This is a genomic window from Nostoc sp. FACHB-152 (assembly GCF_014697475.1).
Classification (GTDB): domain Bacteria; phylum Cyanobacteriota; class Cyanobacteriia; order Cyanobacteriales; family Nostocaceae; genus Nostoc_B.
In genome coordinates, this window is record NZ_JACJRV010000011.1 from 115344 (window position 1) to 156754 (window position 41411).

Below are 41411 nucleotides of genomic sequence, written 5' to 3' on the forward strand. Positions count from 1 at the left end.
GGCTGGGCAATAGAATGCCTTGGCAAGGTATGTCACTCACCATGCCTTTGCTGTTGTGTGCGGTGATTTCGGCGGCTGTGGGCTATGTAGTAGTACCTCTATTACAAGCACTCAAAACTGGACAAATTATCCGCGAAGATGGCCCCCAAGCTCATTTGAAAAAAGCAGGCACACCAACAATGGGTGGGATATTCTTCATCCCTGTTGCTGCGATCGTTGCCTGTATAATGTCTAATTTCGCCACAGAGGTTGTTGCAGTCTCCGCATTAACCCTCAGCTATGGCTTTATCGGTTGGATTGATGACTGGCAAATTCTGCGCCGGAAATCAAATAAAGGTATTTCTCCCAAGATGAAACTAGCTTTGCAAATCGGTTTTGCAGCCCTGTTTTGTCTATGGTTAATGTTTAATCAACCTTCTAATATTACTAGTATAGCTTTGCCTTGGGTGAGCTTTGCACTGCCTTTAGGTTTCCTATTCTGGCCTCTGGCAGGGTTTGTTCTGGTGGCAGAGAGTAATGCAACTAATTTAACTGACGGTATTGATGGACTAGCTGGCGGAACTGTAGCGATCGCACTTTTAGCGTTAGGTGCTGTAGTTGCCCCAACTTCCCTACCATTGATGGTATTCTGTGCAGCGTTAAGCGGCAGTTGCTTAGGTTTCTTGGCACACAACCGCAACCCAGCCCGTGTATTCATGGGTGACACTGGTTCCTTGGCGTTGGGTGGTGCTTTAGCTGCTGTGGCACTATTAACTAACAGTTTGGTAGCATTATTTATTCTCAGTGGTATCTTCTTTGTCGAAACACTGTCTGTAATGGCGCAAGTTGCTTATTATAAAGCTACTAAAGGCCCAGATGGTAAAGGCAAACGTTTATTTAGAATGGCACCTTTACATCATCATTTAGAGTTGGGTGGCTGGTCAGAATTACAAGTTGTGGCTGTATTTTATATCATCGCTGCGATTTTAGCTGTACTTTGTTTAGCGATCGCACCTTTCTAAAAATCTTTAAAAACCTGATTTAACAAAAAGAACCCTGAAGATTTCAGGGTTCTTTTTTATTTGAATGAAGTGAATAATTTCAATTGAATTTGAATAGAATTCACACAAAGCAATTCTAAACTTTTTCTTTTTCTTCGATGTTCTAAAATAGCTGAATTTCAGAGGCTATATTTTGAGTTAGTTCTTTATTCATCGGTAAGTTTTTATTGGTATTTTGCCTAAGCTATCAACACAATCTACAACCATTTTTCAGTCAAATCTGCTATCAGTTCCTATTTTTGCATCTGACTTACTAAATGAGTCAGTTCAGGTAAAATTAGCTTTTCCATACCTAACCGCACAGCATTACTAGAACCAGGAAGAGAGAAGATTAATTTATTTTGATAAATACCTGCGACAGCACGTGAAGCGATCGCACGGGAACCAATTTCTTGATAACTTAAAAATCTAAATAACTCTCCAAATCCTGGTAGAGTTTTTTCTAATAATTTTTCAATAGCATCGTAAGTGGTATCTCTGGGTGCAATACCTGTGCCACCATTAAAAATTACTGCATCCACATTGCCACTTTTACCCAGCAATTGGATTTGTTCTTGTATCTGCGCTGGTTCATCTTTGATAATTGCGTAGGCTGCGATCGCATGGTTAGCATCTAACAATAATTGTTTGATCAGCTGACCACTTTTGTCTGTTTCTTGGTTGCGTGTATCGCTAACGGTAACAACAGCACAATTCACTGTCATTTCTACCGCATCTGGATGGGGTTTTTGCGTCATCTGAGGGAAGGATGAAGTATGAAGGCTCAAGGATGAATAAATATATCTTTTATTGTTCACCCTAAAATTAATCCGAGCAAGCAGATTTATCTTTGACAGAAAATCAACGTGGAGTCTCCTTGTTGCAATCCGCATAATAAGTATGGAGTTGATTTCATACTTCACACTTCACACTTCATACTTCATACTTCATTTGATTGCTTAAGATTTACTGAAACCTAAATCGTTTTGTTCAGCATATCTTTCCATGAAGCGCATAAAGCGATCCCACTCGTCAGGAGATTTCATAATATGAACAGCTTCTAAGGCTTCTGGTCTACCGTTGATAAATCTAGCCTTGACTTCGCGGGTAATTATTTCGCCTTCCTCGTCAATCATATACATCCCAGTGACATCTTCGGTGCTACCTTGATCTAAGGCTTTAGGATTTGTAAAAATAAAGGTTGCTGTACCAGTATCACCACTGCGCGATCGCGTTAAACGTACATCTGGTACTACATCTTCGTCAATACCTCTAGAAAACTGGATTTTTGCCATGATGAAAGAATTTAAAGTTTTGTGATCGTTGATTTAATATTCTCTCATCATTTAGAACTCAGTAGTCTATGAAGTCTGAAGTCTGAAATTTTGTTCTTCTGGCTTCTGCCTTTTGACCATTGACCAAGTTACCTTTCCAAAAATAAAGTTACAGGGCCGTCATTTTCAATAGAGACTTGCATCATTGCACCGAATTTACCTGTTTCTACACGCAAACCACTGGCGCGTAAATTGGTCACAAAGCTGTTATACAAATCTTCTGCGGTTTGAGGCGGTGCAGAACGGTCAAAAGAAGGACGGCGACCTTTGCGACAGTCACCGTAAAGAGTGAATTGACTCACTACTAACAACTCACCGTTAATTTCTTGTACAGATTTTTGCCATCTGTCTCCACCTTCCTCATCAGGAAACAGTCGCAATTCTAAGCATTTACGCGCCATCCAGTCGAGTTCTGCATCTGTGTCAGTATCGGCAATACCTACGAGTAAATTTAATCCTCGTCCAATTTTGCCAATGATTTCACCATTAACAGTAACTTGAGATGATTTTACTCGCTGGATGAGAACGCGCATAATGGTCATCAGCCCTTTGTCATTAGTCATTTGTCCTTTGTTATTTTAATAACTAATGACCAATAACTAATGACTAATGACTATTTGCCGAAGCCTTTACCACGACTGACGGAAGGTAAACAAACACAGTTTTCTAATTGTGTCATTAATGTTTCACGGTCTAAATTTTGACCAATTAGCACAAGTTGGTTTTTGGGTTCACCTTTCCATTCGTCATCATCTAAGGTGAAGCGTTTCCCACATAGGTGAAAAATGTGTCGTTTGGGACTTTCATCAAACCACATTACACCTTTGGCGCGGAAAATGTTTGTGGGTAGCTGGTTATCAAGGAAATATTGAAACTTCCTGATAGAAAATGGCTTGTCGCTTTGGAAAGATATGGAAGTGAAACCATCATTTTCTAAATGGTCTGAATGATGGTGGTGATGGTCGTGGTCGTGATGGTCATGACCGCAGGCTGAATGGTCATGGTCGTGGTGGTCGTGACCGCAGGCTGAATGGTCATGGTCATGGTCGTGATGGTCATGATCATGATGTTCATGGTCATGCTCATCAACGGTGTCAAAATATTTATCAGACTCAAATAATCCTACACTGAGAATTAAAGCGAGTGGTATTTGCGATCGCTGGGTACGCAAAATTCTCGCGCCTTCTTTAACTTCGTTGATTTTTTTCTCTAACTGAGTCAACGTGGCTTCATCAACCAAATCTGTTTTATTCAACAGAATGATATCACCGTAAGCAATCTGACTATAAGCTGCTTGCGAGTTGAATAAATCTAAGCTGTAGTTAGCTGCATCTACGACAGTGATAATCGAATCTAAACGGGTCAAATCCCGCAATTCTGTACCTAAAAATGTTAAGGCTACTGGTAGCGGATCTGCTAATCCAGTAGTTTCTACTACTAAGTAATCTAGCTTCTCTTCGCGTTCTAATACTTTGTAAACGGCATCAACTAAATCATTATTGATTGTGCAGCAGATACAACCGTTACTTAGCTCCACCATATTATTATTATTTTCATCGGTGGAGATAATTAACTCGTTGTCAATGCCAATTTCACCAAACTCATTTACCAAAACTGCGGTTTTTAAACCCTGTTGGTTCGTGAGAATATGATTTAGTAGAGTCGTTTTGCCGCTACCAAGAAATCCAGTAATAATTGTTACTGGTAATCCTTGTTTCGGCGCATTCATGGGTTGAGATTCAGAATTCACTGCTGTTTGCATAGCGCGGTTATCAAACAAATCAAAAAATAAAAAACTTCTCTAAGTTGCGGCTGCCACCACTGCTAAATTCAGATTTACAAAAGGTAGCGCAGATAGTCCAGAAAACACTAGCATAGGGATGCTGGATAAACTTCCCAGCTGTTTAACCCTATTATTGCGTATCCTTCTATTGCCGCATTACTCTGTTATGACCCTAACTGTTTACAATACCCTCACCCGTCGTCAAGAACCGTTTGAAACAGTCGAACCAGGCAAGGTTAAGATGTATTATTGCGGCGTGACGGTCTATGACTACTGCCATTTGGGTCATGCTAGAGCTTGCATCGTTTGGGATGTTGTGCGCCGCTATCTCCAGTTTATCGGTTATGAAGTGCGCTATGTGCAGAATTTTACTGATGTTGATGACAAAATTCTCAACCGCGCACGAGAAGAACACTCATCAATGGAGGCTGTAGCTGAACGCTTCATCAAGGCCTATTTTGATGATATGGCACGGTTAGGAATTAAAGAAGCTGATGAATATCCCCGCGCGACACATACGATGAATGGGATTCAGCGATTAATTCATGAATTAGAAAATAAAGGCTTTGCCTATCCTTCCGATGGTGATGTTTACTATGCAGTGCGGCAGTTTGCTGAGTATGGCAAGCTTTCTGGTCGCAAGTTAGAAGATATGCAAGCTGGTGCGAGTGATCGCGTTAATGTAGAAGACCCAGAATATCAAAAGAAAAAAGACCCCTTTGACTTTGCTTTGTGGAAAGCCGCTAAACCCGGTGAACCTGCTTGGGAATCACCTTGGGGTGCTGGTCGTCCGGGTTGGCATATTGAATGCTCGGCGATGGTGCGCGATCGCTTGGGTGAAACAATAGATATTCATGCTGGTGGTGCTGACTTAATTTTCCCCCACCACGAAAACGAAATTGCTCAATCAGAAGCTGTCACAGGTAAACCTTTAGCTAATTACTGGATGCACAACGGGATGGTAAAAGTGGACGGTGAGAAAATGTCCAAGTCTTTGGGCAACTTTACCACCATCCGCGACTTACTTGATCGTGATGTTGATCCAATGGCAGTAAGATTATTTGTGTTGATGGCGCAATATCGTAAGCCTATTGATTTTACCGACGAAGCAATTACCGCAGCCACTAACGGCTGGCACACCCTTAAAGAAGGTTTGCTGTTTGGTTATCAATACGGTAAGCAACTCGGTTGGGGAGTGGATGATATCTCACTACTACCTGAAACTGTTGAACGCTTTAAAGAAACTGTCAACGATGACTTTAATTTCCCTGGTGGGTTAGCTGTGATATTTGAATTAGCCAAAGAATTACGGCGAGAGGGAAACATCATCGTTCATGAAGGTAAAACTGCAACCCCAGCCGATGAACTCCAAAAACAATGGCAAACTCTTGTTACTTTGGCAGAGGTTTTAGGTTTAACAGCCGAAATTGAAAATGCCAGTCCGGCAAATGATGGTCTTAGCGATGCTGAAATTGAAGATTTGATTCAACAACGGCAAGCGGCTAGAAAATCCAGGAATTTTGCAGAAGCAGACCGTATTCGGAATGAACTACAAGCCAAAAACATTACTTTAATTGATAGCTCTGAAGGTACGCGCTGGCACAGAAATTAATTTCACACATAGGCTTTTGTAAATCTCAGATAGGAGTTTTTATTGAAAAACCTCTATTACAAAAGCCTTTTTTTCACTAAATTTTCGTTAAAAAAACTCTTTGTTAGCAGTAATGTCATGAAAATATTACATTACAGTTTAGACAAGGATTCCTTAAACTTCTAAATTGCTTTATTAATTCATGGTTTCTGCATTAATACATTAAATGCAACTTTTAGGCTGGGTGGTGAGAACAGTCTTGAAAAAGCATCTCAGGTTTGATAATTTACATCGATTAGGGTAAAAGTGCAAAAATAGCAATTAGTATCAAATACAACAAATTTTACTAGAAAAAATAAAATTTTATAGGTCTTACAGCAAAGCACCAGACATTAAATAAAGCCTCTAATAGCTGTTTATTTGATAGCTAATATAGAGATAGATGAACAAATCAATAAACCTAGTTGCCAATAATAAACTTACTAAATTTGAATCTAAATTATTATGTGGTCTGAACTAACAAAAGCGATCGCTAACTTTAACATACCTGCTGATTGGATTGGTATCAGAGCCGTCAAAGAAACAGCATCGAACCGTTATGTCCGCGATGGCATACCTCAAGCTAACGGTAAATCTATCACCGAGGGAGCCATGATCGAAGTTTTAGTTAATGGCTGTTTAGGTTATGCCGCTACCAATTCTTTAGAAATAGCTTCCCTAGAATCTGCTGCCCAAATAGCTTATAAACAAGCACTCTTCTCTAGTCAATGGTGGATATATCCGTTTAAAGAAACTGAACGTCCCAAAGTAGTAGGTGAATACAACTCGCCATTTTTGGAACCCTTAGACGCGCTGAGTCCAGGAGAAATTAATGATTTGTTGGTGCGGATGTGCCACACGCTAAAAGTTAGTGACAAAATCGTGCAAACCACAGCCAGCATCAGCACTAGTGAACGAGAAAGTTGGTTTGTCAGCAGCAACGGTTCAGAAGTCTATCAAAAGTTTATCTCTTTAGGGACTAGTTATGGAGCGATCGCTCAAGACGGCGCAATTGTTCAGCAACGCACTAACAACGGTTGGAAAGCGCATTGTTATCAAGGTGGATGGGAACTTTTAAGACAAGAAAATTTATGGCAACGAGTGCGACAAGTAGGAGAACAAGCTGTAGAACTGTTGACAGCAGATGAATGTCCAAACATCCGCACTAATTTAGTCTTAGCCCCAGACCAAATGATGCTGCAAATTCATGAAAGCGTCGGGCATCCATTAGAAATTGACCGGATTTTAGGTGATGAGCGCAACTATGCTGGCGGTAGCTTTATCACAACCGAAGATTTTGGTCAGCGAGTTTACGGTTCACCATTAATGAACATTACTTTTGACCCCACAGTACCGGGTGAGTATGCCAGCTATGCTTTTGATGATACTGGTGCAGTAGCCACAAGGGAATATGTGATTCAAGAAGGCGTACTACAACGAGGTTTAGGCAGTTTAGAAAGTCAAGCTAGAGCCGGAGTACCTGGAGTCGCTTGCGCCCGTGCTTGTTCGTGGAATCGCCCAGCAATTGATCGCATGGCTAACTTAAACTTAGAACCAGGAAACGCCACCTTTGACGAAATCATCAGCAGTATAGAACATGGCGTTTACATGGAATCAAATCGGTCTTGGTCAATTGATGACCGCCGTTATAAATTCCAGTTTGGTTGCGAATATGCCAAATTAATTGAAAATGGAAAACTCACCAAAACCCTCCGCAACCCCAACTATCGCGCCACAACCCCAGAATTTTGGCACAGCCTCATCAAAGTTGGAAATGCTGACAGCTGGCAAATGTACGGTACTCCCTACTGCGGTAAAGGAGAACCCAATCAAGCTATTTGGGTAGGACACGGTTCACCTGTTTGTGTATTTGCTAACGTTGAAGTCTTCGGCGGAGGTAGTTGAAGAAGCTAAAAATCAAAAGTCAAAAACATGACTTTTTTATATCTAATTTAATTACTAATTACGAATTAATAATTTACCAATGAAAGAAGAATTAACATCGTTAGAATATAGCTTTAATCATCTCTTAGAAACTCTGCTAATTAAAAAATTTGAAGATGAAGAATTTACCCTCAAACTGAGCAGTGAGCGTAGTCAATTTACACGATTTAATCATGCGAAAGTTAGGCAAACTGGCTGTGTAGCAGATGGTTGGATTGAACTAACTTTAATGGCAGATCAACGCAGTAGTGCTAGACAATTTCCTTTTACGGGAAACTGGGAAAAAGATTGGTACAGGGTATATCAAGCATTACAAGAATTACGAGATGAACTACCTATATTACCCATTGATACTTATTTAGTTTTGCCTTCAGGTAACAATAATAGTCGAGAAGTTCATCATAGTAATTTATTAGCACCAGAAGCAGTAGTTTCTAGTATCTTAGCAGAAGTAGCAGAGTTAGATTTTACTGGGATTTATGCTGGGGGCGTGGTAATTAAAGCCTATGGTGATTCTAGTGGTCAAAAACATTGGTTTGCCACCGACACTTTTACATTAGATTATTCTTTGTTTATTAATTCTGGACAAGCTGTTAAAGGTATATTTGCCGGAAGCAGTTGGGATGTTGCAAGTTACGCTGCAAAAATTAGCGAAGCAAAAAAGCAACTCAAATTGCTTTCACTTCCAGCAAAACAATTGCCTAGAGGACAGTATAAAACTTATTTTGCACCTGCGGCTGTTGCTGATTTATTAAATATGCTTTCTTGGAGTGCTGTAAGTGAAGCAGATATTCAACAAGGAAATAGTGCTTTAGCCGCCTTATCAAGAAAAGAAAAACAGTTATCTTCTAAATTTAGTTTGAAAGAAAACTTTCAATTAGGTTTAGTGCCGCGCTTTAATGAATTAGGCGAAATGGCAGCACCAGAATTACCAATTATAGAACAAGGAATTTTAGTAAATAGCTTAGTTAATTCTCGTACTGCTAAAGAATATCAAAAAATTGCTAACGGTGCTAATAGTTCAGAAAGTTTACGCACGCCAGAAATAAGTCCGGGAAATTTAAAATTTGAGCAGATTTTATCTAGTTTAGATACAGGGTTATATGTCTCAAATTTACATTATCTAAATTGGAGCGATCGCCCCACAGGTAGAATTACAGGTATGACTCGTTATGCCTGTTTTTGGGTAGAAAACGGCGAAATTATTGCACCTATCGAAAACTTGCGCTTTGATGAAAGCCTCTATCGGTTTTGGGGAGAAAATTTAGTTGATTTCACTAATTTTCAAGAATTTATCCCCGAAGTAGGCACATATGAAAGTCGCCAATTAGGTGGAAATTTAGTTCCTGGTATGTTAGTGAATGATTTTACTTACACCTTGTAGGTATAGCGAGTGACAGGTGACAGGTAATAGATGACAGAATAACAGCTTATTTAATGGCTAAAATTTTATAGCAGTTAAAGCATAGATTATGACATATAGCAACCGAATCGAAACATAGTTTAAAACTTCAACAGATGAGATAAATTAGAAACTGCAAGGCTTTTATATCTGTCACCTATAACCTGTTCCCTATTCCCTGCTATAACGGAGTTAAAAATTTTTTACTTGCAAATTTGTTTATGTATAGAAATATTGAGAATACTTTCTCAAAGTATATGAACAATTATTAAGTAGCTGCTCTATCTGGATAACAAGATTTGCATAAGACTAAGAATTATTTCGTTTAACAATATATATTGTTGTTGTTTTAAAACGCTGAATTACAACAATAGGAAAGGTTTCAGCGATCGCAACACTAACTAACTAGTAAATAGTCCTATTTATTCAACGCTACAAGTTTTGGGACAATCAAAGACTAATAATTTCGCAATCATAGTCCACCTCTGATTCACCTCATAAGGGAGAACGCCTGATGAAATTGGCTTACTGGATGTATGCAGGCCCAGCCCATATTGGCACTTTGCGAATCGCTAGTTCGTTTAAAAACGTTCATGCGATTATGCACGCCCCACTCGGAGATGATTATTTTAACGTCATGCGTTCCATGCTCTCACGAGAGCGAGATTTTACACCAGTGACAACCAGTGTTGTAGATCGCAACGTCTTGGCGCGTGGTTCTCAAGAAAAGGTGGTCGATAATATTACCCGCAAAGATGCTGAAGAACACCCGGATTTGATTGTGTTAACTCCCACCTGTACCTCTAGCATTCTGCAAGAAGATTTACACAACTTTGTAGAACGCGCCCGGATTGAGGCTAAAGGCGATGTCCTTCTAGCAGATGTTAATCACTATCGCGCTAACGAACTGCAAGCAGCCGATCGTACTCTACATCAAATCGTCCAATACTATATCGAGAAAGCCCGGAAAAAAGGCGAACTACCTACAACCAAAACCGAAAAGCCATCAGTTAACATCATCGGTATTTCTACCCTTGGTTTTCACAACAACCACGACTGCACCGAACTGAAAAGACTCATGGGTGATTTGGGAATTGAGGTGAACGCAGTCATTCCCGAAGGTGCTTCAGTTCATGAGTTGAAGAATCTACCCAAAGCTTGGTTTAACTTGGTTCCTTACCGGGAACTCGGTTTGATGACAGCTAATTACCTGCAAGCAGAATTCGGCACACCTTGTATAGACATTACACCAATGGGTGTGGTAGAAACTGCGCGTTGCATCCGTAAGATTCAACAGATAATTAACGAACAAGGCGCAAATGTTGACTATGAAGAATATATCAACGAGCAAACCTTGTATGTCTCCCAAGCAGCTTGGTTCTCCCGTTCAATTGACTGTCAGAATTTGACTGGTAAAAAAGCTGTGGTATTTGGCGACAACACCCACGCCGCCGCTCTCACCAAAATTCTCTCGCGGGAAATGGGGATTCATGTAGTTTGGGCTGGAACTTATTGTAAATATGATGCAGACTGGTTCCGCGAACAAGTAAGCGAATATTGCGATGAAGTACTGATTACTGACGATCATGGCGCAATTGGGGACGCGATCGCTCGTGTTGAACCCTCAGCCATTTTCGGTACACAAATGGAACGCCACGTTGGGAAACGCTTAGATATTCCTTGCGGTGTTATTGCTGCACCTATTCACGTGCAGAACTTCCCCATTGGTTACAAACCATTCTTAGGTTACGAAGGTACAAATCAAATCACAGATTTAATCTACAATTCCTTTACTTTAGGAATGGAAGACCATTTATTAGAAATATTTGGTGGACACGATACTAAGGAAGTAATTACTAAAGGTATTTCTGCCGAATCTGATTTGAATTGGACAAAAGATGGTCTAGCAGAATTGAATAAAATACCTGGATTTGTACGCGGTAAAGTGAAGCGAAATACGGAAAAATTCGCGCGCGATCGCGGCTTCAAAGATATCAATGCTGAGGTGCTATACGCTGCCAAAGAAGCTGTAGGAGCATAATTATAAATAAAAAAGGGGATGTTTTTATTGTCCCCTTTTCATTCATTAGTAATTAGCTATTGAGCATTGATGTTAGCAAGAATACTTCTCAGATATCCTCTTAGAATAGAAATAGAATTATCGCTAATTGAATGAAGGTAATAAGGTACTATGCCAGAAGTTGCAAACTATCATCAAAAATTGACTAGCCGAATTATACCTATTGTACAAAAGTTATTTAAAAGGAATAGTTTATATCTAGTCAAGTTGAACCAACAAGAGATGATAGAAATGTTGGTAGACCTTTTTGGAAAATTCACTCCTGAAGAAATGCAGGAAATTCAAGATGATGATTTAACAGACAGAATTAATAGTATTCTAGTCTTAGAAGCTGTTTCAGGAACATTAAATGACTTAACTCCTGAGCAAATAGCAATTTTTGATGCATCTGTAGAAGGTAAATAGAAAGTTGGCTTATTTACTAGATACAAACATAGTTACTTATATTCTCAAGAGAAATCCTATTATAGATACTAAAATTCGGGAAGTACGCCGTCTTAAACAAGATATTTTCATTAGTTGTATAACTTACTATGAGATAAAAAGAGGTCTTTTAGCTATCAATGCCACAAGACAGTTAGTAGATTTCAATCAGTTTTGTGAGATTTATCAAGTTTTATTAATCGATGATTTAGAAATTATAGAAACTGCCTGCAAGATTCAAGTTGATTTAAAAAGTAGAGGACATCGTTTAGAAGATGCAGATATCTTAATTGCGTCTACTGCGATCGCACGTGGTTTAACTCTAGTCTCTAACGATTCTGATTTGCAGCGAGTGCAAGGGTTAAGTTTAGAAAATTGGCTGTTAGCTGAACCCTAAATTATTTACGAAACCAACCATATAGACGCGCTTTACTGGGGTTCCCGCAGGGTAGGACGCAAAGAACATAACTCAGGGAATGAGCCGTCTTCATCTAAGAATTATGCTAATCCACCAGTCATCCCCGCAGCTACGTTACGCCCTACGTTGCCAAGGACAACTATTACACCACTAGTCATGTATTCACAACAGTGATCACCTGCGCCTTCTACTATTGTTAAAAATTTAATTAAGTATCTAAAACAGCTTTAATTTCTGTCAGAATTAAATTAACCTTTAAAGATTTGCATAAAATTTAATAACTATGAAAAAAGGGGACGACACTAATGTCCCCTTTTTATTCATAAGTAATCAGCTATTGACTACACAGAACTCAGATGTTTTTCCACCACTGCTTGAGGATTAGCCTCTGGACTATCCGCCTCAGAAGGTGGTACTAATTGCCAGAACTTAGACACAAATTCTAGCCAATTTTGCAGAATTGCTTTTGCTTTTGGTGAACCAGTAAGTTCTGCATGAGTTCTAATTAAATCTTGGAGTTGCTTCTGTCCCGCTTCCGTTAGGACTCGCTGAATTTTGACGTTTTCCCGATTGACTAACTCAGGGAATGAGTCATCTTCATCTAGGAAGTATGCTAATCCACCAGTCATCCCCGCAGCTACGTTACGCCCCACGTTGCCCAGGATAACTATGACACCACCAGTCATGTATTCGCAACAGTGATCACCTGCACCTTCGACTACGGCTGTGGCTTTGGAGTTACGGACTGCAAAGCGTTCACCTGCTAGACCGTTGGCAAATAAGTATCCACCAGTAGCACCGTAGAGGCACGTATTGCCAACTATCACGTTCTTAGATGGGTCATAGGTAGCCTCTGCTGGAGGTTTGATGATGATTTCACCACCGTGCATTCCTTTGCCTACGTAGTCGTTGGCTTCACCTTCTAGATTTAAGGTGATACCAGGGAGGTTAAACGCACCAAAGCTTTGACCTACACTACCTTGGAAGTTGAGATTAATTTGTCCTTCAAAGCCACCATCGCCGTATTGAGATGCGATCGCACCTGCTAATCTTGCACCTACTGTTCTATCTGTGTTGACTATTTTTAAGGTCTTAGTCACAGTAGATTGGTTGCGAATGGCTAATTGAATATCCCCATCAGCCAGCAATTGATCATCTATTACCGGGCCGTTGCTGTGAACTTCTTCATGTACTAACCAGCTACGGTTTTCTTTAGTATCTGGTAGTTGCAATAAGCAGTTGAGATTCAATGCTTGGGTTTTGGCCAGTTTCGCTTCGGGACGGACGGTTAACAAGTCTGCACGACCGATAATTTCAGATAAGGAACGGTAGCCCAGTTTTGCTAACAAACTCCGCACTTCTTCCGCCACGAAATAGAAGAAATTGACGACGTGTTCGGGTATACCTTTGAACCGCAGGCGCAGTTTTTCATCTTGAGTCGCTACACCTACAGGACAGGTATTTTTGTGGCAAACTCTCGCCATTTGGCAACCTTCGGCAATCATCGCAATGGAACCAAAGCCGAATTCTTCGCCACCCATCAACGCAGCCATCAAGACATCCCAGCCAGTCTTCAGTCCGCCGTCTACGCGTAAGATGACGCGATCGCGCAAACTATTTTGCATTAGCACACGATGCACTTCACTTAAACCGAGTTCCCACGGTGAACCAGCGTGTTTAATCGAACTGAGCGGTGATGCACCTGTACCGCCATCATGTCCAGAAATTTGGATAATATCAGCGTTAGCTTTCGCTACACCCGCCGCAATTGTGCCAATCCCGATTTCTGCTACTAATTTGACTGATACCTGCGCTTTCGGGTTGATTTGGTGCAAGTCAAAAATTAACTGCGCCAAGTCTTCAATCGAGTAGATATCATGGTGCGGTGGTGGCGAAATCAATGTGACACCAGGCTTAGACCGCCTTAACATCGCAATGTAAGGACTGACTTTTGCTCCTGGTAGTTGTCCGCCTTCCCCTGGTTTTGCACCTTGGGCAATTTTGATTTCTATTTGTTTAGCACTGGCTAAATATCCTGGTGTCACACCAAAGCGTCCTGACGCAACTTGCTTGATGGAACTCGAAGCAGTATCACCATTCCGCAGTCCCTTGAGGTGCGGTAAGGTGGGCGAGTAGCCAGATGCGTCTACATCATCTAAAACTTTGTAACGTACAGGATCTTCGCCACCTTCTCCAGAGTTCGATCTACCACCAATCCGGTTCATGGCGATCGCCAGAACTTCATGGGCTTCCCGTGACAATGCACCTAAAGACATCCCACCAGTACAGAAGCGTTTGAGAATTTCTTCTGCTGATTCTACTTCTTCTAAAGGAATCGATGGGCGATCGCTTTGGAAGTCCAGCAAGTCTCTCAATGCGGTGATTGGTCTACCTTGGAGATACTGTTTGTAAACTTCGTAATGGTCGTATTGCTTGGTTTTAACAGCCTCATGCAATGCTTTAGACATTTCGGGGGTGTTCATGTGGTACTCGCCACCAGGACGGTAGTTAACAAACCCCAAGTTATCCAACTTCTTAGCTGTTAGTTCAGGGAATGCTTTGCAGTGGATGGAAAGTACTTCTTGCGCTAGTTCACTAATACTCAAACCACCAATCCGAGAGGCTGTGCCCTGAAATCCCAGTGCTAATAAATCTCCACCAATCCCAATGGCTTCAAATATTTGCGCTGCTTGATAGCTAGACAGCAAAGATATCCCCATCTTGGAGAGGATTTTTAGCAATCCTGACTCTACAGCTTTGCGGTAATTACCAATCGCTTGTTCTAAGCTGATGTTAGGCAATTTGCCCCGTTCCATGAACTGCTGTGTTTTCGGGTCAAACCACCAATCCCGGACTGTATCTAAAGCCATGTAGGGGCAAACAGCACCCGCACCATAGCCAATCAAACAAGCAAAGTGATGGGTACTCCAGCACTGAGCCGTATCCACAATCAGGGATGTTTTCATCCGCAAGCCTTCGCGGATCAGGTGGTGATGCACTGCACCAATTGCCAATAAAGGCGGAATGTAGCTGTATTCTGAGCTAATACTTTCACCTGAGCGATCGCTTAAAATCAATATCTTCGCACCAGCACGCACTGACTCGGCTGCTTGTGCTTGCAAAGCTTGCACCGCCGCTTTTAATCCTTCTGGGCCGTTAGCAATGGGAAATACAGTTGACAATTCGGCTGTAGAAAAACCCGATGCTTTTATTGCATCTAATTCTGCCTCTGTCAACACAGGCGAATCCAACTTCAGCCTCTTGGCATATTCTGGTTTCGGTTCTAATAAATTACCCCGTTCACCCAATTCCACCTTCAAAGACATCACCAGCTTTTCACGCAGTGGGTCAATCGGTGGGTTCGTTACTTGAGCAAAACGCTGTTTGAAATAGTCATACAGCAAGTGGGGTTTTCCTGACAGCACTGCTAAAGGAATATCATCACCCATACAGAAAGTCGGCTCTGCACCATTGCTGGCCATTGGTTGAATCACCATTTCTACATCTTCGCTGGTGTAACCAAATGCTGTTTGCTGGCGAAGTAAGGTTTGTCTATCAACTGTGAATTGTGCTTTACCGTTGCCGTTACCATTACCATTGCCATTTGTCCCATGATTAGTGACTAATGACTTCAAATCTTGGCGATACTTTTGCAACCATTCCCCGTAAGGATGCTGCTTGGCAATCCGTTGTTTAATTTCCCAGTTTTTCAGAATTTCATGGCTTTCTAAATCCACGGCAATCATTTGCCCTGGACCTAGTCTGCCTTTCTCGATAATATCGGCTTCTGGGAAGTCAACTACACCTGCTTCCGATGCCACCACAATGTAATCATCTTTGGTAATGACATAGCGTGCGGGGCGTAAACCGTTCCGGTCAAGAGTTGCACCAACTTTTTTGCCATCACTGAATACTAACAATGCTGGTCCATCCCAAGCTTCCTGCAAGCCACTGTAATATTCGTAGAATTCAGTAATTTCAGGATAATCCTGCAATGATGGCTGATTTTGGTAAGCTTCTGGAACCATAATCATCAAGGCTTCCAAGGGGCTGCGTCCCGAACGTACTAGTAATTCTAGTACGTTATCTAAAGTGGCAGAGTCGCTGCTATTTAAGACAACTAAGGGCTTGAGTTCATCATTGCGATCGCCCCATACTGGATGGCTAATACTAGCTTCTCTAGCCATCATCCAGTTAATGTTACCCAACAGAGTATTAATTTCTCCGTTATGTCCCAACAGGCGCATTGGTTGCGCTAAGGGCCATTTAGGCAGGGTGTTAGTACTAAAACGGCGATGATAAACTGCAAACGCACTCTTATATTCGGGATTTTTTAAATCCGCATAAAAGTCTCCCAATACAGCAGAACGCACCATGCCTTTATAAACAATTGTGCGGCTGGATAAAGAGCAAATATAAAAGTCTTCGGAAATCGGTTTTGCTGCTTTAAAAATTCGCTTGCGGGTAAGATAAAGCTGTCTTTCTAATTCATCGCCAGTTTTATCAGCAGCGAGAAAAACTTGTTCTATTTGAGGTTGATTTTCTTTAGCTTGTATTCCCAATAAATAGGGATGTACTGGTACTTCTCGCCAGCCCAATACAGTAAATTTTTCTTCAGTAGCAATCTTCTCAACTTGAGCTTTAGCTTTTTGTGCTAATGCTGAGTCTTGTGGTAAAAATAGCATCCCCACAGCAATATTGCTTGTTGAAGAAATGTCTATCCTTCCTGAGAAATATTCTTTTTGTAACAACTCCCAAGGAATAGCCGTCAATATCCCTGCACCATCGCCAGAGTCTTGATCTGCACTACAACCACCCCGATGTTCCAAGCAGGTCAATGCGGCTAAGGCTTTGGTAACGATTTCATGGCTGGCAATATTCTGGCGATGAGCAATAAAACCTACACCACAGGCATCTCGTTCCTCTACTAACCACCTTTGTCCTTTGTAGGTATCTCTAGAGTCGTTATCCGAAAATGTCATTTTTTGCAATTGATTCACCCTTTGATCGTTCATAGCCTATTCCTGAGAAGTTAAGTCACAAATTTTGCCACTGCTTGTGAGTAAAAGTTTCTCAATTTCGCATCGTAGCAATACATAAATCACTGGAATTTAGGGAAAAAAAATTTTAACTGCGGTTCTTTGTAAATTTAACCGTGTTAAAATTTTTGCGTTAATTCTTATGTGTTTATGCTAGGTTAGACAAATTACATTTTGTGCTAGCTTTATCTATTTGGATTCAAAACTCAAGTATGTTCTCAATTTTTTCAGATGACAGATGACTATCAGGTAGACAGACTCGGCTTACCTGACATAAGAACCATACTGAACAATTGACTATTTTATTAAAGTTATAAGATTCCTGATTCAGCAACAAAATCAGCGTATTACACTATATGCCCATTTGACAATTCCTAAATATTTTTGTTGTTTATATTGGCTGTTCACCAATTGCAACTTTTGTTACTAACAACTATGCCTCACCTATAAGTAACACAATAGCAACTATGAGTGAGGGAAAAGTATTTTAAATCTAAATATGATGCTCAAAACTATATATTTATAGTTTTGTAGGAACTAGTGCCAGTTAAAACAGTCAGTTACAGTGGTTTTAGCGGAAATATGCCTTGTTAAATCTGATAAGAGACAACAAGCCACTATATAGGTTATCACGTTTATTCAAAAGTTAAATCATCTTTTTTCAAGATTTACCGACAATTAGTTAACCTGCCTTTTCGATGGTAGGTTTCAAAAATAGTGAATGAATTATGGTCAAGATGCCAAATTGTTGCCGAAAAAAATCTCAAAGTGCTGTTCCCCAAACTGTTGTGCGTCACCTTTTCCCAGCCACCCTCTCTCCTATCATAGCGACAATACTGAGCTTATCTAGTACTTGGAATGCGATCGCTCAAACTTCTCCTAGCGTCACACCATCACCAACACCGTCTGTACTCAAAGTACCGGCTTCTGTTACTCAAATTTCACTCAACGGTCGCACCTTGTCAGGTGCTTGGTTACAAAGACCAAGAAAAAATGGACAAGTAACAACTCTCCTCAGTGATGGAGCATTTCGGCAGATATTTGGTGTCGATTTTTTAAATAGTAATAACCCAGCTAGGCAACCAGTACAGTGGTTTTCGTCAACTACTAAGCCAATAGTTTTAACAACTGAATTACAGGCAGGCTATCGCTATCTTGATATTACTAAGTTTGCACAACAAGCAGGTTGGCAGTTACAGGCTAATAGTAAGACCTTAACAATTGTCACGCCCCAAGCCCAAATCAAAAATATTGTTGCGAGTCAACAAGCTCTAGACCCCAGCGTTACTACTACCAGGGAAAACCGTATAGTAGTCGATTTAGACCGCCCTACACCTTGGATATATAGGCAAGGATTACCAATTAAACCAGCCCAAACTTCACTCCCAGATGATCTAGATGCGATCGCCCCAAAAGCCACTACGCCACCTAATCGGGAATGGACAATTACTCTAGATGCTATAGCTGATCCTGCCTTAATCCAACGTTATACCCCTGCACCACCGCCGCCATCACTACCAAACCTACTCAAACAATTACTCCCAGAACCAGCACCACCACAACCAACTCCTGATACCTTGATTCAAAAAGTTGAGGTGGTCAATAACCAAACTATCCTTCGGATCAGCGTTCCTTTTGGTTACGCTCCCCGCATCACTACATTAGCTAATCCCAATCGCCTAATTGTCGAGATTCGACCCGATGCAATGGTAGAGCGAAATATTGCTTGGGCATCAGGGTTACGCTGGCGACAGCAATTTATCAGTTTAGGTACAGAACGCTTTTCTGTAGTTTGGTTAGAAGCTAACCCGCGCACAGTAATTTTAAAACCAATTCCTACAAATCCGGATACTCTAGCTGGCACTGCTCCGTTAATTCAAACAGCGCAAAAATACTTAGCGGTTGCGGCAATTAATGGTGGTTATTTTAACCGCAACAATCGCTTGCCTTTGGGCGCGATTCGTCGAGATAATCAGTGGTTATCTGGGCCGATTCTTAATCGAGGCGCGATCGCTTGGAATGACTCTGGGCAATTTTACGTAGGTAGGCTGACGTTACAAGAAACTTTAATTGCTCCTAACAATGTGCGTTTGCCAATTCTATTTCTTAATAGCGGTTATGTTCAGAGTGGCATTGCTCGTTACACTCCCATCTGGGGGCAAAGCTATATACCCCTCACAGACAATGAAACTATTCTCTTAGTGCAGAAAGGCGAAGTTAGCATTTATTTCGCTGGTGGTAAAGCCGGTGAAACGGCCTTTCCTATTCCCCAGAATGGCTATTTGTTAACTTTACGCGGAACTGCTGCAACGGCCGCAGCACAACTGCCTGTAGGCACAAAAGTTACGTTGACTAGTGCCACTACTCCTGCTGATTTTAGCCGTTATCCCAACATTGTGGGAGCTGGGCCATTGTTAATCGAAAATGGTCAAATTGTCCTTGATGCTCAAGCTGAAAAATTCAGCAATGCGTTTATTGCAGAAAAGGCAGTTCGTAGTGGAATTTGCACTACAGCCACAGGTACGCTGATGATTGCTGCTGTACAAAATCGGGCTGGTGGGGCAGGGCCAACATTGGCAGAACACGCTCAATTGATGCAAAAGCTTGGCTGTGTTAATGCACTCAACTTAGATGGTGGTAGTTCCACGAGTCTTTATCTGGGGGGACAACTACTTGATCGTTCTCCGAACACTGCGGCTCGTGTGCATAACGGAATTGGGATTTTTATACAACAAAGGTGAATTAAGGATTAGAGGCTAGGGGCTAGATATCAAAAATTAAAAAAGAACTTTTATCGAATCCTATCCTTTCTCTATAGCCTCTAGCCTATTTTTAAAGATTAGAATAAGTTGCTATGTCAATAGATAAAGAGTTCGTGTATTCACGATATTTTTATCCTGACTATTTACACCCTAAAGTTTGATTTTGTTATGGTTAGCAAGGTGTAATTGAATTGCTGATTTTCACGGTTGCAAGATTGCGCCAGATTTTTCCATCAATGGTTAAGAGTTAAAAACAGCTTTTTATGTCTCCAAATGAGGTAACTATGGCTCAATATCAAGAAACCGCACCAACCAAGACTTTGCCCCTGGCTGCGGCGATCGCTAATCGAAGTGTTGCTGCAACTGAGTTGCGCCCTTGGGGTTCTTTTACTGTGTTGGAAGAAGGACGTGGATATAAGATCAAGCGCATCGAAGTTAAGCCTGGACACCGCCTCAGCTTGCAAATGCACCACCACCGCAGCGAACACTGGATTGTTGTCTCTGGGACAGCTAGGGTAACTTGTGGAGATCAGGAAGTACTATTGGGTAATAACGAGTCCACCTACGTACCTCAGTGTACATCGCATCGTTTAGAAAATCCTGGAGTCATCCCTTTAGTTCTCATCGAAGTACAGAATGGCGAATATTTAGGTGAAGATGATATTATTCGCTACCAAGATGATTATGCTCGTTCAGAAAAATAATTTTCATAATTGAACTGGGATATAGTGAACTAGGAATTGCACCCCGTAAGTTTCTGTATGCTTCAGTCAGAAATTTACGGAGGAGCGATTACTAAGATATTTAGCTTATACTTTTGACAAGAGAAAGATTAATTATTTTTATTTCAGTCAGTTAACACTCAGGTTAATCTGAGCTTCCAGGTGAGAAATCCTACGCTGGGTTTTGCAAATAAACCTCTTCATTTAAAATAAAATAGCAAAAACCAGTTTTTTGGGTTTCCCGTCACGCTGTCATAGTTAAAGTAGGCTTTAAATTGCCAAAAAAATTCAATGATTCAACTGAGTCAAGCAGCCGCAAGTGAAATTAAACGATTAAAGTCAAAGCAGCCCAATGCATTGGTGAGATTAGCGGTGAAGCCAGGGGGATGCTCTGATTTATTTTATGATCTGTCTTTTGAAGAGACTCAAAAAACAAGCGATCGCCTTTTTGAGATCCACGGACTAAAAATTCTCATAGACGATGAAAGTTTAAATTATCTCCATGAGTTAGCATTAGATTATTCCGAAGATTTGATGGGCGGAGGTTTTCGCTTCCATAACCCTCAAGCTGTTTCTACTTGTAGCTGTGGTAATTCATTTTCTGTTAGTCAAGAGTTAGTAGTTCATAGTTAACAAATCATTACTCTTGACATGAAATAATTGCCTTGTCAAAGTTGTTTGACAGAAAAGCACGAAAAAAGATATAATCAGGATTTGTTAAAACTTAGACCCCTAAGCAGCTTCACGCGCTGTGACTCATGCCAACCATACAGCAACTAATACGTAGCGAACGCGAAAAAGCGCGTCAGAAAACCAAGTCTCCTGCTCTCAAGCAATGCCCACAACGCCGGGGCGTTTGTACCAGAGTATACACAACAACACCTAAAAAGCCTAACTCAGCACTGCGTAAAGTAGCAAGGGTAAGACTTACCTCTGGGTTTGAGGTGACAGCTTACATTCCTGGGATTGGTCACAATTTACAAGAACACTCAGTGGTAATGATTCGTGGTGGCCGGGTTAAAGACTTGCCAGGCGTGAGATACCACATCATCCGTGGCACCTTAGATACAGCTGGCGTGAAAGACCGCAAGCAAGGCCGTTCCAAATATGGAACTAAGCGCCCGAAAGAAGCCAAAAAATAAGGCAGAAGCGATTAGTCGTGTCTGATACGATTAGTCGCTAATGTCTGGAAGCATCTAAAGATATAAAAAAAGTAAGCGATCGCTCTCAAACATTTGTGAAAATAGATTAAACCATCTGTTTTCAGAAGTCAGATGAGTAAAGTTAACATCAGCAATTTGCACTCAGCGAGCAAGTGTAAGTTGTATCGAGACTACTGTAAGCGACAGCAGTAATCTCTGTAAATTTAGTAACGATGATGTCGCTTTGTGTGTCCCTTCACGGACAGCAAATCGCCAAGTTAAGGTCGCTGCAAAGGTAAAAAAATTGCGGCAGTCTGAGTGGCGGCTTCCACCGCTCAGATACTGCGCTGTCTGATAGCATATAATTTCGTTGCCAAATTCCGAATTAAGGGTAAAGTATGTCTCGTCGAGGTGTAGTTCAAAGGCGTCCAGTTCCGCCTGACTCCGTTTACAACAGTCGTCTGGTGAGTATGATAATTCGCCGGATTATGCGTCACGGCAAAAAATCACTAGCTGCACGCATTGTTTATGATGCTCTAAAAACCATTGAAGAACGTACAGGTAATGCTGCGTTAGAAACCTTTGAAAGAGCTGTGCGTAATGCAACACCTTTAGTAGAAGTAAAAGCACGCCGGGTTGGTGGTGCAACTTACCAAGTACCAATGGAAGTGCGTTCAGAACGGGGTACTACCTTGGCGTTGCGTTGGTTGGTACAATTTTCTCGCTCTAGACCAGGGCGCACCATGGCCGGCAAATTGGCGAATGAATTAATGGATGCAGCCAATGAAACCGGAAACGCAATCCGTAAGCGCGAAGAAACGCACCGGATGGCAGAAGCGAACAAAGCCTTTGCACACTATCGTTATTAAGCAAAGCAGCGATATATCCTGCCTCTAGATGCGATATATCGCCGACTTAAAAACCAGACGGGAATCCGTAAAAGTATAGAATCTTAACAAAGAGTAATATACAAGATATCATGAGGCAAAAACTATAGGAGGCTACTGTGGCACGTACGAACCCGCTAGAGAGAGTACGCAATATCGGTATTGCGGCGCATATAGATGCGGGCAAAACAACAACAACAGAGAGAATATTATTTTACTCTGGGATAATTCATAAAATTGGTGAGGTTCACGAAGGAACTGCGGTAACTGACTGGATGGAGCAGGAGCGGGAGCGTGGAATCACAATCACTGCTGCGGCGATTAGTACCAGTTGGAAAGATTATCAAATTAACATTATCGATACTCCTGGTCACGTAGACTTCACCATTGAAGTAGAACGCTCCATGCGCGTATTAGATGGTGTAATTGCTGTATTTTGTTCTGTAGGTGGAGTACAACCACAATCTGAGACAGTGTGGCGGCAAGCAGACCGCTATGCAGTACCTCGGATCGCCTTTATTAATAAAATGGATCGCACAGGCGCGAACTTCTATAGAGTTCACGAACAAATGCGCGATCGCCTACGGGCAAATGCCATTGCTATTCAACTGCCCATTGGTAGCGAAAATGACTTTCAAGGCATTGTGGACTTGGTGCGCAAGCGTGCATACATTTACAACAATGACCAAGGAACGGATATCCAAGAAACGGATATCCCGGACGATATGCAAGACAAGGCTGAAGAGTACTACACCAAATTAGTCGAAGCCGTCGCAGAAACTGATGACGCTTTGATGACTAAGTACTTTGATGGCGAAGCTCTGACAGAAGACGAAATCCGAGCAGCCCTGCGGAAAGGGACAATTGCTGGCACAATCGTGCCTGTACTTTGTGGTTCAGCCTTTAAAAACAAAGGCGTGCAGCTAATGCTGGATGCAGTTGTAGATTACCTACCCGCACCAACAGAAGTACCTCCTATTCAAGGCACACTCGCAAATGGTGATACAGTCGAGCGCCGGGCGGATGACAACGAACCTCTAGCGGCTTTGGCATTTAAGATTATGGCTGACCCTTACGGTCGCCTAACCTTTGTTCGTGTTTATTCCGGGGTTCTGAAAAAAGGTAGTTATGTATTAAACGCTACCAAAAATAAGAAAGAACGCATTTCCCGCTTAGTTTTGATGAAGGCAGATGATCGCCAAGATGTTGAGGAACTACGGGCAGGTGATTTAGGTGCAGCGTTGGGTTTAAAAGACACCTTAACAGGTGATACTATCACTGATGAAGGCTCACCAGTAATTCTAGAATCCCTGTTTATTCCAGAGCCTGTCATCTCGGTAGCGGTTGAACCCAAAACCAAGAACGACATGGATAAGCTATCCAAAGCTCTGCAATCTCTATCCGAAGAAGACCCAACCTTCCGCGTCAATGTTGACCCAGAAACAAACCAAACTGTAATTGCAGGGATGGGAGAACTTCACCTAGAAATTCTGGTGGATCGGATGTTACGCGAATTCAAGGTGGAAGCGAACGTTGGTGCGCCACAAGTAGCTTACCGCGAAACGATTCGTAAAACAGTTACCAACGTGGAAGGCAAGTTCATCCGCCAAAGTGGTGGTAAAGGTCAATATGGTCACGTTGTGATCAATTTGGAGCCAGGAGAACCCGGTAGCGGCTTTGAATTCGTCTCTAAAATTGTCGGTGGCGTAGTACCTAAAGAGTACATTGGCCCGGCCGAGCAAGGGATGAAAGAAAGCTGTGAATCTGGGATTTTAGCTGGATATCCACTGATTGACGTGAAAGCGACGCTAGTTCATGGCTCTTACCACGATGTAGACTCCTCGGAAATGGCTTTTAAAATTGCTGGATCAATGGCACTGAAAGAAGCTGTGCTGAAAGCTTCACCAGTACTATTAGAGCCTATGATGAAAGTTGAGGTGGAAGTTCCTGAAGACTATATTGGGAACGTCATTGGTGACCTCATCTCCCGCCGAGGGCAGATTGAAAGCCAAAGCACTGAACAGGGACTCGCTAAAGTGGCATCCAAAGTTCCACTGGCAACCATGTTTGGCTACGCCACCGATATCCGGTCGAAAACCCAAGGTCGAGGTATTTTTACGATGGAGTTCAGCCACTACGAAGAGGTGCCTCGCAGCGTAGCTGAAACTATCATTGCAAAAAGTAAAGGGAACGCTTAATTAAAAAAGGAAACGAGCATTCATGGCACGCGCAAAGTTTGAAAGAAATAAACCCCACGTTAACATCGGTACTGTTGGCCACGTTGACCACGGTAAAACTACTTTAACAGCAGCTATCACCATGACATTGGCTGCTCTTGGCCAAGCTGAAGCTAGAGCTTATGACCAAATTGATAATGCTCCCGAAGAAAAGGCGCGCGGTATTACTATCAATACAGCCCACGTTGAGTATGAAACTCAAAAACGTCACTATGCTCACGTAGACTGTCCTGGACACGCTGACTATGTGAAAAACATGATCACTGGTGCAGCACAAATGGACGGAGCCATCTTAGTGGTAGCTGCTACCGATGGCCCCATGCCCCAAACTCGTGAACACATTCTGTTAGCTCGTCAGGTAGGGGTTCCTAAGCTGGTAGTCTTCTTAAACAAAGAAGACATGGTAGATGACGAAGAATTGCTAGAGTTGGTTGAACTAGAAGTTCGAGAACTACTTTCTAGCTATGATTTCGACGGTGATAATATTCCTGTCATCAGAGGTTCAGGTCTGCAAGCTCTAGAAGCAATGGTCAAGAACCCTAAAACCCAACGTGGTGAAAATCCTTGGGTAGACAAAATCTACGACTTGATGGATGCGGTAGATTCTTACATCCCCGACCCAGAGCGCGATATTGACAAGCCTTTCTTGATGGCTGTAGAAGACGTATTCTCCATCACAGGTCGTGGTACCGTAGCTACCGGACGTATTGAGCGTGGTAAGGTAAAAGTCGGCGATGTTGTGGAACTAGTAGGTATCAGAGACACCCGTAACACCACCGTAACTGGTATCGAGATGTTCAAGAAGAGTCTCGATGAAGGTATGGCTGGGGATAACGCAGGTGTACTACTACGTGGTATCCAAAAGGCTGATATTGAACGGGGTATGGTAATTGCTAAACCCGGTTCTATCACTCCTCACACTCAATTTGAAGGTGAAGTTTACGTACTCACCGAGAAAGAAGGTGGTCGGAAAACACCATTCTTCTCTGGCTACCGTCCTCAATTCTACGTGCGGACAACTGATGTAACAGGCACAATTACCACATTCACCTCCGATGATGGTAGTGAAGCCGAAATGGTAATGCCAGGCGATCGCATCAAGATGACCGTAGAATTGATCAACGCGATCGCTATTGAGCAAGGTATGCGTTTTGCGATTCGTGAAGGTGGCCGCACCATCGGTGCTGGTGTCGTCTCCAAAATCCTCAAGTAGTACCTTTTTACTCTAATGATCAAGAGCAGAGATGGTAAAACGCCTCTCTGCTCTTTTATCTGAACTCGATTAAAGGGAATGAGGAATAGGAAGTAAGATAAACATTCTACTTCTCCCTCTCCCAACGCCCCACTCTCCAATAAAACAGAACCTGGAAAATTAAAGATGGCAACTCTACAACAGCAGAAGATTAGAATTCGTTTAAAAGCTTTTGACCGTCGATTATTGGATACATCTTGCGAGAAGATTGTAGACACAGCTAACCGGACTAACGCTACAGCTATAGGCCCAATTCCCTTACCCACTAAACGGAAAATCTACTGCGTGTTGCGATCGCCCCACGTAGACAAAGATTCGCGCGAACATTTTGAAACCCGCACTCACCGCCGAATTATTGACATCTACCAACCTTCCTCTAAAACTATTGATGCGTTAATGAAGCTGGATTTGCCATCAGGTGTGGATATTGAAGTCAAACTTTAATTAGTTAGTAGTCTAAAGTCAACAGTTTAAAGTTATACAACTATTTAATTGTCCACTAGCCATTGACTAATGACTAATTACTATTGACCATCGTGTGAATACTTAGCTAGCCCTGAAGAAATTTATCTCAGGGCTTTTTATTTAATGATAGAATGTAAGCAAAATACGGGAAAAGCAGAGAACAATAAATTTTTAAAATTAAATTTATTTTAAGGTAACAATGACATCCTCTTCTAGAATTGCTGTTCGTGAACTACCTCTGTTCCCGTTACCCGAAGTAGTTCTTTTTCCTACTAGGCCATTACCTTTACATATTTTTGAATTTCGCTACCGAATCATGATGAACACGATTTTGGAAAGCGATCGCAGGTTTGGAGTGTTAATGGTCGATCCTGTGAAAGGCACAATTGCCAACGTTGGTTGCTGTGCAGAAATTATCCATTACCAACGGCTGCCAGATGACCGAATGAAGATGCTAACCTTGGGACAACAAAGGTTTCGTGTCTTAGAATATGTTCGTGAAAAGCCTTATCGCGTGGGCTTGGTACAGTGGATAGAAGATGAACCACCAACTAAGGATTTGCGTCCTTTAGGTGCTGAAGTTGAACAGCTACTAAAAGATGTGGTGCGTCTGTCTGCTAAGTTAACTGAACAAAATATTGAACTACCTGAAGAATTACCAGACTTGCCAATAGAGTTGTCATACTGGGTAGCTAGTAACCTTTACGGGGTTGCAGCAGAGCAGCAATCATTGTTAGAAATGCAAGACACTGCTGCTCGTTTAGAACGCGAAGCAGAAATTTTAACTTCTACTCGTAATCACTTGGCTGCTCGTTCTGTGTTGAAAGACACGTTTAATCAGAAGTCTTAAAACATAGCTGAAGTTGTTGGTACGATTCAGACCTTTATTTTTTAAATAAAGGTCTATTGTTTTTTAAACGTAGACGCGCAAGCGGCTTGCCGCAGGCTACCGCAAAGGACGCAAAGGACACAAAGAAAGCAAGTCTCAATCAATCGTGCTGATTGGTAGGACAGAATAAGAGCCAAAGATTTTTAAGATTTCTATGTAATTTGTTAATTGGGATAGAGCAGATTGCATTTTTGGTGCATTCCCATCTATCTCTAGATCCATAAAAAATAAATATTCACCTAGCGATCGCTTTGTAGGGCGAGATTCAATTCTACTCAGGTTAATTCCTAGTTCTGCAAATACTTGCAAGGGTTTAAGTAACGCCCCAGGAATGTTTGCAGGCACACTAAAAGCTATTGATGTATGAGTTGCATTTGCTGAAGCTATTTGGTATTCAAATGCTAGGTTATCTTGGCTAACCACTAAAAAGCGAGTACAGTTTTCTGGATAGTCATTAATAGTTTTAGCTAGAATTGGCAGATTATAAAGTTCTGCTGCTCTAGAAGAAGCGATCGCGGCTACTGTTAAATCTTGTTTTACTATCTGTAGTGCTTCTGTAGTCGAGTTGCTAGGAATTAATTGCACAGTTGGCAAAAACTGCCCTAACCAACCTTGACATTGTGCTAAAGCTTGGGGGTGTGAATAAACAGTTTTAATAGTATTTAAGCTATTAGTGCAGGAAATTAGCATATGGGCAATGGGCATTACCAAAGCCATCCGAATTCGCAAACTATCTAACTGCCACAGTGCATCCATTGTCATAGTTACACTGCCTTCTATTGAATTTTCAACTGGCACAACAGCTAACTTGGTTTTCCCCGCAGCAACGGCTTGAAGTGACTGAGCTATGCTGGGATATGGGCATAAAATTGCTTCAATTCCAGTTGTTTGAGTTAGCCAGTTAACATATAAAACAGTTGCTTGTTCTGCATAAGTGCCTGGCGGCCCTAAATGAGCAATAGATAGAGACATGGTGTTTAAACCTGATTGATATGTGAGATTAATAGAATATATCGCAGGCGAACCCAGCCTTAATAAATCAGAACATTGATTTAACTTAATTCAATATACTGCTGTTTTTAATAGCACAATGGTACATTTTATAACTGTATTCTCCAGCCGTTTTACCATATTGATTGTCTGGGATACATTGTTGAGATTCCAAATTAATTGGTGTGCGAAATTCAACTAACCATAAATCTAGAGGTTGCTGGATTTGAGCTATTTTTTCCTGTAATAGTTGCACAGAATTAGTGTAATCTTGATTATCTAAATTTTTACCTGCCAAGAAAAACTGTGCATTAAACTTTGGTTCTCTTTGAAACTCCCAAGCTAACCCCATCATTCTGCCAGTTTGCCCGTGATGGATATGTTTTGTAGCAATTAACACATTATTCTGCGAGGCTTGAGAGATGAGTGAGGCTAATATATCTGGACGTTGGTTTTGCAGATAGCCAAGATTCCAGACTACAATCAACCCTCCTAATAGTGCTGTCAGCACTATTATGCTTACGGTAACTTTTCCAGTTACAAGATGTTTCCAACAACCTGTCAATGCTGCGGCTAAAAGCAAAATTACTGCTGGTGCATAGATAAATTGAAACCGGGCAGCTAAAGTTAAATCTTTACCTAGAGCATAAGTAAAAAATAAGCATAAAAAAACTGCTATCAAAAGATATTCATATAAAATCTGTATGCCTAAACGACTATCAGGAGGCTCTTGTTGCATTGTTAGCCCATAATGAAACTTAGGCACACTCCAAAGTAAAAACAGCAAAGTTGCTACACCAGAAATAATAATAATTCCTATTGGTAAGCTTGTCAGTGCAGAAGGAAGAAGCAACAGCATACTAAGATTCCACAGCAGTAATCGTCCTATTGGTTCTAGCCATCTGGTATGAAGATTACTAATAGCAACCCAGTTTGTTAGGTCACTATTAGGAATACTTTGTAAAAATGGTATCCAAATAAGACATCCGATTAATGTACCCAAGGCAACGATCGCAATGCGCCACCAATGTATTTGTCTAAGGTTTCGCTTTCTGTTACGCCAAATGTGTGCGAGTAATACTAATGCTTCGGCAGCCAGAGTTAGACTGAAAAAATAATGGGTTGCTATGCCTAAACTATTGATTCCAACCCAAGCTAATACAACCCAAATAGGCAAAGATTGTTGACGATGGATGGATTGAATTGCTTTAACACAGCAACTTAAAGAAGCAATTACCAGTAACATCGCCAAAGTGTAATGTCGGGCTTCCCTACCTAGAAAAACCATGAAGGGAGAAACTGCCATCATTGCAGCAGCCATCTGACCTACTGATTTGGAACGAAAGGTCAGATAGCCAAAGCCAAACATAGCGGGAATTGATAATATACCCAACACCGCACTGAGCGATCGCGCTACCCAAATTGAGGCGATTTCTCCTGTTGTTGAGAACATTTTCATCCAGAAATGGGCTAAGGCAAAGTAAACCGGAGGATGAGTACTTTCTGTCAACAGTTCCCTAATAACTGCATTAATTCCATGTGTAGGGTTAACTTGTAGCGGCTGCAATAGGATATTGGCACTAATAATTTCATTAAGTGGTACTGTGCGGAAACTATTTCCCAGGCTAAAAACCATCGTGGCGCATTCATCTGTCCAAGGTGGCAAAGCAGCCAGACGCAAAAAGCGTAAGGCAGTTCCAATAGCTAGCCATAAAAGCAGTAGCAATACGTGAGGGCGGTTTTTCATGACTGATTTTATCAACCTCCTCCAACTTTAAATTTTTCACTCACTGTGGAAACCCTACACGTTATACTTTATACTCTGTACTCATAATTTTTTTTTAATAGCCGATATCTACATCTACAAAAATCTATTAAGTAAAAATCTGTCTAATTTGATTTATAATTTATAAGTCTAAAGACAGTGACAATACTTTTTCAAAGTATATATACCAAAAACAAATAATAACAAAAACTCTGGCTTAAAGATAAGCATTATCTATCTTGCAATTGTTTTTGCAAATAAAAAATAATAAACATAATAAATTAATTAATATATATAAATATAAAACAAGTGCTTTTTGCAAATCATGTCTACCCGGTTTACTGCCTCCCAATCGGTAAAAATTGCTGTACCACATCAGCCTATACCTATTCAGCATTACTTGCGTCAGCCCCAACGTCTGGTAAATGCTTTAGTTGATAATAGCCGTATCCAGCAGCTTTCTGAGGAAGTATTTCGCTTAAAAATGCGTCCTTTGTCTTTTATGTCATTAAGTATTCAGCCGACTGTAGACATGAGAGTTTGGACAGAATCCAATGGTACAATTTATGTGCGATCGCTTGCTTGTGAAATTCTGGGTGTTGAGTATATTAACCAACGTTTTAGTCTCAATTTAAAAGGTTATTTATCACCCCATCAATCTAGTAGTGGTACTCGCCTTGAAGGAAATGCCGATTTAGAGGTACAAGTAGACCTGCCGCCACCACTTTCTTTCACACCAAAGCCAATTTTAGAAGCTGCTGGTAATAGTTTGCTGAAGAGTGTTTTAGTTACAGTTAAGCAAAGATTGTTACATCACTTACTAGCAGATTACCGTCATTGGGTTGCATCACAAATGAAAGAAACAGTTTCAGAAGATAATCAAGGTGATCTACCAATTTTGAATTTAGAGTAATGTTTACTTAGTATTAAATAAATAGTTTTGAGAAAAATATATAGCTGGTATTAAGTAATTAATTGCTTACTACCAGCTATAAACTTTTATTCTTATGTCTTAAACACTCAGTTAGCACTTAGGCACTTGACAAATAACTACTATCTTCAACTAAATATTATCTTCTTCATCACCGTAGGCATAAATATCAAATACCATTGATGCCCCTAATTCTGATATGCGCTGGACAGTTTGTCCCTGAAGATTAAAACCTTTGTTCCACCCTTTCATATGGATTCCAATTCTTACTTGAACATCATAAATTGCTGATAGCTCTTGCCAAAGACGAGAATTTGTTGGTACACGCGACAGCAAATCTATGATTAGTTCGTCTGCTGTTATGGGTGCATATCTCTTTACATTGAGCAGCCAAGCTCCTGATTTGTAGGGAGTATACTTGGAATTAGAGTCTTGTCTTACACCACGATGATGAGCTTTAGTTGGTTGACAACTCAAAATCTTTGAAATCTCATCAGGATTTAATTCTTCACCATAAACAGCAAGACAGACAGAGGTTTTATCAACTGAACCTCCAAAGATAAGCACATCTTCCATACTGATTAATTCTTATCTTTAATAACAGCTTTTTATGCTGCAAGCACAATTTATAAACGCTGAATTTGGCAAGGGCTAAAAGACTTACGGTGCAGGGATGAAGCCCCGTATTCTCGCAACGCCAGTAAATGTTTTGGGCTACCGTATCCTTTATTCCGCTCTAAGTCGTATTGAGGATACTTTGATGCTAAACGCAGAATCAACTCGTCACGCCAAACTTTAGCAACAATACTAGCAGCTGCTATGGAGAGCGATCGCTCGTCTCCTTTAATTATTGTTTGCTGAGGTATAACCAAGTCTTTAATTAATTGATTACCATCAACCAAGCAAATTGTAGGCTGTACTTTTAGTTTTAGTACAGCCCGTTTCATGGCTAACAGCGTTGCTTGCAAGATATTGATTTGGTCAATTTCAGCAGTCGCAGCAAAACCTATTTTCCAGTCCGTCGCTAACTGGCAAATCTGTCCTGCTAACTTAGTTCTGCGAACACTTGACAGCTTTTTACTATCGTTAATCCCAGATGCTATGAGTTCGGGAAAAGCAGTAGCTGGTAGTATAACTGCTGCTGCAACTACAGGGCCAAATAAAGCACCACGCCCAACTTCATCGACACCCGCAATTAATTTAGGGATGCCGAATAAGTCAGGAGATAACTCCAGCCAATGAAGTTCTGCTGGTACAACAGCAGTTTGTTTAATTTCTACCTCCATAGGAGATATTAACTGTCCTCAAAACCACCTGATTCTACAGCAGAAGAACGACGACGGCGACGACGGCTAGCTGTAGCAGTTAAATTTGCTTCCGCTTCCGCTTCTTCGGTTTTGGTGGCAAACCCATCTAACTCAACTTTTCCTTGTGGTAAAGGTTTCTCTTCTAACTCTACTGGCAGCGATGTATTTACTTCCTTAGAGGTTGTTTCAGTAAAAGTTGTAGGTGAGGACGGTTCTAATGATGTAGTTGCCCCTTGTCCGGGCTGAACAATATTAATGATGACTGATTTGGGATTTTTGACTTCCCGATCTAATTTCACCAGAGGGGATACTCCCATCAAAGCAAAAACATCCTGTTCCTCTAGGGTCATCTCTACAGTTCTAATCTCCGGTGGTTCAACCACTGGCTTGACGGGTTCTGCTTTGATAACCTTATTGCGTTCAACTCTTTCAGTCCAAGCTGATTTGGCTATGCTTGGTGTAGGAAGTTCTGGTGTTGGGCTTAAATCACCTTCAGCATCAAGTTCTAGGTCGGTATCGTTATCAAAACCTAGGGAATTAGGAGCAAGTCTTTGTTCGTCTCTACCATTTGCGCCATTGATGCCAATGCGTTTACGGCGGGTACGGCTGTTACGCTTATTGTTATCACCTAGTTCATGATAACTAGGATGATTCATTAAGTTTAGATTACTCAAGTCGGCATCATTATCAAAATTGTCGCCAAAGCTATCAAAGCTTTCTCTTGGTTCTGAAATCCGCGCGACTGGTAAACGGGGTTCTCTTTGAGGCAAGGGTACAAAACGTTCTGGCAGTTCTGCTGGTGTAGGTAAGCGGTTTTCCGTTTCTCCAGGCAGATGTACAACGTGTCCTAAACCACCACAGGTTTGACAAGTTCCACCAAATAATTCGTAAATGTTTTGACCTTGACGCTTCCGAGTCAGTTCTACTAAGCCGAGTTCTGTAAGTTGGGCGATTTGGGGACGCGCTTTGTCTGCTTTGAGTGCTTTGTTGAAATGTTCTAGCACTTGCAGTTGGTCGCGCCGCGATTCCATGTCAATGAAATCTACAACGATAACCCCGGCGATATTCCGCAGTCGCAACTGTCTAGCAATTTCTGTTGCTGCTTCGCAGTTAGTCCACAATACTGTTTCTCTGGCTGTTGCTGATCGCGTGAAGGAACCTGAGTTAACATCAATTACTGTGAGTGCTTCTGTGGGTTCAATAATAATGTAGCCGCCAGAAGGTAAATCGACTCTCGGTTTCAATGCTTCCCGAATCGCGGCATTGATCCGGAAGTATTCTAATATAGGTGAGCGATCGCGGTGATGATCGATTAACAATCCTTGTGGTGTTTGTCCGCCACTCCAGTTCTGCAAGTACTGTTTCACCCGCTTTAGTCCAGTGCTGGAATCTACCACAATCCGGTTAACATCCGCACCGTACATATCCCGCAATACGCGCTGGATAAAGTCATCATCTCGGTTAAGCAGTGCTGGCGCGCGAGTCGATTGCGCTTCTTGCTGAATCGCCTCCCATTGCTTTTGCAGCACTTCCAAATCTTCCATGATAGCTTCTTCTGGTTTGCCTTCGGCTTCTGTTCGCACTAGCAAACCCATACCTGCCGGTTTGATTAAGATTGCTAACGCCCGCAGGCGGTTGCGCTCATTTTCACTCTTAATCCGGCGAGACAAATTTACACCCCGACCGTAAGGCATTAGTACCACATAGCGTCCAGGCAAAGTAATATTACCAGTTAGCCTCGGCCCTTTTGTACCTGTTGGCTCCTTCATGACTTGCACCAACACCTTTTGCTGTGGTGTTAGGAGTTCTGTAATGGCTGCTGCTGTCCGCTTGAGCTTTAACGGCCCTAAGTCAGTGACATGAATAAAACCATTACGTTCAGGGTCGCCAATATTTACAAAAGCTGCGTCAATTCCGGGCAATACGTTTTCTACTACACCTAAATAAATATCACCGATTTGGTGATGGCCTGTGGCTACAACTAGTTCTTGTATTTGATCTTCAGAAAATACGGCAGCGATTTGATGCTGCTCTGCGATAATAATTTGTTTTGGCATTCAATTTCCTCAAAAATTGGCAACGCCTGTGTAGTTCTGGAGGTTTGTTATGCCCCTCGCCCCTACCAGCTGCCAAAGGCGGTGCTGATAATAAAATTTGTGAAGCTTTAAGCTTCAAGGTTATAGAGCTATTGACTGGGTAATTGCGTTTACACGCCTGTTAATTCCAGAACGGCTGCATACTGTTTAAGTAAATAAATCAACCGTCCGTAGTTGATTTTTGATGCGATACCTACACCATCTAGGGATTAGGCATTCAGCAGTTGTTTAAAAAAGCATAGAGGTAGAGAAGCCGATGGAGCCTGCTTTTAAGTTACTAGTTCACTCAAGTTGCTATCAAGAGAGGTTGTTTTTTAATCCGCTTCAGCTTGTCTGGGATAAAACCCTAGAAGTTGCTCTCTAATATCTTTGCTTTCGCTCCCTGAGTATAAGGGTAGTGAACCAGTTAATTCAATGCAGCGCCAGAAAATTTCTCTTCATCCCATTCTAACGCAACCTTGCTAAAAATCAATTCCTAGGATGTGTGGCATCAGGGCGGCTACTAGCAAGTCGCCCTTGAAGGATTATACTCCTAAAACTAACTGATTGCGGTGAATTTGCAGGAGTTGAAATTCTGCACTCGCAACTGCTTCTAACATAGATAGGATTTGCTCAGGACGTAAGGAAGCGCCATCATTACGACAACTGCCTAGATAACGTAAGATAGCGGTATCTGCTGTGTTTTTAGGTTCTACTAAGGCTAATTCAAACAAGCGATCGCGCAGATTTACTATCTGAGTTTTACCTGACTTGGTTGTTTGCTCTACATTAATTTCGTCCTTGGCTAGGATGGCATGAATCCAATCTTGCCATTGTGCAGCTGTGGTTTCACCCAGCACTGCTACCGTAACCAGGTATTCGGCTGCTGCTAAGACTTGGTTAGCGGCTGGAGATTTTAAATCTATCTCTGCTACCCGATATATAGGTATATCTGTAGGCAGTTGTTCAGCTAATTTTGTTTGGAAAGTATCTACGTCTACAGGCGTAGTTAACTCAAAATCGACGATTTCGCCATTGCTAGTAGTACCTAGTGGTAAGGCACTAGCAATCATAATGCGTGGGTTTGGGTGAAATCCACCTGTGTAAGCCACTGGCAAACCCGCACGGCGCACCACTCTGTCAAGCAAACGCAGCAAATCCAGATTACCTAGCAAAGCCATATCGCCTTGCTTACCAAACCAGACACGCAATCTTTGGGCTTTGGTTGTGTTGGGAACAAACTCTCCAGCAAATTGGGGAATAGGTGGTGGCTCAATTACAATATTGTGGCCAAAGTCTGTACCGCAGACACCGCAATGGGAACAACCCTCAAAAGAGCAATCCGGGACAATTGCTGCTTCTAAAGCGCGTTGTAAGTCTTCTTTCAACCATTTTTTGTCGATTCCGGTATCAATATGCTCCCACGGAAGGGGAATATCGAGGGAGTTGGGAGTGGGGAGTGGGGAGTTGGGGGTGGAGGAATCTTTGTCTTCTGTATGAAACAAGTTCCATTCGCCGTTTTCGACTTGGCGGTATTTCCACTCTAAACCTGCTTGGGCGATCGCATTACCCCAAGCGGTGAAAGCTTTATCTAAGCTGTCATACCAAGAATCCATACCTGCACCTAATTCCCAGGCGCGACGGACGACTTTGCCCAAAGTGCGATCGCCTCTGCCGATAAAGTCTTCCATTGCCGAAATCCGGACATCGGTATAATTCACCTTCACTCCCCTCACCCGGCGGAATTCTTGGCGTAGCAGGTCTTGCTTGCGTTTAAATTCAGCAGTTGCTACTGAGTGCCATTGAAATGGTGTATGCGGTTTGGGCGTAAAGTTAGAAATTGTCAGGTTAAAGTTTAGAGGTCTTCTACCTTGACCTCGACATTCTCTTTGTAGCCAGCGTACGGTTTCTGCTATGCCTAAAACATCCGCATCTGTTTCTCCTGGCAAGCCAATCATGAAATAGAGTTTGATTTTATCCCAGCCTTGTTCCCAAGCAGTTTTAACACCTCTCAGCAGTTCTTCATTCGTCAAACCTTTATTAACGATATCCCGCATCCGTTGGGTTCCGGCTTCTGGTGCAAAAGTTAAGCCACCTTGCCGCGTACCACCAAGGATGTTGGCAATGTTCTCATCAAATCTATCTACACGCTGGCTTGGTAACGACAGGGAAATATTTTCATTTCTTAATCGATTTTTAATTTCCATCCCTACCGCCGGTAGGGCTAAATAATCAGAACAACTCAGGGATAGTAAGGAAAATTCATTGTAACCAGTCGCCCGCATTCCCTGCTCAATTGCATCTACAACTTTTTCTGGTTCCACATCTCGTGCAGGTCGAGTCAGCATTCCTGGTTGGCAAAAGCGACAGCCACGAGTACAACCACGGCGAATTTCAATTGTCAGGCGATCATGTACTGTTTCTACGTAGGGAACTAACCCAATGGAATAGGCGGGGATAGGTGTAGCAACTCGTCTGAGAATGCGTTTTGGTACATCTGGGCGGTTAGGATGGACTGAACCATCTGCTGCCATATCGTAAAACTGTGGGACGTATACCCCTGGTATCTGTGCCAAGTCGAGGAGTAAATCGCGGCGACTCAAATTGGCTTGTTTCCCTTCTTCCAACACCATACCGATTTCTGGTAAGAGTTCTTCGCCATCACCTAAAGCGAAAAAGTCGAAAAAGTCAGCGTATGGTTCAGGGTTTGAGGTTGCTGTCTGCCCTCCGGCGAAGATTAGAGGATAATTCCCTGTGGCTCGTTCTTGCCATGTCTGGGGAATTCCTGCTAAATCCAACATTTCTAAGATGTTGGTTGCACCTAATTCGTAACTGAGGCTAAAACCTAAGATGTCAAATTCTTGTAGCGATCGCTTTGACTCTACAGCAAACAAAGGGGTGTCTGTTTCCCGGAGTTTGGCTGCCAAGTCTGTACCTGGGAGGTAAGCGCGATCGCATAGTTGGCGCGGTTGGGCATTCAAAATGTTATAGAGAATGATATGCCCTAAGTTGGAGGAGCCAACTTCATATACTTCTGGGTAGGTTAATACCCACCTAATAACTGCTGTATCCCAAGGCTTATGTACTGCTAGGCGTTCGTTACCAAGGTAACGCGCGGGTTTTAAAATATCCGATGTGATTAATTTTTCAACTGCAACAGCCACTGCGCTATCTTCTAGCTATTTTTATGATTTACAGATAATCACCTCCAACCTTAGCATTTATCTGGTCTACCCATAGGTTTATCTTTGCAACTGACAACATCCTTTACACAAGTTTGTGGCAAAGATAACCTATGCGTTATAATTAAAGTTTTTCACAAACCAATTCAGCATTATCTTCAAACTCAAATACCCCATCTAGTTGGGTTAATTCAAAGATAATTTTAATGGCTGGAGACACAGAACATAGCTTTAAACTCCGTCCCAATTTTTGAGCCAGCTTGAGTGCAGACACTAAAGCCATTAAGCCTGCACTGTCGAGAGATTCCACCATTGCCAAATCCACAAGCAAGGTTGAGACATTATTTTGTGTTAATGCTGCGGTCAAATCTCGTTCAAATTCCAAAGCGTTAACGGCATTGAGCTTACCCTGCGGACGAATAACCGTAATTTTTGGGCATTCCACCAGCACTGCTTGCATATTGACATCCTAAATTAGAGTTATTAAACCTTTAACCTGAGATTCATTTGAACATAATCTCTTTATTCAAGCATCGACCATACGTATTACATCTCTTTGCTGAATCTTTATGGCTCAAGGGTACATCCTTAAAGATTGTCATAAATACAGGATAAAATGTATTTATATATACTTTTTTTTAACATCGGTTCCAAAACAATCAACATAGACAACCAGGGAATAGATAGCTCATCCGTAACTTTGCTGGAAAAGCCTAATTTGAAGATACTTAAGCTTGTTTAGCGATAGCTATGTATGAGAATAAATACGTTCATTTGAAAAAAAATAAGGTAGAGTTAAGCGTAAATTATTCATCAAATTTAACGTGATCTAAATCACTTAATAGCGATATTTAAATCACAATTTATACTTAGCTCTATCCGAGATAATTAAATATTACCTAAAATGGGTTAATAAATATGAGAACGAGTCAGTACGCTATTCGTAGACTGGTAGAAAAAGCTCTTGATATTAAAAAATTAACTCCTGAGATAGAAAACGAAATTAATTCCGAATTAACTCAACTGGGCTATATCTCGGATGTAGACTACGAAGCGTTGGAATTATTAATGGCAGAAATGGATGCTGGCAGAGTAAAGTTAGTTCCTAGTTGGGGGTATTAATTTTTGTTATTGGTCATTTGTCATTAGTCATTTGTGATTACACGAGGTACTCTTCTCTAATCTTTAGCCTCTAAGATTTTCTGTGATATTTACTGTTTAGTTACCTGGTGTGGCGTAAACTGTGCTAATCAGCATTAATGTTTGCATTAGTATTAAGTCGCCATGCATTTCGCTAAACGCCTAGATAAAATTCCTCCCTACCTCTTTGCTGAAATTAACCGCAAACGAGAAAAACTCGTAGCCGAGGGAGTTGACATCATTAATATGGCAGTAGGCGACCCTGATAAACCGACTCCTGCACACATTCTCCAGGTAATGCATAAAGCAATTGATGACGCTACTACCCATAACTATCCGCCTTACGAAGGTATGCAAGAATTTCGTCAAGCGGCTGCTAAGTGGATGGAACGTCGGTTTGGGGTAGCTGGGTTAAACCCGGATACAGAGGTTGTAGCATCTATTGGTTCTAAAGAAGCAATCCATAATACTTTTTTAGCTTTTGTGGAGGCGGGAGACTATACACTTATCCCCGATCCTGGTTATCCGGTGTATCGCACTTCGACAATTTTTGCGGATGGTGTGCCGTTCACAATGCCACTAAAGGCAGAAAACCAGTTTTTACCAGATTTAAGTGCAATTCCTGAAGAAGTTGCTCAAAAAGCCAAGCTTTTGTGGATTAACTACCCAAATAATCCGACTGGGGGAGTTGCAACGCTGGAGTTTTTTGCAGAATTGGTAGATTTCTGTAAGCAGTACAATATCTTACTGTGTCATGACAATGCTTACTCAGAAATGGCATACGATGGCTATAAACCGCCGAGTGTGTTGCAAGTACCAGGGGCAAAAGATATCGCCATTGAGTTTCATAGTTTGTCTAAGTCTTACAATATGACAGGCTGGCGGGTTGGTTTTGTAGCTGGTAATGCGCTAGGTATTCAAGGTTTAAGACAGGTTAAAACTAACGTTGATTCGGGAGTGTTTAAGGCAATTCAAAAAGCTGCGATCGCAGCGTACAATACCACAGAAGCCGAATTGCAAGCTGTGATGTCTGTTTATCAACATCGCCGCGACACTATTGTTAAAGGTTTGCAATCTTTAGGTTGGCCGATTCAGCCGCCAAAAGCTACCCTTTACGTTTGGGTTCCTGTTCCTGCTGGCTATTCTTCTGCGGAATTTGTAAATTTATTGCTTGACAAATGCGGCATTATGGTAGCACCTGGCAGTGGTTATGGTACATCTGGTGAAGGCTTCTTCCGCATTGCTTTAACTATCTCTGAAGAACGAATGCAAGAAGCAATTGATCGAATGAAGGATGCTGGTATTTGTTATGCCTAAAGAAGTATGAAGTCTGAAGGATAAAATTTCGGCGTTGCTGACAAACTCATTAACCTCTCTGCTCTGCGCCTCCGCGCCTCTGCGTGAGGTAAATATCCTGAAATCAACTTTGGAGTCTAAAATTTTAGACTTCAGACTTCATAATTCAGACTTTCTACTTTGCCACATCTGCTGAATAAAATGATGAAGTTGCTGTTTAGCAACCAAGTCTGGTTCGCCTTTGGGTTCTTTGACTAAAACCTGACTCAACAAGGTAATTACTTCTGTGTCTAAAGCAGGACGAAATAATTGGATAGGCCAAAGCAAATCAGATGCGTCTCGCAAGTCGGTAATTAGTGGTGGTTCTTGAGTATGGTTAGCCAGTAGTAAAGGACGCACCCAACACAACTGGCGGGACACAACAACCTCAATCACTTCCGCGTACAAATTCTTGTCACCATGCTCTAAAGATACAATTTGTCCTGGTAGAAACTCTGGGTGTGTATCCATAATCATGCAGCTAGGGCAGTGGCAATAATGATTTTGCAGCTTTTCTCATTTTAATTGGCAGAATGGGTTAGTACAAAAAGGCTAAAGTCTGAAATCTAAAATTGAGATTGCGCTCGTACTTTTTTACTCAATCCAATCAGGCCCTTTAAAGAAACTTCCGTCCTCCCGAAAAGTTTTGTACACCAAAACACCTTCTCCGAGACCAGGAAAATTTTTGACTCCCCTGAAATCGGTTTTTATAAATTTGGCAGTACCACCAATTGCTGCCCTGTAGAGATTAGCTCCATCAAATACAGCAGCAGTCAAAATAGCATCATTAAGATTTGCATTGGAAAAGTCAGTTCCAATGCAATCAGCACCACTTAAGTCAACTCCTCGCAAATTAGCATAACTGAGATTGGCGTTAGTGAGATTAACACAAAGCAGTATGGCTCCACTCAAGTTGGCATAGCTCAGGTTGGAGCCACTCAAATCAACACCTGTCAAATCGGCTTCGCTCAAGTCAATTTCTCGCAAATCCTCTCCATCCAGCCCGGAGGAACTGATTCTCATCCCAGCAAAATCTCTCTCCCCAGCAGCGTATCTCTTAAGCAACTTTCGACGCTCAATATACTTTCTCTCATCTTCCATAATTTACCTCTTGCGTCAATCAATAAAAATTAAAGATAATCGACACGAACTCACATTAAGTAGGTCGGCGGAAAAATTTACAAGTATGTAACAAACAGTTAAGCAGAAGAATGAGAGTTAAATCTAACACGTTGTGTACTGTAGTTTCCCTTGGATG

33 protein-coding genes and 1 pseudogene (1 of these 34 only partly in view) are annotated in these 41411 nt (G+C 41.7%); 19 read left to right on the forward strand and 15 right to left on the reverse strand.

Annotation, left to right across the window (positions count from 1 at the left end; genetic code table 11):
* Positions 1–1001 carry the 3' portion of a phospho-N-acetylmuramoyl-pentapeptide-transferase gene (mraY, locus tag H6G76_RS12195; protein WP_190700358.1) on the forward strand. Its footprint begins 103 nt before the window's first position, so 1001 of the gene's 1104 nt are visible here — the last part of the coding sequence; the start codon falls outside the window, past its left edge; it ends in the stop codon at positions 999–1001.
* Positions 1002–1273: 272 nt separating this feature from the next.
* Here the strand turns inward: mraY and H6G76_RS12200 are convergent, their stop codons facing one another.
* The 4 genes from H6G76_RS12200 to H6G76_RS12215 all read right to left on the reverse strand — a co-directional run bounded on the left by H6G76_RS12200 (position 1274) and on the right by H6G76_RS12215 (position 4115).
* Entirely contained in the window at positions 1274–1777 is a 504-nt protein-coding gene (locus H6G76_RS12200; RefSeq protein ID WP_190700361.1) for a molybdenum cofactor biosynthesis protein B, read from the reverse strand.
* Between the two features lie 201 nt (positions 1778–1978).
* Entirely contained in the window at positions 1979–2314 is a 336-nt protein-coding gene (gene psb28 / locus H6G76_RS12205; protein ID WP_190700363.1) for a photosystem II reaction center protein Psb28, read from the reverse strand.
* A gap of 128 nt (positions 2315–2442) precedes the next feature.
* Positions 2443–2886 carry a D-aminoacyl-tRNA deacylase gene (gene dtd / locus H6G76_RS12210; protein WP_190700456.1) on the reverse strand — a complete coding sequence of 148 codons (444 nt, stop codon included), beginning with the start codon at positions 2884–2886 and terminating at the stop codon, positions 2443–2445.
* 80 nt (positions 2887–2966) lie between these two features.
* A complete protein-coding gene (locus H6G76_RS12215; RefSeq protein WP_190700366.1) occupies positions 2967–4115 on the reverse strand; it encodes a GTP-binding protein in 1149 nt (382 codons plus the stop codon).
* A 187-nt stretch (positions 4116–4302) separates the two neighbouring features.
* On the opposite strand from H6G76_RS12215, the gene cysS reads away from it, so the two are divergent.
* From cysS to H6G76_RS12245, 6 genes are all read left to right on the forward strand, one after another.
* Positions 4303–5748, forward strand: a complete 1446-nt coding sequence (gene cysS, locus H6G76_RS12220) for a cysteine--tRNA ligase (protein ID WP_190700369.1) — start codon at positions 4303–4305, stop codon at positions 5746–5748.
* A gap of 483 nt (positions 5749–6231) precedes the next feature.
* Complete coding sequence (locus tag H6G76_RS12225; RefSeq protein WP_190700372.1) at positions 6232–7671, forward strand: TldD/PmbA family protein; 1440 nt, start codon at positions 6232–6234, stop codon at positions 7669–7671.
* Between the two features lie 79 nt (positions 7672–7750).
* Positions 7751–9094 (forward strand): TldD/PmbA family protein, encoded by a 1344-nt coding sequence (locus H6G76_RS12230; RefSeq protein ID WP_190700375.1) that lies wholly within the window; start codon positions 7751–7753, stop codon positions 9092–9094.
* 532 nt (positions 9095–9626) lie between these two features.
* Positions 9627–11153, forward strand: coding sequence for a ferredoxin:protochlorophyllide reductase (ATP-dependent) subunit B (gene bchB, locus H6G76_RS12235; protein ID WP_190700378.1), 1527 nt, complete (start codon positions 9627–9629; stop codon positions 11151–11153).
* A 150-nt stretch (positions 11154–11303) separates the two neighbouring features.
* Positions 11304–11597 (forward strand): hypothetical protein, encoded by a 294-nt coding sequence (locus tag H6G76_RS12240; protein WP_190700380.1) that lies wholly within the window; start codon positions 11304–11306, stop codon positions 11595–11597.
* A gap of 4 nt (positions 11598–11601) precedes the next feature.
* Positions 11602–12012 carry a type II toxin-antitoxin system VapC family toxin gene (locus tag H6G76_RS12245; protein ID WP_190700383.1) on the forward strand — a complete coding sequence of 137 codons (411 nt, stop codon included), beginning with the start codon at positions 11602–11604 and terminating at the stop codon, positions 12010–12012.
* 104 nt (positions 12013–12116) lie between these two features.
* On the opposite strand, the pseudogene H6G76_RS38235 reads toward H6G76_RS12245, so the two are convergent.
* Together H6G76_RS38235 and H6G76_RS12255 are read right to left on the reverse strand one after the other, a co-directional pair.
* Positions 12117–12224, reverse strand: a pseudogene (locus H6G76_RS38235) (hypothetical protein); the annotation flags it as partial.
* A gap of 150 nt (positions 12225–12374) precedes the next feature.
* The gene (locus tag H6G76_RS12255; RefSeq protein ID WP_190700386.1) at positions 12375–17048 is read right to left on the reverse strand and encodes a glutamate synthase-related protein; all 4674 of its coding nucleotides are present in this window, start codon (positions 17046–17048) and stop codon (positions 12375–12377) included.
* 752 nt (positions 17049–17800) lie between these two features.
* Between H6G76_RS12255 and H6G76_RS12260 the strand changes: the two genes are divergently transcribed.
* The 9 genes from H6G76_RS12260 to H6G76_RS12300 all read left to right on the forward strand — a co-directional run bounded on the left by H6G76_RS12260 (position 17801) and on the right by H6G76_RS12300 (position 27389).
* On the forward strand, positions 17801–19813 hold the full coding sequence (locus H6G76_RS12260) for a phosphodiester glycosidase family protein (protein WP_190700388.1): 2013 nt from the start codon (positions 17801–17803) through the stop codon (positions 19811–19813).
* A gap of 305 nt (positions 19814–20118) precedes the next feature.
* On the forward strand, positions 20119–20538 hold the full coding sequence (locus H6G76_RS12265; RefSeq protein ID WP_190700391.1) for a phosphomannose isomerase type II C-terminal cupin domain: 420 nt from the start codon (positions 20119–20121) through the stop codon (positions 20536–20538).
* Positions 20539–20847: 309 nt separating this feature from the next.
* Positions 20848–21189: an iron-sulfur cluster assembly accessory protein gene (locus H6G76_RS12270; RefSeq protein ID WP_190700393.1), complete on the forward strand. Its 342-nt coding sequence runs from the start codon at positions 20848–20850 to the stop codon at positions 21187–21189.
* 125 nt (positions 21190–21314) lie between these two features.
* Complete coding sequence (gene rpsL / locus H6G76_RS12275) at positions 21315–21698, forward strand: 30S ribosomal protein S12 (RefSeq protein WP_015140400.1); 384 nt, start codon at positions 21315–21317, stop codon at positions 21696–21698.
* Between the two features lie 398 nt (positions 21699–22096).
* Positions 22097–22567: a 30S ribosomal protein S7 gene (gene rpsG, locus H6G76_RS12280; RefSeq protein ID WP_190591634.1), complete on the forward strand. Its 471-nt coding sequence runs from the start codon at positions 22097–22099 to the stop codon at positions 22565–22567.
* Between the two features lie 137 nt (positions 22568–22704).
* Positions 22705–24783, forward strand: coding sequence for an elongation factor G (fusA, locus tag H6G76_RS12285; RefSeq protein WP_190700396.1), 2079 nt, complete (start codon positions 22705–22707; stop codon positions 24781–24783).
* A 22-nt stretch (positions 24784–24805) separates the two neighbouring features.
* Complete coding sequence (gene tuf, locus H6G76_RS12290; RefSeq protein WP_190700399.1) at positions 24806–26035, forward strand: elongation factor Tu; 1230 nt, start codon at positions 24806–24808, stop codon at positions 26033–26035.
* Between the two features lie 165 nt (positions 26036–26200).
* Positions 26201–26518 (forward strand): 30S ribosomal protein S10, encoded by a 318-nt coding sequence (gene rpsJ / locus H6G76_RS12295; protein ID WP_015113498.1) that lies wholly within the window; start codon positions 26201–26203, stop codon positions 26516–26518.
* Between the two features lie 220 nt (positions 26519–26738).
* A complete protein-coding gene (locus H6G76_RS12300; RefSeq protein ID WP_190700401.1) occupies positions 26739–27389 on the forward strand; it encodes an LON peptidase substrate-binding domain-containing protein in 651 nt (216 codons plus the stop codon).
* 135 nt (positions 27390–27524) lie between these two features.
* Here H6G76_RS12300 and pheA read toward each other — a convergent pair whose 3' ends face one another.
* Both pheA and H6G76_RS12310 read right to left on the reverse strand, forming a co-directional pair.
* Complete coding sequence (pheA, locus tag H6G76_RS12305; protein ID WP_190700404.1) at positions 27525–28400, reverse strand: prephenate dehydratase; 876 nt, start codon at positions 28398–28400, stop codon at positions 27525–27527.
* A gap of 85 nt (positions 28401–28485) precedes the next feature.
* Positions 28486–30165: a phospholipid carrier-dependent glycosyltransferase gene (locus H6G76_RS12310; protein WP_190700407.1), complete on the reverse strand. Its 1680-nt coding sequence runs from the start codon at positions 30163–30165 to the stop codon at positions 28486–28488.
* Positions 30166–30508: 343 nt separating this feature from the next.
* Here H6G76_RS12310 and H6G76_RS12315 point away from each other — a divergent pair, with 343 nt between their 5' ends.
* Positions 30509–31096: a DUF1997 domain-containing protein gene (locus H6G76_RS12315; RefSeq protein WP_190700410.1), complete on the forward strand. Its 588-nt coding sequence runs from the start codon at positions 30509–30511 to the stop codon at positions 31094–31096.
* A 150-nt stretch (positions 31097–31246) separates the two neighbouring features.
* On the opposite strand, the gene H6G76_RS12320 is transcribed toward H6G76_RS12315, so the two are convergent.
* The 5 genes from H6G76_RS12320 to H6G76_RS12340 form a co-directional block, all read right to left on the reverse strand.
* On the reverse strand, positions 31247–31690 hold the full coding sequence (locus H6G76_RS12320; RefSeq protein WP_190700412.1) for a DUF4279 domain-containing protein: 444 nt from the start codon (positions 31688–31690) through the stop codon (positions 31247–31249).
* A 50-nt stretch (positions 31691–31740) separates the two neighbouring features.
* On the reverse strand, positions 31741–32400 hold the full coding sequence (locus H6G76_RS12325) for a ribonuclease HII (RefSeq protein WP_190700416.1): 660 nt from the start codon (positions 32398–32400) through the stop codon (positions 31741–31743).
* An 8-nt stretch (positions 32401–32408) separates the two neighbouring features.
* Positions 32409–34478: an Rne/Rng family ribonuclease gene (locus H6G76_RS12330; protein ID WP_190700419.1), complete on the reverse strand. Its 2070-nt coding sequence runs from the start codon at positions 34476–34478 to the stop codon at positions 32409–32411.
* 563 nt (positions 34479–35041) lie between these two features.
* Positions 35042–37660: a TIGR03960 family B12-binding radical SAM protein gene (locus tag H6G76_RS12335; protein WP_190700423.1), complete on the reverse strand. Its 2619-nt coding sequence runs from the start codon at positions 37658–37660 to the stop codon at positions 35042–35044.
* A gap of 142 nt (positions 37661–37802) precedes the next feature.
* Positions 37803–38138 (reverse strand): STAS domain-containing protein, encoded by a 336-nt coding sequence (locus H6G76_RS12340; protein ID WP_190700426.1) that lies wholly within the window; start codon positions 38136–38138, stop codon positions 37803–37805.
* A gap of 458 nt (positions 38139–38596) precedes the next feature.
* Here H6G76_RS12340 and H6G76_RS12345 point away from each other — a divergent pair, with 458 nt between their 5' ends.
* Both H6G76_RS12345 and H6G76_RS12350 read left to right on the forward strand, forming a co-directional pair.
* Entirely contained in the window at positions 38597–38800 is a 204-nt protein-coding gene (locus H6G76_RS12345) for a hypothetical protein (RefSeq protein ID WP_190700429.1), read from the forward strand.
* Positions 38801–38962: 162 nt separating this feature from the next.
* Positions 38963–40135 (forward strand): pyridoxal phosphate-dependent aminotransferase, encoded by a 1173-nt coding sequence (locus tag H6G76_RS12350; RefSeq protein WP_190700433.1) that lies wholly within the window; start codon positions 38963–38965, stop codon positions 40133–40135.
* A 138-nt stretch (positions 40136–40273) separates the two neighbouring features.
* On the opposite strand, the gene H6G76_RS12355 is transcribed toward H6G76_RS12350, so the two are convergent.
* Positions 40274–40624 (reverse strand): hypothetical protein, encoded by a 351-nt coding sequence (locus H6G76_RS12355; RefSeq protein WP_190700436.1) that lies wholly within the window; start codon positions 40622–40624, stop codon positions 40274–40276.
* Positions 40625–40747: 123 nt separating this feature from the next.
* Complete coding sequence (locus tag H6G76_RS12360; protein ID WP_190700439.1) at positions 40748–41254, reverse strand: pentapeptide repeat-containing protein; 507 nt, start codon at positions 41252–41254, stop codon at positions 40748–40750.
* Between the last annotated feature and the right edge of the window lie 157 nt (positions 41255–41411).

Coding starts and splice junctions, on each gene's coding strand:
- H6G76_RS12200 (WP_190700361.1), bottom strand. CDS start 1,777: ATGACGCAAAAACCCCATCCAGATGCGGTAGAAATGACAGTGAATTGT.
- psb28 (WP_190700363.1), bottom strand. CDS start 2,314: ATGGCAAAAATCCAGTTTTCTAGAGGTATTGACGAAGATGTAGTACCA.
- dtd (WP_190700456.1), bottom strand. CDS start 2,886: ATGCGCGTTCTCATCCAGCGAGTAAAATCATCTCAAGTTACTGTTAAT.
- H6G76_RS12215 (WP_190700366.1), bottom strand. CDS start 4,115: ATGCAAACAGCAGTGAATTCTGAATCTCAACCCATGAATGCGCCGAAA.
- cysS (WP_190700369.1), top strand. CDS start 4,303: ATGACCCTAACTGTTTACAATACCCTCACCCGTCGTCAAGAACCGTTT.
- H6G76_RS12225 (WP_190700372.1), top strand. CDS start 6,232: ATGTGGTCTGAACTAACAAAAGCGATCGCTAACTTTAACATACCTGCT.
- H6G76_RS12230 (WP_190700375.1), top strand. CDS start 7,751: ATGAAAGAAGAATTAACATCGTTAGAATATAGCTTTAATCATCTCTTA.
- bchB (WP_190700378.1), top strand. CDS start 9,627: ATGAAATTGGCTTACTGGATGTATGCAGGCCCAGCCCATATTGGCACT.
- H6G76_RS12240 (WP_190700380.1), top strand. CDS start 11,304: ATGCCAGAAGTTGCAAACTATCATCAAAAATTGACTAGCCGAATTATA.
- H6G76_RS12255 (WP_190700386.1), bottom strand. CDS start 17,048: ATGAACGATCAAAGGGTGAATCAATTGCAAAAAATGACATTTTCGGAT.
- H6G76_RS12260 (WP_190700388.1), top strand. CDS start 17,801: ATGGTCAAGATGCCAAATTGTTGCCGAAAAAAATCTCAAAGTGCTGTT.
- H6G76_RS12265 (WP_190700391.1), top strand. CDS start 20,119: ATGGCTCAATATCAAGAAACCGCACCAACCAAGACTTTGCCCCTGGCT.
- H6G76_RS12270 (WP_190700393.1), top strand. CDS start 20,848: ATGATTCAACTGAGTCAAGCAGCCGCAAGTGAAATTAAACGATTAAAG.
- rpsL (WP_015140400.1), top strand. CDS start 21,315: ATGCCAACCATACAGCAACTAATACGTAGCGAACGCGAAAAAGCGCGT.
- rpsG (WP_190591634.1), top strand. CDS start 22,097: ATGTCTCGTCGAGGTGTAGTTCAAAGGCGTCCAGTTCCGCCTGACTCC.
- tuf (WP_190700399.1), top strand. CDS start 24,806: ATGGCACGCGCAAAGTTTGAAAGAAATAAACCCCACGTTAACATCGGT.
- rpsJ (WP_015113498.1), top strand. CDS start 26,201: ATGGCAACTCTACAACAGCAGAAGATTAGAATTCGTTTAAAAGCTTTT.
- H6G76_RS12300 (WP_190700401.1), top strand. CDS start 26,739: ATGACATCCTCTTCTAGAATTGCTGTTCGTGAACTACCTCTGTTCCCG.
- pheA (WP_190700404.1), bottom strand. CDS start 28,400: ATGTCTCTATCTATTGCTCATTTAGGGCCGCCAGGCACTTATGCAGAA.
- H6G76_RS12310 (WP_190700407.1), bottom strand. CDS start 30,165: ATGAAAAACCGCCCTCACGTATTGCTACTGCTTTTATGGCTAGCTATT.
- H6G76_RS12315 (WP_190700410.1), top strand. CDS start 30,509: ATGTCTACCCGGTTTACTGCCTCCCAATCGGTAAAAATTGCTGTACCA.
- H6G76_RS12320 (WP_190700412.1), bottom strand. CDS start 31,690: ATGGAAGATGTGCTTATCTTTGGAGGTTCAGTTGATAAAACCTCTGTC.
- H6G76_RS12325 (WP_190700416.1), bottom strand. CDS start 32,400: ATGGAGGTAGAAATTAAACAAACTGCTGTTGTACCAGCAGAACTTCAT.
- H6G76_RS12330 (WP_190700419.1), bottom strand. CDS start 34,478: ATGCCAAAACAAATTATTATCGCAGAGCAGCATCAAATCGCTGCCGTA.
- H6G76_RS12340 (WP_190700426.1), bottom strand. CDS start 38,138: ATGCAAGCAGTGCTGGTGGAATGCCCAAAAATTACGGTTATTCGTCCG.
- H6G76_RS12345 (WP_190700429.1), top strand. CDS start 38,597: ATGAGAACGAGTCAGTACGCTATTCGTAGACTGGTAGAAAAAGCTCTT.
- H6G76_RS12350 (WP_190700433.1), top strand. CDS start 38,963: ATGCATTTCGCTAAACGCCTAGATAAAATTCCTCCCTACCTCTTTGCT.
- H6G76_RS12355 (WP_190700436.1), bottom strand. CDS start 40,624: ATGGATACACACCCAGAGTTTCTACCAGGACAAATTGTATCTTTAGAG.
- H6G76_RS12360 (WP_190700439.1), bottom strand. CDS start 41,254: ATGGAAGATGAGAGAAAGTATATTGAGCGTCGAAAGTTGCTTAAGAGA.